This window comes from Rothia sp. HMSC036D11, from assembly GCF_001814205.1.
Classification (GTDB): Bacteria; Actinomycetota; Actinomycetes; order Actinomycetales; family Micrococcaceae; genus Rothia; species Rothia dentocariosa.
Genome location: NZ_KV815278.1, coordinates 56528 through 113945, shown reverse-complemented (window position 1 = coordinate 113945; position 57418 = coordinate 56528). Strand labels below are relative to the sequence as shown.

55 protein-coding genes and 1 pseudogene (1 of these 56 only partly in view) are annotated in these 57418 nt (G+C 55.3%); 19 read left to right on the top strand and 37 right to left on the bottom strand.

Going from position 1 to position 57418, the window contains the following annotated elements; translation table 11 throughout:
• Positions 1-6: 6 nt before the first annotated feature.
• A complete protein-coding gene (locus HMPREF2958_RS02670; RefSeq protein WP_070627000.1) occupies positions 7-345 on the top strand; it encodes a type II toxin-antitoxin system HicB family antitoxin in 339 nt (112 codons plus the stop codon).
• Positions 346-401: 56 nt separating this feature from the next.
• Here the strand turns inward: HMPREF2958_RS02670 and HMPREF2958_RS02665 are convergent, their stop codons facing one another.
• The 12 genes from HMPREF2958_RS02665 to ppa all read right to left on the bottom strand — a co-directional run bounded on the left by HMPREF2958_RS02665 (position 402) and on the right by ppa (position 13216).
• Entirely contained in the window at positions 402-1538 is a 1137-nt protein-coding gene (locus tag HMPREF2958_RS02665; protein ID WP_141755783.1) for a hypothetical protein, read from the bottom strand.
• A gap of 133 nt (positions 1539-1671) precedes the next feature.
• Positions 1672-2259: a GTP cyclohydrolase I FolE gene (gene folE, locus HMPREF2958_RS02660; RefSeq protein ID WP_041321610.1), complete on the bottom strand. Its 588-nt coding sequence runs from the start codon at positions 2257-2259 to the stop codon at positions 1672-1674.
• Positions 2246-4528: an ATP-dependent zinc metalloprotease FtsH gene (gene ftsH / locus HMPREF2958_RS02655; protein ID WP_070696339.1), complete on the bottom strand. Its 2283-nt coding sequence runs from the start codon at positions 4526-4528 to the stop codon at positions 2246-2248. The genes folE and ftsH overlap by 14 nt, the downstream gene beginning before the upstream one ends.
• A 566-nt stretch (positions 4529-5094) precedes the next feature.
• Positions 5095-5646 carry a hypoxanthine phosphoribosyltransferase gene (hpt, locus tag HMPREF2958_RS02650; RefSeq protein ID WP_004005768.1) on the bottom strand — a complete coding sequence of 184 codons (552 nt, stop codon included), beginning with the start codon at positions 5644-5646 and terminating at the stop codon, positions 5095-5097.
• Positions 5647-5825: 179 nt separating this feature from the next.
• Complete coding sequence (locus tag HMPREF2958_RS02645) at positions 5826-6062, bottom strand: hypothetical protein (RefSeq protein WP_070696336.1); 237 nt, start codon at positions 6060-6062, stop codon at positions 5826-5828.
• Between the two features lie 142 nt (positions 6063-6204).
• Positions 6205-7401 carry a tRNA lysidine(34) synthetase TilS gene (tilS, locus tag HMPREF2958_RS02640; RefSeq protein ID WP_070696333.1) on the bottom strand — a complete coding sequence of 399 codons (1197 nt, stop codon included), beginning with the start codon at positions 7399-7401 and terminating at the stop codon, positions 6205-6207.
• Positions 7402-7555: 154 nt separating this feature from the next.
• Entirely contained in the window at positions 7556-8683 is a 1128-nt protein-coding gene (locus HMPREF2958_RS02635; RefSeq protein WP_070696330.1) for a zinc-dependent metalloprotease, read from the bottom strand.
• A gap of 189 nt (positions 8684-8872) precedes the next feature.
• A complete protein-coding gene (locus HMPREF2958_RS02630; protein WP_070696327.1) occupies positions 8873-10057 on the bottom strand; it encodes a type II toxin-antitoxin system HipA family toxin in 1185 nt (394 codons plus the stop codon).
• A complete protein-coding gene (locus HMPREF2958_RS02625; RefSeq protein WP_004005772.1) occupies positions 10050-10277 on the bottom strand; it encodes a helix-turn-helix transcriptional regulator in 228 nt (75 codons plus the stop codon). The genes HMPREF2958_RS02630 and HMPREF2958_RS02625 overlap by 8 nt, the downstream gene beginning before the upstream one ends.
• 253 nt (positions 10278-10530) lie before the next feature.
• A complete protein-coding gene (locus HMPREF2958_RS02620) occupies positions 10531-11163 on the bottom strand; it encodes a hypothetical protein (RefSeq protein ID WP_070696324.1) in 633 nt (210 codons plus the stop codon).
• Positions 11164-11204: 41 nt separating this feature from the next.
• Entirely contained in the window at positions 11205-11921 is a 717-nt protein-coding gene (locus tag HMPREF2958_RS11120; RefSeq protein WP_246827997.1) for a hypothetical protein, read from the bottom strand.
• An 809-nt stretch (positions 11922-12730) separates the two neighbouring features.
• Complete coding sequence (gene ppa, locus HMPREF2958_RS02610) at positions 12731-13216, bottom strand: inorganic diphosphatase (protein ID WP_004005776.1); 486 nt, start codon at positions 13214-13216, stop codon at positions 12731-12733.
• Between the two features lie 236 nt (positions 13217-13452).
• On the opposite strand from ppa, the gene dacB reads away from it, so the two are divergent.
• The 3 genes from dacB to HMPREF2958_RS02595 all read left to right on the top strand — a co-directional run bounded on the left by dacB (position 13453) and on the right by HMPREF2958_RS02595 (position 18743).
• Positions 13453-15084 (top strand): D-alanyl-D-alanine carboxypeptidase/D-alanyl-D-alanine endopeptidase, encoded by a 1632-nt coding sequence (gene dacB, locus HMPREF2958_RS02605; RefSeq protein WP_246827996.1) that lies wholly within the window; start codon positions 13453-13455, stop codon positions 15082-15084.
• 133 nt (positions 15085-15217) lie between these two features.
• Complete coding sequence (locus tag HMPREF2958_RS02600) at positions 15218-17971, top strand: DEAD/DEAH box helicase (RefSeq protein WP_070696315.1); 2754 nt, start codon at positions 15218-15220, stop codon at positions 17969-17971.
• 160 nt (positions 17972-18131) lie between these two features.
• On the top strand, positions 18132-18743 hold the full coding sequence (locus HMPREF2958_RS02595) for a recombinase RecJ (protein ID WP_246827995.1): 612 nt from the start codon (positions 18132-18134) through the stop codon (positions 18741-18743).
• Positions 18744-18815: 72 nt separating this feature from the next.
• Here HMPREF2958_RS02595 and HMPREF2958_RS02590 read toward each other — a convergent pair whose 3' ends face one another.
• From HMPREF2958_RS02590 to HMPREF2958_RS02580, 3 genes are all read right to left on the bottom strand, one after another.
• Positions 18816-19040 carry a 3-phosphoshikimate 1-carboxyvinyltransferase gene (locus HMPREF2958_RS02590; protein ID WP_070696308.1) on the bottom strand — a complete coding sequence of 75 codons (225 nt, stop codon included), beginning with the start codon at positions 19038-19040 and terminating at the stop codon, positions 18816-18818.
• 31 nt (positions 19041-19071) lie between these two features.
• Positions 19072-19638 (bottom strand): hypothetical protein, encoded by a 567-nt coding sequence (locus HMPREF2958_RS02585; RefSeq protein ID WP_070696305.1) that lies wholly within the window; start codon positions 19636-19638, stop codon positions 19072-19074.
• Between the two features lie 115 nt (positions 19639-19753).
• A complete protein-coding gene (locus tag HMPREF2958_RS02580; protein WP_070696302.1) occupies positions 19754-20152 on the bottom strand; it encodes a thiol-disulfide oxidoreductase DCC family protein in 399 nt (132 codons plus the stop codon).
• 126 nt (positions 20153-20278) lie between these two features.
• Here HMPREF2958_RS02580 and HMPREF2958_RS02575 point away from each other — a divergent pair, with 126 nt between their 5' ends.
• Entirely contained in the window at positions 20279-20995 is a 717-nt protein-coding gene (locus tag HMPREF2958_RS02575) for a metal-dependent transcriptional regulator (protein ID WP_048753287.1), read from the top strand.
• A gap of 119 nt (positions 20996-21114) precedes the next feature.
• On the opposite strand, the gene HMPREF2958_RS02570 is transcribed toward HMPREF2958_RS02575, so the two are convergent.
• The 8 genes from HMPREF2958_RS02570 to HMPREF2958_RS02535 form a co-directional block, all read right to left on the bottom strand.
• A complete protein-coding gene (locus tag HMPREF2958_RS02570; protein WP_070696299.1) occupies positions 21115-21984 on the bottom strand; it encodes a metal ABC transporter permease in 870 nt (289 codons plus the stop codon).
• 1 nt (position 21985) lies between these two features.
• A complete protein-coding gene (locus HMPREF2958_RS02565; RefSeq protein WP_070696296.1) occupies positions 21986-22762 on the bottom strand; it encodes a metal ABC transporter ATP-binding protein in 777 nt (258 codons plus the stop codon).
• 137 nt (positions 22763-22899) lie between these two features.
• The gene (locus HMPREF2958_RS02560; RefSeq protein WP_141755790.1) at positions 22900-23796 is read right to left on the bottom strand and encodes a metal ABC transporter substrate-binding protein; all 897 of its coding nucleotides are present in this window, start codon (positions 23794-23796) and stop codon (positions 22900-22902) included.
• Between the two features lie 411 nt (positions 23797-24207).
• On the bottom strand, positions 24208-24414 hold the full coding sequence (locus tag HMPREF2958_RS02555) for a hypothetical protein (protein ID WP_004005790.1): 207 nt from the start codon (positions 24412-24414) through the stop codon (positions 24208-24210).
• Positions 24415-24437: 23 nt separating this feature from the next.
• On the bottom strand, positions 24438-24647 hold the full coding sequence (locus tag HMPREF2958_RS02550; protein ID WP_037231386.1) for a hypothetical protein: 210 nt from the start codon (positions 24645-24647) through the stop codon (positions 24438-24440).
• Positions 24648-24658: 11 nt separating this feature from the next.
• Entirely contained in the window at positions 24659-25534 is an 876-nt protein-coding gene (locus HMPREF2958_RS02545) for an alpha/beta fold hydrolase (RefSeq protein ID WP_070696289.1), read from the bottom strand.
• 29 nt (positions 25535-25563) lie between these two features.
• Positions 25564-26367, bottom strand: a complete 804-nt coding sequence (locus tag HMPREF2958_RS02540) for an exodeoxyribonuclease III (RefSeq protein WP_070696825.1) — start codon at positions 26365-26367, stop codon at positions 25564-25566.
• Positions 26368-26496: 129 nt separating this feature from the next.
• Positions 26497-29589 (bottom strand): restriction endonuclease, encoded by a 3093-nt coding sequence (locus HMPREF2958_RS02535; protein ID WP_070696286.1) that lies wholly within the window; start codon positions 29587-29589, stop codon positions 26497-26499.
• A gap of 359 nt (positions 29590-29948) precedes the next feature.
• On the opposite strand from HMPREF2958_RS02535, the gene HMPREF2958_RS02530 reads away from it, so the two are divergent.
• Positions 29949-31190: a Fic family protein gene (locus tag HMPREF2958_RS02530; protein WP_070696283.1), complete on the top strand. Its 1242-nt coding sequence runs from the start codon at positions 29949-29951 to the stop codon at positions 31188-31190.
• A gap of 94 nt (positions 31191-31284) precedes the next feature.
• Here the strand turns inward: HMPREF2958_RS02530 and HMPREF2958_RS02525 are convergent, their stop codons facing one another.
• The 6 genes and pseudogenes from HMPREF2958_RS02525 to HMPREF2958_RS02500 all read right to left on the bottom strand — a co-directional run bounded on the left by HMPREF2958_RS02525 (position 31285) and on the right by HMPREF2958_RS02500 (position 38477).
• Positions 31285-32271: a bile acid:sodium symporter family protein gene (locus HMPREF2958_RS02525; protein ID WP_048778073.1), complete on the bottom strand. Its 987-nt coding sequence runs from the start codon at positions 32269-32271 to the stop codon at positions 31285-31287.
• A 98-nt stretch (positions 32272-32369) separates the two neighbouring features.
• Entirely contained in the window at positions 32370-33965 is a 1596-nt protein-coding gene (locus tag HMPREF2958_RS02520) for a M48 family metallopeptidase (protein ID WP_141755782.1), read from the bottom strand.
• 198 nt (positions 33966-34163) lie between these two features.
• Positions 34164-34487, bottom strand: a pseudogene (locus HMPREF2958_RS02515) (transposase family protein); the annotation flags it as partial.
• A 127-nt stretch (positions 34488-34614) separates the two neighbouring features.
• Positions 34615-34851, bottom strand: a complete 237-nt coding sequence (locus HMPREF2958_RS02510) for a hypothetical protein (RefSeq protein ID WP_013398007.1) — start codon at positions 34849-34851, stop codon at positions 34615-34617.
• 1262 nt (positions 34852-36113) lie between these two features.
• Positions 36114-37247: an acetate/propionate family kinase gene (locus HMPREF2958_RS02505; protein WP_070696280.1), complete on the bottom strand. Its 1134-nt coding sequence runs from the start codon at positions 37245-37247 to the stop codon at positions 36114-36116.
• A 138-nt stretch (positions 37248-37385) separates the two neighbouring features.
• The gene (locus HMPREF2958_RS02500) at positions 37386-38477 is read right to left on the bottom strand and encodes a diacylglycerol/lipid kinase family protein (RefSeq protein ID WP_070696277.1); all 1092 of its coding nucleotides are present in this window, start codon (positions 38475-38477) and stop codon (positions 37386-37388) included.
• Between the two features lie 190 nt (positions 38478-38667).
• Here HMPREF2958_RS02500 and HMPREF2958_RS10640 point away from each other — a divergent pair, with 190 nt between their 5' ends.
• Positions 38668-38796: a cell division protein FtsL gene (locus tag HMPREF2958_RS10640; RefSeq protein ID WP_080972598.1), complete on the top strand. Its 129-nt coding sequence runs from the start codon at positions 38668-38670 to the stop codon at positions 38794-38796.
• A gap of 172 nt (positions 38797-38968) precedes the next feature.
• Here HMPREF2958_RS10640 and HMPREF2958_RS02495 read toward each other — a convergent pair whose 3' ends face one another.
• From HMPREF2958_RS02495 to pheA, 4 genes are all read right to left on the bottom strand, one after another.
• Positions 38969-39751: an ABC transporter permease gene (locus HMPREF2958_RS02495; protein WP_070696274.1), complete on the bottom strand. Its 783-nt coding sequence runs from the start codon at positions 39749-39751 to the stop codon at positions 38969-38971.
• Positions 39741-40682: an ABC transporter ATP-binding protein gene (locus tag HMPREF2958_RS02490; protein ID WP_070696271.1), complete on the bottom strand. Its 942-nt coding sequence runs from the start codon at positions 40680-40682 to the stop codon at positions 39741-39743. Before HMPREF2958_RS02490 ends, HMPREF2958_RS02495 begins: the two co-directional genes overlap by 11 nt.
• A gap of 643 nt (positions 40683-41325) precedes the next feature.
• Positions 41326-42627, bottom strand: coding sequence for a serine--tRNA ligase (serS, locus tag HMPREF2958_RS02485; protein ID WP_070696268.1), 1302 nt, complete (start codon positions 42625-42627; stop codon positions 41326-41328).
• A gap of 110 nt (positions 42628-42737) precedes the next feature.
• The gene (pheA, locus tag HMPREF2958_RS02480; RefSeq protein WP_070696822.1) at positions 42738-43703 is read right to left on the bottom strand and encodes a prephenate dehydratase; all 966 of its coding nucleotides are present in this window, start codon (positions 43701-43703) and stop codon (positions 42738-42740) included.
• A gap of 140 nt (positions 43704-43843) precedes the next feature.
• On the opposite strand from pheA, the gene HMPREF2958_RS02475 reads away from it, so the two are divergent.
• A complete protein-coding gene (locus HMPREF2958_RS02475; RefSeq protein ID WP_070696265.1) occupies positions 43844-44773 on the top strand; it encodes a hypothetical protein in 930 nt (309 codons plus the stop codon).
• A 137-nt stretch (positions 44774-44910) separates the two neighbouring features.
• Here the strand turns inward: HMPREF2958_RS02475 and HMPREF2958_RS02470 are convergent, their stop codons facing one another.
• Together HMPREF2958_RS02470 and HMPREF2958_RS02465 are read right to left on the bottom strand one after the other, a co-directional pair.
• Entirely contained in the window at positions 44911-45774 is an 864-nt protein-coding gene (locus HMPREF2958_RS02470; RefSeq protein ID WP_070696261.1) for a spermidine synthase, read from the bottom strand.
• A gap of 281 nt (positions 45775-46055) precedes the next feature.
• The gene (locus HMPREF2958_RS02465; protein WP_013398021.1) at positions 46056-46376 is read right to left on the bottom strand and encodes a thiamine-binding protein; all 321 of its coding nucleotides are present in this window, start codon (positions 46374-46376) and stop codon (positions 46056-46058) included.
• A 406-nt stretch (positions 46377-46782) separates the two neighbouring features.
• Between HMPREF2958_RS02465 and pta the strand changes: the two genes are divergently transcribed.
• The 8 genes from pta (at position 46783) to HMPREF2958_RS02425 (ending at position 54614) form a co-directional block, all read left to right on the top strand.
• Positions 46783-48876 (top strand): phosphate acetyltransferase, encoded by a 2094-nt coding sequence (pta, locus tag HMPREF2958_RS02460; protein ID WP_048755339.1) that lies wholly within the window; start codon positions 46783-46785, stop codon positions 48874-48876.
• Between the two features lie 188 nt (positions 48877-49064).
• Positions 49065-49388 carry a metal-sensitive transcriptional regulator gene (locus tag HMPREF2958_RS02455; protein WP_023133508.1) on the top strand — a complete coding sequence of 108 codons (324 nt, stop codon included), beginning with the start codon at positions 49065-49067 and terminating at the stop codon, positions 49386-49388.
• Between the two features lie 57 nt (positions 49389-49445).
• Positions 49446-49661: a heavy-metal-associated domain-containing protein gene (locus tag HMPREF2958_RS02450; RefSeq protein ID WP_004005811.1), complete on the top strand. Its 216-nt coding sequence runs from the start codon at positions 49446-49448 to the stop codon at positions 49659-49661.
• Positions 49662-49663: 2 nt separating this feature from the next.
• On the top strand, positions 49664-50101 hold the full coding sequence (locus HMPREF2958_RS02445; protein ID WP_070555157.1) for a hypothetical protein: 438 nt from the start codon (positions 49664-49666) through the stop codon (positions 50099-50101).
• Positions 50102-50190: 89 nt separating this feature from the next.
• Complete coding sequence (locus HMPREF2958_RS02440; protein ID WP_070696257.1) at positions 50191-52590, top strand: heavy metal translocating P-type ATPase; 2400 nt, start codon at positions 50191-50193, stop codon at positions 52588-52590.
• Positions 52591-52760: 170 nt separating this feature from the next.
• On the top strand, positions 52761-53453 hold the full coding sequence (locus HMPREF2958_RS02435; protein WP_070696254.1) for an O-methyltransferase: 693 nt from the start codon (positions 52761-52763) through the stop codon (positions 53451-53453).
• A gap of 221 nt (positions 53454-53674) precedes the next feature.
• On the top strand, positions 53675-54334 hold the full coding sequence (locus HMPREF2958_RS02430) for an NAD(P)H-dependent oxidoreductase (RefSeq protein WP_070696250.1): 660 nt from the start codon (positions 53675-53677) through the stop codon (positions 54332-54334).
• Positions 54335-54344: 10 nt separating this feature from the next.
• On the top strand, positions 54345-54614 hold the full coding sequence (locus HMPREF2958_RS02425; protein WP_070696246.1) for a hypothetical protein: 270 nt from the start codon (positions 54345-54347) through the stop codon (positions 54612-54614).
• Positions 54615-54621: 7 nt separating this feature from the next.
• Here the strand turns inward: HMPREF2958_RS02425 and HMPREF2958_RS02420 are convergent, their stop codons facing one another.
• Positions 54622-54882, bottom strand: a complete 261-nt coding sequence (locus HMPREF2958_RS02420) for a hypothetical protein (RefSeq protein ID WP_070696243.1) — start codon at positions 54880-54882, stop codon at positions 54622-54624.
• Positions 54883-55076: 194 nt separating this feature from the next.
• Between HMPREF2958_RS02420 and HMPREF2958_RS02415 the strand changes: the two genes are divergently transcribed.
• The 3 genes from HMPREF2958_RS02415 to HMPREF2958_RS02405 all read left to right on the top strand — a co-directional run bounded on the left by HMPREF2958_RS02415 (position 55077) and on the right by HMPREF2958_RS02405 (position 57166).
• Positions 55077-55805 (top strand): nitroreductase family protein, encoded by a 729-nt coding sequence (locus tag HMPREF2958_RS02415; protein ID WP_070696240.1) that lies wholly within the window; start codon positions 55077-55079, stop codon positions 55803-55805.
• 30 nt (positions 55806-55835) lie between these two features.
• On the top strand, positions 55836-56408 hold the full coding sequence (locus HMPREF2958_RS02410) for a DJ-1/PfpI family protein (protein ID WP_070696237.1): 573 nt from the start codon (positions 55836-55838) through the stop codon (positions 56406-56408).
• A 323-nt stretch (positions 56409-56731) separates the two neighbouring features.
• Positions 56732-57166 (top strand): hypothetical protein, encoded by a 435-nt coding sequence (locus tag HMPREF2958_RS02405; protein WP_070696234.1) that lies wholly within the window; start codon positions 56732-56734, stop codon positions 57164-57166.
• 198 nt (positions 57167-57364) lie between these two features.
• Here the strand turns inward: HMPREF2958_RS02405 and HMPREF2958_RS02400 are convergent, their stop codons facing one another.
• Positions 57365-57418: the final stretch of a hypothetical protein gene (locus HMPREF2958_RS02400; RefSeq protein WP_070450651.1), read on the bottom strand. Its footprint extends 285 nt past the window's final position; 54 of the gene's 339 nt are visible here — the last part of the coding sequence; the start codon falls outside the window, past its right edge; it ends in the stop codon at positions 57365-57367.

Genomic DNA, 57418 nt, shown 5'->3' with positions numbered 1-57418 from the left:
AATAAAATGTCTATTCCTCGGGAAGAACTATACACATACCGCGTCGAATGGTCTGAAGAAGACCAAGAATTTGTGGGAACCGTTGCAGAGTTTCCTAGTCTCTCTTGCCTAGCTGATAGCTCTTTGGAGGCTTTATCCGGAATTCAGCAGGTAGTGCTCCAGGCTATCGACATCTTGGAGGAAGAAGGAAAACCAGTGCCAGAACCCTATCGCTTACGACAGTTCTCGGGACGCTTTAACCTGCGGGTATCCCCACAGCTACATCGTAAACTCAGCCAGCAGGCAGCATTTGCACATCAGAGCCTTAACCAATATGTCTCACATGCATTAGAAGCAGCCGCATAAACGCATAAAACAGCATCTGTAGCAGGAATGTCCATCTTGCGAGGCAGAGCATAGCTTTACCCAGGCAGGATGCCTCGTTTCAGGCGGGTATACTCGTCAGCGCTCATGCGCTCGCCTTTCTGAAGGACCCCGTTAGCTTTGGGAGTGAGGCTCCTGAGATTCTGCGGGGTCATGATCGCCGAACGGCTAGAATGCTCGTACGCATAGGTTGTGAAGATCCAGTCTGCGAGCTCGCGCGCATCCTGGGAGTTAAACCCCAGCCCATAACGCGGTTCAGGGTTCGTGAGCACGGATTGAATTTGCCGATACCAAGCGTCGCGGCTGCGCATCACAAGCCAGAATCCGGGTTCGCTTTCCTGTTCATCGCGCAGATAACGCGCCAGACGGTATAACACCAATCGAGCGCTAAAATCCGAATAGACATTGTGTAAATCTTCAACCCCGCTCACCCACGATGAACGAAACGGATACAACTCCACGTTGCAGGTACGCAGATTCTTAACAGTCTGATGCACATAATCGCCCAAAGTTCCCGCACGGTAGTGTCCAAGGAGCAGCTTGCGAAAAGCCTCATAATACTGGCCCTCAACGTCATTGACCAGAAGCGCTGAATCATAATTACGCAGATAATAACGCTCTGTGCGGGTAAAAGATTCTTGATCGGTTATATCAGGTCCAATAATGTTTTTGAGTTCGCGGTACAGAATATTTTCAGGGCACATCACGTGATTTAGTACGTCATCTGGCGTCAGGTCGTAACTCTGCGTCTTGGTGCCATAAAAAGCAGAAAAGTTGAGGGTGCGATCCGGGTGTCTGTTGTTCCGTTCGTGAAAATCGCGAACATTCTGTGCTAGGTCTAAAGAGCTGTCGATGCTTGGGTTGAACAGGCAGTGCATCAGCCGGGCGTTCACCCAACAACCATGCACATGCTGCGGAATAGCGTAGGCTAGCGACTGCACAAGTCGCATCAGCCGTTCAGGCCTCACCCACGCAAAACCTTCCTCGGCTGCGCACGGCTTCTCCCCCGCACCCATCGCGGCACAAAACTCTTCGATCTTCCGGTACCCGCTCCTCCCGGATAACCACGGCGAACCTAGTGCGGCCTCTAGATGGTTTTGATCGGAAATTCTGCCCGCATCATCAATCTCATCTGCCCACAAAAGGAATTTCGGCAGGATTCTAGGGGTTCTCATATACATCCTTGTAAAAACAAATATTTCTAGGTTAGTAGCGCCGGAGTTTAATGCGAGCAGGTGGTTTTTGACCGAAAAGGTAGGATTTTCCTACCTGCTCGGGTCAAAAACCACCTGCTCGCGGAATAAGAAACTAGTGCTTCGAGAAAATTAGGCTCATCGCCTCGGCACGAGTTGCCGCATTCTTGAGCTGCCCGCGCACCGCACTCGTGACGGTTTTCGCGCCAGGTTTGCGCACGCCGCGCATCGACATGCACATATGCTCGGCCTCAATCACAACGATCGCACCGCGCGGGTTTAGGTGCTCCTCCAACGCCTCCACCACCTGCGTGGTCAGCCGCTCCTGCACCTGGGGACGGCGCGCATACACCTCAAGCACCCGAGCCAGCTTGCTCAGCCCCGTCACCTTACCGTCAGCCCCGGGAATGTATCCAACATGCGCCACCCCGTGAAAAGGCACCAGGTGATGCTCGCACGTGGAATAGAACGGGATATCCTTCACCAGCACCATCTCGGAATGGGCAATATCGAAGGTCGTGCCCAGCACATCGGCGGGGTCGGCGTGCAGGCCCGAGAAAAACTCCTCGTAGGCGCGAGCCACTCTCGCCGGGGTGTTCTGTAAACCGTCGCGGTCAGGATCTTCACCGATTGCCAACAGGATTTCCCGAACTGCCGCCTCAATGCGCGGCTTATCTACCCCCGAGCCGTTATCCTCGCTCATCCGACCCTCCATAGGGGTTCTGGTTCGGGTTGTTATACGGGTACGGGTTCTGCTGCTGCTCATTCTGCTGACCCGGATACTGGCCGGGGAACTGCCGCTGTTCGGGATACTGCTGCGGAGGCATCGCCACGGTCGGATCGGTATCCTCAATATCCTGCGTGTCTGGATGCGGCATCTGCTGAGGCTGACCACCCTGACCGGGCAGGTTCTGGCCCGGTGCCGTGTGCTCGGGCGCAGTCGGCATAGATGCAGTCGTAGGAGCCTTCATCGCCACGGTCGGATCGGAATCGCTCTCCAGACCGTTCTTCTCTGCGGCAAGTTCGCTCGGGGCCTTCACCGGCGGAATATCGGTGCGCTCACGGCCTTCCTTGGAGTACCAGTGCTCACGTTCGGGGCGCTTACGCACATCCTTGAAGATCTCCGCGATCTCGTTCTCCAGCAGAGTCTCTTTCTCCAGCAGGGCGAACGCCAAGCGGTCAAGCACATCGCGGTTCTCCACAAGAATCTGGAAAGCCTCATCATGAGCCTCTTCCAGAAGTTTACGCACCTCAATATCGATCTTGTAGGCGGTCTTGTCAGAGTAGTTACGTGCCGCCGAAGGATCGCCGCCCATGAACGGTTCGGTGTCATCGCTGCCAAGTTTTACCGAACCCAGCAGGGCGCTCATACCGTAGTCGGCTACCATTTTGCGCGCAGTATCGCTCGCCTTCTGAATATCGTTCGCGGCACCCGTGGAAGGATCGTGGAATACGATTTCCTCAGCTGCGCGGCCACCCATCGCATAGGCCATCTGGTCCAGCAGCTCGTGGCGCGTGGTCGAGTACTTATCGTCCTGCGGCATTACCATCGTGTAACCCAGTGCACGGCCACGCGGCAGAATCGTAATCTTGGTAACCGGCGCGGAGTTGCGCAGGGCGGCAGCCACGAGAGCGTGACCACCCTCATGGTACGCGGTTACCTTACGCTCGTGCTCACTCATGATGCGCGAAGTACGCTGCGGACCCGCCATCACGCGGTCGATAGCCTCATCGATAGCACGGTCATCAATCACGTTGCCGTTATCGCGGGCGGTCAGCAGGGCTGCCTCGTTCATCACATTCGCCAGGTCTGCACCCGTGAAACCGGGTGTACGCTTAGCGACCTGCCCCAAATCGACGCGACGGTCGATCGGCTTACCGGCGGCGTGCACCTCAAGGATGCGCTGGCGACCCTTCATATCGGGCGCGTCCACACCGATCTGGCGATCGAAACGGCCCGGGCGCAGCAGGGCGGGGTCGAGCACATCCGGGCGGTTGGTCGCGGCAATCACGATCACGTTGGAGTTGCCGTCGAAGCCGTCCATTTCAACAAGCAGCTGGTTAAGGGTCTGCTCACGCTCGTCGTTACCGCCGCCCATGCCGACGCCGCGACGGCGACCGACCGCATCAATCTCGTCCACGAAGACGATCGCGGCGGGGTTAGACTTTGCTTCCTTGAACAGATCACGCACGCGGGATGCGCCCACACCCACGAACATCTCAACAAAGTCGGAACCGGAAATCGAGTAGAAAGGCGCGCCAGCCTCGCCCGCAACAGCTTTCGCGAGCAAGGTCTTACCGGTACCGGGAGGGCCATACAGCAGCACGCCCTTAGGAATCTTAGCGCCTAGTCGAGTGAACTTTTCGGGCTCCGCCAGGAACTCGCGCACCTCTTCAAGCTCAGCCAGGGCCTCATCAACACCGGCGACATCGGAGAAACGCACGGTCGGGTTGTCTTTGTTGAACTTCTTCGCGCGCGACTTCGCGAAGCTCATGACCGAGGAGTTACCGCCCATGCGACCCATGAGCAGCCAGAAAATTGCACCAAAAAGAAGCACCGGCAGCAACAGAGAGATCAGGGATCCCAAGAAGCTGTTTTCCACCGGCTGATCGGTGTAGCTCTCCAGCTGGGCGCCGTTCATAGCCCGCACGACTTCTTCGGCACGCGGCTGCACATAGTAGAACTTCACCGAGGAACCGTAGTTGTTGCTGCCCTGCTTATAGTCTTCCTTCAGCTGCAGCTCAACACGCTGGTCACCATCATAGATTTTTGCGCTCTTCACCTGATGGTCGTTGAGCAGCTGCAAACCAACGTTGGTATCTACCTGGCGTGCGCCCTGCGCAAAAAGCGAGCTCAGCGAGAACGCCACGACAACAATTGCAATAACGATAGCCCACAGCCAGCGACCATTGATCAGCCTGCCTAAAAAGTTATCGGGGCCGTTCGGCGAGTTATTGGATTTTTGCGCCAATGCTTAATTCCTTACGTTTACGACGGCTACACGCCGGGTACGCGCCGCAGCGTGCCGGAGCACTCCGTGACGATAGAAAGATGCAACTTTAAATGTACCCTAACCCCACCGGATTACGCCTGCATCGGCGGCATTTCACCTCAAGGCTAAAAGGAATCAGTGCGGGCGTGCAGAGGTATGTCTAAGCGGTCGATCCCCAACTCTGTTCCCTACATACCTCCAAAAAGGTTTGCAGGCTTGTCATACCTTCCCGGTGCAAATCGGCAACGTTATCTGCATAAAAATCTGCGCCACCATTCAAACCAATAAATTCACCACGCAGCACGTCTGTTTCCGGTTCGTATTGAATGACAGCCTTATGACCATCAAATCATCACATTATTCATAGATTTCACTCTACAGCTCGTCAAGGGAAACCTTTACCCCTGGCTGCGGATTAGCTAGGCGATAGCGCACGGTTTCGAGAAACTCTGCGTGCAGGCATAAGCGTGCCCGCGCATCCAGAATTTTCATCAGGATGCGCGGGCACCAAAAAGTCTTGTGCGCACGCTGCGCACAACCGGGGTTTAGGAATATACGTGTGGGTGCAGCGTCGCCACGCAGTCGAGGTTGCGGTACTTCTCAGCGAAATCGAGCCCGTAACCAACCACGAACTCAGGTTCGATATCCCAGCCCACGTATTTGACCTGAACGTCGGTCTTGACGACCTTCGGCTTACGCAGCAGAGTGCAGATTTCCACAGATTCCGCGCCGCGCGATTTGAGATTCTGCTGCAGCCACGCAAGAGTCAGCCCGGAATCAATAATGTCTTCAACAATCAGCACATTACGACCGGTCAAGTCGGTATCAAGGTCTTTGAGAATACGAACCACACCCGAGGATTTCGTGCCGGATCCATATGAAGAAACCGCCATCCAGTCCATCGTGTAATGCCCCTTGAGCGCGCGGGACAGGTCTGCCATCACCATAATGGCACCCTTGAGAACCCCCACAAGGAGCACGTCTTTGCCTTCGTAATCTTCGTCGATGCGCGCCGCCAGCTCGGCAACTTTCGCATTAATCTCTTCCTTGGTGAAGAGTACGTTCTTCAGATCGTCCTGCACGTCTTGAGCCTGCACGGATTCTTCTTTCTTGCCGGGGCGTCTTCACGCCGAACCCGCCCGAATATTTTGTCGGGTCGGGTATATTTTCTTGGTCCGCTTTAAGTATGACTTAAATTCTGATGCGCGGCTTACGTTTCACGGGTGTCTGCTGGGGGTGCTGTGGAAGAATGCTCCCAAAAAACACGAATAAACCGCTACCGCGCCGCCTTCGCCGTCTGCTCAGCTAAGTAGGTTGCGGTTTTCAGATCAAGATTCAGCTCTGTGCGGCGCAGCTCGCGAATCAGCTGAACCTCATCTTTCGCGGGGTCAAGACCCGCTTTGTCCGCTACGGAACGAGCCCAATCGATGGCGGCTTCCATCGGTTCGTCTGCCTTCGCGAAGAGAATGGCAAGTTCCGCTCTCGGGTTCTTATCACTGCCAAAAAGTCCCATACCTTTTCCTTCCGCGTGCCGCTAAATCCCTGTGATATATCGAGATTTAAGGGTTTTCAGCACCTTGCTATCTTAACACGGCACCGTATCCACTTTGAGAGCTGCAACACAATAACTGGCTTATGAAGTCGAAGGTTTTCTCTTACCGCTGGGAAACAAGTACCAGCGCATCCACGCGGGTGTCGGTGCGGGGGTCGTGTACCTTGCGGCGGCGGTAGGCACTCACATGCCCAGGCAGCTGCACCGGCCCGGCGGTGGCGTGCTCGGCGACGAACTCGTCAAGCGCCTGCAGCCGCTCAAACCCGGGGTTCTCCCCCCGCGCGGCGCGGGTCGCCAGGGCGAGCACGCGCATCCGAAGGGCAGGATGCAGCGCCGCCGTTTCCGCACGGTTCAGGGCAATAATGACGGGGGCGGGTTCTTCAGGGGCAACATCCGTGGAGTGGTCGCCGGGCACTGCATTAGCCCCGGGAATGTCCGGCAGATGAACCCCGACGGGCAGCTTCAGGCGGGTGTACTCGGCGGCGGCGAGCGCATCCAAATATTCGGCATCAGGCCCGGCGACTGCGGCGGTTCGCGCCAGGGAGAGTGCCACATCCCCGCCAAGATGCTCTTGCAGGAACGGCAGGACGGTGTGCCGAATGCGCGCGCGCATGAGAGTCTGGTCGGTGTTGGTGGGGTCGTTCCAGGGGATTACCCCTTCGGCTTCGCAAATATTCAGCATGTCGGCGCGGCGCAGTGTGAGGAAGGGTCGCAGGTAGGTGACTCCGTTCTCGATGCGCACGGGCGGCATTCCGGCGAGGGAGCGTGTGCCCGAACCGCGCCCAAGCCCCAGGAGCACGGTTTCCGCCTGGTCGTCAAGGGTGTGACCCAGCAGAACAGCCCGTGCGCCGGTATTATGTACCGCACGTTCAAAGGCGCTGTAACGGGCGGTTCGCGCCGCCATTTCGGGGCCCATGCTGCCCTGCGGAACCTGCACGCGCTCCGTGCGCACAGGGTGCAGCCCCAGGTTCGTGAGGGTTTCTGCGGTGGACGCGGCAACCTCAGCGGAGTCGGTTTGCAGTCCGTGATCGACCACGACGGCGCCCACACGCACATCGGAACGGCGCGCAAAATGCGCAGCAATGCAGGCGAGCGCGAGCGAATCTGGCCCGCCACTGCACGCAACCAGCACGAGGGACTTCTCGGTTTCTGCGCCCTGCCGCGATGCGGTCGAATCTCGCCGCGCACGCCCGGTCCCCTTGATGGCGCCTTCACCCAGCAGGTTCGTCAGCGCGCGAGCCAGTTCCCGGCGAGCCTTCCCCACCGCCGGATGCAGCCGCCCCTGCCGTCCATGTTGCATGTGTTGTCCTTCTCTAGTTGTATATGCCGCTGCGACAAAATCTATTCGCAAATTCCTTCGGGCTCTGCGGCAGATGCAGCAGCGAATTACGCATTATCAAGCACGCTGGCCTATTGAGATGTCGCGCGGTTTTGTCATATAGCCCGTTCTGGGATTACGCGGTATTCTCTTCGTCCCTATTACCAGCCACGGCCACCTTGACCTCCTCGTCCAGCACACGCTTAATCCAGGCGTCCGGGTTGTGAATCTCCCGCTCGGTCGGCAGGTTCTCGGGCCGCTCCCACACGACGTTGAAGCGTTCCATGCCAACCGCATCCACAATATGCTGCACGAACTTCTGCCCGTCGCGGTACTGCGCCATCTTTTTGTTCATACCTAGCAGCCGATAAATGAGCTTTGTGAGGAACTTTTGGGTTGAGCTGCGGCGGTTGAACCTGCGGCGAATTGTCTTGACGGTCGGCACAATCTGGGCATCCACGGCATCCATCACCACGTTTGCGTGCCCCTCAAGCAGACTCATCATGGCTGTCAGCTCGCTCGCGATTTTGCGTGCCTTCGCGGTAGCTTCTTTCACAGGATGCGCGCGCCCCTGCCCGGGTTCTTCGGCGCGGGCCTGGGCTGCGGCACGGAACGCATCTTTGAGGTCGAAGGTGCTGGCGGCGCTATCGCCCAGCTCCGTAATCTTGGCGAGAAAATAGTCGCGCAGCCACGGCGCGGCGGCAAACTGCACCCGATGCGTCTGCTCGTGCAGGCACACCCACAAGCGAAAATCTTCGGGTTCAACGTTGAGTTCACGCTCAACGGCGACCACATTCGGTGCGATCAGCATCAGACGACCGCCCGACTGCCCATACCCGGCCAGGGCCGCATAGGGTTCATATTGCCCAAGCACTTTGGTGGAGAGGAACGAGAGCACGGCACCGACCTCGAAGGCCAACCCTTCTTTGAGTTTGTTTAGGTCAGCATGCGGTTTTTTCTGTTGAATCTTCTCGAATGCGGGCTTAACGAAGGGTACGAGCATGATAGAGAACGCCTGCGCGTTCGCCTTCGCCCAGGTACTTCGATCAACCACCAAAACCTCGGAGTCGCGCAGGTCTTGTGCCGCATCAAGCCCGGTGATGCGGTGCACATGGTCAACGGATTCTTCCGCCGCTTTGCGCAAGGATGCGACCACGCCAGCCATCTCCTGGGGCTTCATGCGCGGCCCGGCGGGCGCCAGGCTGCCCACGATTTTGGCGATGCGCTCAACATTTAGCAGGTTCTGTGTGTTGTTCTCGCTCATATGCACAGTGTATCGGACTGTGCTGAGGTGAAGCCTCATACTCAGGGGGTAAAAGCGGGAGCGGTTTTCAACTTGGCTCGTTTTCTCGCCAGCTTCAGATTGTTATGTGATACCTCGCGTACTCGGTTATCACGCCCCTCAGCGCATGAAGAAACCGTTCCCGGAACTAACGGGAACACGGGCGTTATTCTATAGATGTTTCTCTAATTCCCACCGACGATGACTCAGCTCTCGCTCCACCCCATACCGTTGTGAGTCGGTGAACGGCAATCGATCCCAGGACACACTAGAGGCTGCCTTTATAGCGGTTTTATGCAAGGAGCGTTGCAGGTTCTCAGGAATTCCTGCGTGGTAGGCAAACGCGTCCCAATCGCGTTTCTTCAAATTTTTAACACGTGAATTTATACTCAGCGCCATATCATCTTTGAAGTAAACCCAAGAACTTGGCACATCGTAAACTGGCGCAACTTGCCAACCTTTCTTTGGGGTTTTAAGCAAAGAAATATTTTTAGCGTGTAAATCCCCGTTACCGGTAAGCCAGGCATATAGAAATTGCACATATATATTACGGGCAGCAAGCGCAGGGGATGCTGCGCATTCTGACACTGCTGTCAGAAGAGATTCGCTGGTAACGTCACCGTCTGCACTATATTTGGCGACTGGGGGAATATCTAGAATTTGAGCCGCGTCTTCAAGAGCGTAGCGTTCACCAGAAGGCCCACGGTCAAATCGTGAAACTAAGATTCCTGGAACACCTTCTCGATCAGAGACTAACACGCTTTGCGCCACAGGAATTTTGAGATTATGTGCGGCACGTAAATGTTCAAACTCATTTTCAACCAAATGTGGGATACGGTCAGGACTTATTTTGAGAAGGGCTTCTTCACTATTCCAATTTACCGGTAGGGTTCGCATAAGGGCGCTCACACGGGCACTGAGTTTTGCTTGCACACCGGGCAAACTTTTACGGTCCACTACCCCCATCAAGTCGTGAAATGATACCGATTCAGCATCTGTAACAAGAACAGCTGGTACTTCCAGCGGTACCTCGCCTGCAGGAACAACTTGTATATCTCCCGGCACATCTGCTCCCAAGGCTAGGAGAAGACCCAATTCATTGCTTTTGCTGGTTTTTAGGCTCGCTGCAAGGGCGTTCAGGCGGTATCCCTCCGGCAAGAGGTTAGCAAAGAAGTTAGGAAGAGTGCTCTGAGGTGTCACCCGCTCTATACCTAAAGGCAACGACCAGGCAAGAGGTTCACCTGTATACCCCGGCAAGTAAGCGAAGTGAACAGAATAATCACTGTGCTGTGTGAGCCGCGCGGCTAGATGTCCCGCTTTATAGATGTCTGCCCTGAGGAGTCCTGGATTAGGCATGATCTGCACCTTCTACAACGAGGTATATACCCAGCACTTCAGCGGTTTTGAGCACAGACCCAAAAGATGGTCCCGGCTTACCACGTTCAATATCACGAATCGTTTTATCGCTTACACCCACCATATAGGAAAGTTCCAGCTGGGTGAGCCGTTCTTCCTTACGGATGCGCCGCACTCGCTGCCCGAAGTTCTGAGCAAACTCTTCTGCATGAAAAGCCATCGTGTGTGCGGCATGATGGCCGCATCCCCCTCAAAAATACGAATAATAGTTCGGTTTTTAAGAATTTTACACCGCAGGGAGACTAAAAATACAGTAAATACGAACTATTTTTCGGAAAAATTTTGAGGTTCTCTAGATGAGAAGACACTCATACACAAGCGGGAGCGGTTTCTTCATTTGGGAGCACTTAAGGTGCTCCCAAATGAAGAAACCGCTCCCGGAACACGCAGATGCGCTCGGTACCCAGCCGAAGCTATAAACGATCTTCGTCGTTATCAAGAGGTATCCGGTAACGATTACCCTGCAAGAACAAATCCTTGACCGTAGGGTCATCAACATCAGCATTCTTCTGCATCGTCTCAGCACGCTCCTGTGCAACCTCGTCAAACATCTCACGAGTCATCTGCTTGGTTTGCTCAATCTTGCTGCGTACCTCTGTCCGAGTGAAACCAGGCTTCCAGGGCTTAAACCACGCCACGTAGGCCAGATAGAAAACTAAGGCACAGACCCCCACCACGACTGCTCGCCCTATATCTTGAGTTACTACCAGTGCCACAACCAAGCACACCAGTGGAGGCACTAAGATATCGTATGCAGCAAACAGCGCTCCTCCCGGAGAGGGGTGCTGCGCACGCACCACCAACGGACGCTGCGCCAATGTGGTTACTAGCGGGAAAATAAGGTAAGAAACCAGCACGGTCTTAGTCGCCTGATCCAAAGAGAGGGACAGGACAGAGAACCCCAAGGCGGACACAATAGCCCGAGCACCAAGAATCAACAGAAATACGCAAAATCCTTCGAGCAAACCCCCTATAAAACTACCCATCAACGCAGCGCTCAGCGGTACATACTCTGGGTGATCCGGCGTATACTGACTGCTCTTCATATACGTATCCCTTCCCGCATTCTCAACGTTTTGGAGTATTTTCACCGCGTATACGGAAGCGCTCCTCGTTTTTCATAATCGAGGGGTATACGGTAGCGATTAGTCGGCAGAAATAGGTTCTTAATAGCTGGGTCATCAACATCAGCGTACTTCTGCATAACCTCAGCACGCTCCTGCATCATCCCGGCGTACTCCTGCGCGATATCGCCCACCAGTTCGCGGGTCATCCGTTTAGTCTCTTGAATTTTGTGACGCACTTGGGTACGCGTTAAACCAGGCTTCCAGGGCTTAAGCCACGCCGCGTAAATCAGATAGAAAACTAAGGCACAGGAACCTACTGTTGCCGCCTTGCCTACCTCCTGAAACATCCCTAGTGTTACCGCCAGATACACCAGGGGCGGCGCTAAGATATCGCATGCAGCAAATAGCAGTCCTCCCGGAGAGGGATGCTGCGCACGCACAACCAACGGACGCTGAGCTAACGTGAGTACTAGCGGGAAGATGAGGTAGGAAATCCATACGATACCAGCTATCTGCAGCCGCGGAAGAGACAGCGCAGAAAGCTTTGAAGCTGGTACAACAGCCCGAGCACCGAGAATCATAAGAAAGACACAGACCGCTTCGAAAAAACCACTGAAGTAACCACCCTTCAGTGCACTCGTCAGCGCTACATACTCTGGATGATCCGGCGTATACTGACGCTCCTTCGTGCGCCCTCCACGCAACATAGACACGCTGCCCCAGACGAGCGATGCCATATAAAGTTGCGAAGATAGCCTCTGGAAGACAGGCTGAGGTAACTCCCTCAAGGGTGAGTATTGCTTCCCAAGGATTTGCGGCGCATTCACCGCCCTCATTGACAAGGTCCTCTGACGGATAGTGTTCCCTGTACCAGACACACTATTCCCAAGCCAATTCGTTTTTCGGCTCCGCCCAATGGCTTTAATATATTCCGTTATTGTCCCGACTAGGGCTGAAGCGCGCGTTCGCAGGGCGACAACGGGCCTAGTTTTGCCGATAGTGCCATACGACGTATTGCTTACATTTTTGATATCAAGAACCTTGCGCATTACGTTCGGAGTAGCCGCCTGCGCGGTACCAGCGCCCGCGAAAATCGCAGAAACCCCTGCTGTGGCAGTTAAACGAATGGCATTTCGACAATCACATACCAAGCCTTTCATTTATACTCCTCTCCACGGCATATCCATTTCAAGGACGTCATATGCTGCATATTTTGGTGCACAACAAACTCTTAATTAAGAAATACGTAATGCTATATCGCGTACAGATACCCAGATTATGGGCTAATTATCCGTCTCTGTATGTATAGAAGATTTAATGAACAGCGTATTATTTCCCACACTATACGTTCACGCATCGCAGTGCAACGATAATAAAATTAATTTTTAATAAAGCTCTTCGGGGAAAATTGCGGCTCCATAATAACAACCGCGAGAACCACTCTTGCCCCCTAATACAAACGGGAGCGGTTTCTTCATGCGGGAGCACTTTATGTGCTCCCGCATGAAGAAACCGCTCCCGATGTTAACAGGAACGCGAGTAAGACCTAGTGGCCTTCGGCGGCGAAGCGGTCGATCGCCTCCTGAACCATCTTCTCTGCCGCGGCGATGTCGTCCCAGCCTTCGCCCTTCACCCATTTGCCGGGTTCCAGATCCTTGTAGCGCTCGAAGAAGTGCTGAATCTCAGCCTTGAGCTGCTCGGGCACGTCCGCCAGCGACTTGATGTGATCGTAGCGCTTATCGGTGGGCACGCACAGTACCTTCGCATCGCCCCCAGCCTCGTCGGTCATGTTAAAGACGGCAACCGGGCGAGCCTCCACGATCACACCGGGAACAATATCAACGTCTAGAACCAACATGGCGTCCAGTGGATCGCCATCCTCGCCGAGTGTGTTCTCAAAGTAGCCGTATGCGGTGGGGTACTGCATTGAGGTGAACAGCACGCGATCTAGATACAGACGACCGGTTTCGTGGTCTATCTCGTACTTCACCCGGGAGCCGCGGGGGATTTCAATCGTGACGTCGAGTTCCATGGGAGCCTCTTTCTATGAATGTAAGCCTCTGCACCGCGCATCAAGGCGGCGAACAACTCCCCCATTGTACCCCCTGAACGCATGCACAACACCCATTTCAATGCCACAAAAATCGTGCTTTCACATACGTTGCCGTGAACATCACCGCGCTATTCCAGGCGGGCTGGTAGCGTGCAGTCCTCGCGATGCGTGTAACCGGCTCGGTATTTCGCGGCGGAATTCGTTATGCTCTTAAGATGCGTTCACCCCAACCGATAAACACCCCGTTCACTCGCCGCGCCCTGCTCGGTGCAGCACCCGCGCTATTCCTTGCCGCATGCTCAAACCCCAGCGGCGGGCAGTCGCAGAGCGGTACCACATCCGTAACCCCGTCGGTCACACCCACGCTGACCCCCACTCCGGTGCTGAATACTCAGCAGCTTCAAGACCTGAAAACCCGGCTCGATAAGCTCTTTCAGGAGCGCACCTACCCCGCCCATTCCATGCTCGTGACCGCGCTCGACGGCACACGTGAGCTCTATGCGGATGCCCCGGACACCCCGCGCCTGCCCGCCTCGAACATGAAGATTCTGACCTATTTTGCGCTCGCGCAGACCGCCCCGGAACGCACTTTCACAACCTCGGTGGCGCAGGGTAAAAATGGGCTGTTTCTGGTGGCAGGCGGCGATACTCTGCTCGTGGAAGGAGCCACGGAACCGGCCACCGCGGATTCACCGACGATGCGCGCCGGGCTGAGCACGCTCGCTGCGGATACCGTGCAGCAGATGAACGAACGCAAGGTCGCGCACGGCACCTTCCCCGTCTACCTCGACACCACGATCTACACGGGTTCCGCGACTAACCCCGGCTGGGAGCCCGGCGACCTCGAATCCGGGCAGATCACCCCGATTAACCCGATCGCACTGGCCTCGCACACCGTACCCGGGCAGTCCACCCCCGACAAACCGGCACGCCCGCAAGACGCCGGAATCGCCGCCCTAGAAGCGTTCGTGAAGGTGCTCAATAAGGCGAGTGAAGAGCATGCAGAGGTCAAAGCAGGGTACGTATTTACGGTTGCCGACCGCCGCCCCCGTGAGGCCGATGCCGAGCAGATCGCCCAGATTCAGTCGGCATCCGCGCTCGATCAGGCCTTTGTGATGATGCTAGAGTCCGATAATGTGCTCGCCGAGGTGCTGGGGCGCAATATGGCGATCGCTGCGGGGCGTGAGGGCAGCGCATCCGAAGCGCAGAAACTTGTGCGCGAAAAACTGCAGGAGGCGAAGATTTCGGTTACCGGGCTGGTGCAGGCGGATGTGAGCGGTATGTCCCTGCAGAACCGGGTGACGGCACGCACCCTGGCGCAAACCTTGGGGGCGTTAGCGGCGCATCCGAAGCATGACGAGCTTGAGCGCAGATTCCCGGTTGCGGGTGTTTCGGGTACGCTCAAGGATCGTTTTAGCGAAGAAGTGAATAAGTATGCGCGCGGGCATGTGGCGGCAAAAACCGGCACGCTGTTCACAGCCATTTCGTTATCGGGGTATGCGACCCGCCCAGACGGCACACGCCTGATTTTCGTGAGTCTGCTCAACGATGTCGGCGGTGCGGAAGCTCTGCCCGGCGCGAAGGATACGGTCGATAGCGCCGCTGCGATTGTGGCGGCGCGTACCGAACCTCCCGCGAACCCCACGGGAACGCCCGCACCTTCGGGCTCACAGGTACCGGGCTCATCCTCGGCTCCCGATGCGACAGGTTCAGGTTCCTCCCCGAATTCCTCGCAGGCCCCGGATGGTTCGTCTTCCGCTTCGCCCGCCGGTGGCAGCGCGCCGCAGGAGGATGCGCCCTCCCAGGCAGTGGGTCAAAATCCAGCCGAGGTTCCCAGCTCGCAGTAGAGCACGAATATGCAAAATACTGTATATTTATCTGACTGCCGGGTACGTCCGCGGGCATATAGCAACCGCATATCCCAAGCACCCTTGCGGTTATTCGCGCATATTCACTCACCCCGTTCCGAAGGATAGTTTCGTGTCTTTACCCTCTGCCGCATCCGCGCCCGACGATCTGCCGAGAGTCGCCGTCGCGGAGCTTTTGCGTGTTCACCACTGCGAGACGGCGCTCTACACCGATTTTTCGCGGCATACGGCAGGCGGCACCCGGGAGAACGAACACGACACCACCGCGAGCGGTCCCTCTTATATCGTGCGTAGTGATAGCGGCGTGCCCCAGCTAAACCCAGAAGTCATGGCACTTTTAGAAGCAACACAGGCTTCATGCGGCGCGGGTACGGGGAATTCGGCGGCTGACGAGGTGGAAATACGCACCGCGCAGGGCACGGAACGCTACCCGCTCGCGCGGCTAATCCCGGTGCTGGAAGCTCTCACGGAACGCTACGAATTTTTGCGCGCATCATGGCGGGAGGATGTGGCACTCGCCGATATTCCCAACCTGCTGAGCTGCGGTGACTGCCCGGCGTGCGCGGCACATGTGGAGGCCGAAGCCGGCACATCCGAAACGCTTGACGAACCAGAGCTCGTCCCTCATAGCAGCGATGATTCAGACGAAGAATCCTGGGCGGATTCCGATGATTCCCCGGCGGAATCGACGTTTGAGGGCATTCCCGCGAAGGCACAGCATCCGTACCGGGTGCGTCCTGCCGCCCCTGCCGACGATGATGAAGAATACGCTCAGCTTGAGCGCCTGCGGGAACGCCTTGCCGAGCTCGAAAAGCAGAATCAGAAGAATCGGGGTCTATCTGCCGAAAATACCCGGTTGGCGATGCTCCTCTCCGGTGTCGATTTCTACCGCCGTGAAAAGGCGCCGTTTTGGCGGGATCATCTGCGCCGCCTGCACGAGCCCTACGAGAATTGGGCGAATACGCGCAATTGCGTGATTTTCGAGAGTGTTGAGACCGCAACCGATTGGGAGCGCGTGCGCGGGGCGAAAATGCGTACCCTGCGCGCGGTCGCCACCCTGGCGGATTCACACACCCTCAAGGCCGACGATACCGGGCATTATCTGCTGTATAGTGCCGACGATGCGCCCGCGAAGGCATATGAAAGCATCGATTCCCAGGTGGAGGCATTTCGCGCGACCAACCCGCAGGCTCACGTACCGAACACGCTGCATAGACTCGGGTTTTTCGGGGCAAAAATTATGTCTCTCGAACCGTATGAGGAACCGGGCGAACCCGCAGAGGGCGCTACTTTGGCGGGTAGCGGGCAGCGTGTTGTGATGGTAGTTGCCGAACGCATCCGCGTGAACGATGAAGAACATGCGGCCTTCCCGCTGGGGCTCACCCCGGGCGCACCCGTAACGACGAAACAGCTAGAGGCGGCGCTTGTGCGCGTAGCGGTCGAGGTTGAAGACTCGTTCCCCAACGTTGCCGCAACCGGGACGCTTGACCTTATTGAACGCCGCCCGCCGCGGCTCAAAACCCGCGAGAGCCTGCCCCAAGAGACAGAGTTTTCCCATGCCGAGCTCCCCACCGTTGAGGCGGTACTCGCTGCGGTTCGTGACCTTGACCGTTCCTATGTGGCGGTTCAAGGCCCGCCCGGGTCAGGTAAGACCTTCTTGGGGTCGCAGGTGATCGCCAGGTTGGTTGCGGCGGGCGCGAAAGTGGGCGTGGTGGCGCAGTCTCACGCCGTTGTGGAGAATATGCTGACCGCGTGCCTGGAACGTAACCTGTTTCCCGCCGAGCGGGTGATGCGCGCCAAGGGCAAGTCTCAGCTCCCCGATTACCCCTGGGTTGAGGTCAGCGATAAAGATCTAACCGCTTTATTAGACAAATCCGGCGGGCTCGGCGGCGAAAAATCCGGTGCCGGAACTTCGCCCGGCGTTCTTTTTGGCGGGACCGCCTGGGATTTTGCGAACCCGAACCGTATTCCTGAGGGCTCGCTAGACCTGCTCGTTATTGACGAAGCCGGGCAGTTTTCGCTCGCCAATACCCTGGCGGTTGGAAGGGCCGCACGGAACCTGCTTCTGCTGGGTGATCCGCAGCAGCTGCCGCAGGTGGCGGTGGGTGAGCATCCGTACCCGCTGGATACCTCGGCGCTGGGCTGGCTGTCCAGCGGGCAGTCGGTACTGCCCGCTGCATTCGGTTATTTTCTGCAAGTCACCTGGCGTATGCACCCGCAGCTGTGCGCACCGGTTTCCGCGCTGTCCTACAGCGGGAAGCTGCACTCGGCAGCGGCGGCGAGCGAGCGCATCCTCAAGGTTCCTGAGCGTGAAGAATCCGTTCTGCCCTCCGATCCTGGGCTGTATATGTACGGCGTTCATCACGAGCACTGCACCGTACGTTCCGAAGTAGAGGCGGCAGCCGTCGCGCGCCTAGCGGGCGAGTTCGTGGGTGCTTTATGGACTCCCGGGGCGAATCAGCCTGCACGCGAGCTCACCGGCGAAGATATTGTGGTGGTCGCCGCCTATAACGCGCAGGTCGATACGGTTGCGGAGCATCTGCGCCACGCCGGGCTTCTGGATGCGGACGGTCACGGCGTGCGCGTAGGGACCGTTGATAAGTTTCAGGGTCAGCAGGCGCCGGTGACGATCGTGTCAATGGCCTCCTCAAATGCCGGAATATCGGGGCGAGGCGCAGAATTTCTGCTCTCCCCTAACCGCCTGAACGTGGCGCTCTCACGCGGGCAGTGGTGTTCCGTGCTGGTCGCATCCGACAGCCTGCACCGGTTCGTGCCGCAGAGCATCCCCGAACTCTTGGCGTTGGGCGGATACCTGGGTTTGGTACGCTCCGCCACCCCCTGGGGATCACCCGCATTCGAGTGCTGACAAGGCATATTAGACAGTTTTATGCGGTACGCCCGGTCATCGGTGCCAAATCCGGCGCGATTGTGAGAAACAGCATCGCCCGGGCGTGCTTGCCCCTGCCAACCCGTGCTGCGAAACCCTATCAAAACCCGAGGCGCTCAGGCATAATGGAGGGGTGTTCGTGTTAACCTTCATCCAACGTTCCCCCCAGGTTTCATTGCCTGCGCTTCTCGACAAGCTCTCCAAGCTCAACCCCCGAGTTGAATTCGCACAAACCTATCCGGACGAAATTCAGGGTGCTTTCGAGAGTTCCGCAGACGCCCTGCAGGCGGCCCTGTATGCTTCGCGCGAGCAGGGATTCTGGGTTGGCATCGGAGTTGGTGAGCTACGCATTCCCCGATTCGCCGGGGCACTGGGAACGGTCAGCACGAACGACTGCACCGGCGACGCTCTCGAATTCTCACGGCTTGCCGTGGAGGCGGCACGCACTGGCGCCCCCGCCCGCGGTATTGCGGTATCGGCACACGATCGCGTGGTCGCAGACATGGCTTCGGGGCTCACACGCCTGCTGTATCGGGTATGTTCCGACCGTACCGAGGCCGAATGGCGCGTGGTCGATCTGCTGGTTCCCGGGGTCCGCGGGCAGCAGCGGGCAGTTGCGCAGGCGCTCGGCATTACCACCCAGGCGGTCAGCCGCACGCTCATGCGCTCGCTCTGGCACGAAGAACAGGCGGCACGTCCGGCGGTACTCGACCTGCTCAACCGGTTGGATTCTGCCAGCCCGACAAAATAAAACGATAAGGTCATCCAGATTATCTGGATGACCTCACTAAGTTATGCAGGTATAAACCTCAATATTGATAATCTACCGATTAAAAATATTACGAATCGGATTCACCACCACTGTCCACCAAGGCTGTGGAGAATCTTGAAACTTGCTTTGCTGACGTTCTTTGACCTGCTGAGAAATGCTTTGCCGTAGCTCACCAACTTCGGTATCTACGACCTTCTTATAATCAGAACGTAAACGTGCAGGTTTTCCGTTGCGCATGACGGAGTTATATAGTCCTTCAGCAGTGTGAGTACTCATAGCACGTTCCCTTCCCTCATCATTAGTTATCTCAGTTTACCGTGTTCGGCTCACTGTTGGAAGTAGCCTCATCGTTCTCATCAGATACCTCATTTTGTTCAGTATCCTCTGAAATATCAGTACTTTGTTCAATTAAAGCCTGAAGTCTAACAGCTAATTCTTTATCCTCATCCGAAAGAAGAGTTGGAGGAAGTTTTGCATACCGCTCAACCAGCATTAATGCATACACAAACTGATAAGGTGTTACATCCTCACCTAAATGATCTGCTGCCCACTGCATTTGATCCCGGAAATCTGCGCTGGCAGCTTCCTTAGCCCGTGTCGTATTTGTCTTCAAAGCTACCGTCACAGTTGCGATGGCAGCGATTAGAGCAGCCCAACCAGCTGTATTTCTCAGAATGTTTCCCCATCCCTCCCAGTCAGGAGCAGTCACCCATTTAAAAATGGTCTGGCATGCCTCAAAAGGTGAAATAAACCCGAAAATAATGGCAAGGATCCACCAGGCGAATGTAATTATGCCAAGAGCAACAATTCCTACAAAAAGAATGGCGCGGACAGTTGCAACTTTGGATGGTCTAGAATTATCAAATTCTGCCACAGGTCCCCCGTCTCATCAGAAACAAACAGTACTTACACTATCAAGAGAACCTGGAAGTAATAGCTGCGTATAGCTTCTTAAAATATGACGAGAACGCTGCGAATATGTTCTGCAATCAGCCCGGTTTTACCGCGCACGAAGAGGTACACCCCAGACGAGCGGCGGCGTGCGAAATTTCCGCCCGGTGCCCCGCCACAAACCGGTACACTCGGTGCGCGACGGGGCGCATCGGCGGGTTCAGCAGGAGAACCCCGGCAGCACGCAGGAACTTGCCGCGCAGCGTCACATCCGGGCAGGTGCGCAGGGTCAGGGCGATCGCATCCGAACCGTAGATGATCTGCCCGGCATCGTTAATGAACGGCAAGGCGTGGGCGAAACGGCGCGCATCCACGCGGTACTGCACAAGATTTTCGGGCGTTCCAGGCAAAATACGCGCCCTCGGTTCGAGACGACGCAGCAGATTCGCGCTCGCGGTGCAGAAACCGCAGTCGGGGTCGTACAGAAGAACGCTCATGACCCCATCCTAACCGAGACTACCCACGCGCGAGCAGATAGCAATTCGTTATCTTTTCGTCGAAATACTATCTGCTCGCAGTCAGAAAAGGCACACCCGAACCCGAACTTCGGTAAACTTATCCTTATGCCCCTGTCAGAACTATCTGTGAGCACCCAGAACTACCTCAAAGCCATCTGGTCACTTGAAGAGTGGACGGAAGCTCCCGCGACCGCATCCGCCCTAGCTGAACGCATGGGGCTGCGGGTTTCCTCGGTCTCAGACGGGCTCAAACGACTTGCGGCGGCCGATCTGATCGATCATCAGCGCTACGGCGCCATCGAACTCACTCCGCTGGGGCGCACCTATGCGGTCGCCATGATTCGCCGCCACCGCCTGATCGAAACTTTCCTGGTGGAAACTCTGGGCTACACCTGGGACCGTGTGCATGACGAAGCCGAGGTGCTCGAACATGCGGTATCTGATTTCATGATTGAGCGTATCGACGCGATTCTGGACCACCCTACGCGTGATCCGCACGGCGACCCTATCCCGGATGCGTCCGGGCGTATCTCATTCCCACACACCGTTCCGCTTACCCAGTGCGAGCCCGGCGAGCGCGTAATTTTGGAGCGGATCACCGATTCCGACCCGAAGCTGCTGCGCTATCTGCAGGATCACGGTTTTGTTCCCGGGGCGCGTTTACTTCTTGAAGAGGGCGCCCCCTTTTCGGAGGCGGTTAATGTGCGGGTTCTCGCGCACGCCAATCATTCCGATGCTCCTGCCGCTCAAAACCCGAATTCGAGCGCTATACCCTTAGGAACCGCCGCAGCGGCTGGGCTTTTCGTCTCTCGCTCATCATAGCTTTGCCTCGGTAATTTTGCCTTGGGGCTCGGGTGTCGGATGCCTTATAAGGCGGCTTACGCCCGGGAGAGCCTTGACCGCCGGGTGAACTCATGATCCCGCGCGAATCTGCCGCAAACCTAGGCTTCTGCCTGTTCGGCCGGGCGGCGTGCCGCGCGTATCCGCCCCAGAATCCCGTAGCGCGGGGCGAATATATACACGGTCAAGAAAATAATGCCCTGGGTAACGACTACGGCACCGCCGGGTGAAATATCCAGGTGGTAGCTACTATAAAGCCCCACGAGTGTACCCAGCACCGACACCCCGACCGAGACCGCGAGCATTGGCGTGAAACGGTCAGTGAGCAGACGCGCGGTCGATCCGGGAATCACAAGCATGGCGACTACGAGCACGACTCCCACGATCTGCAGCGCCACCACGCTCGTAAGCGCCAGCATCACCAGAAGCAGCGCTCCAAGAATCCTGGGGCGCAGCCCGATAGCGTGCGCGAACCCGCGGTCGAAGGCGTACAGAATAAAATCGCGGCGTTTAATCAGCAGGACACCCGCCACGATGACGGCGAGAATAGCCACCTGCCAGACATCCGGCCAGGATACGCCCAGCACGTTCCCGAAAAGAATATGGTTCAGGTCGGTGCTTGAGGGTGTCACGGAAACCAGTACGAGCCCGAGCGCAAAAAGAGTTGTGAAGACAATGCCGATAGCGGCGTCCTCACGCACGCGCCCGCTGCGCTGTACCGCGCCGATTAGGGTGACGGCCACGAGTGCGGCGATCACCGCCCCCACAGCGAAGGGGATCCCCGCAATATAGGCGAGCACCACGCCGGGCAGTACCGCGTGCGAGATCGCATCGCCCATGAGTGACCAGCCGAGCATCACGAGCCAGCAGGAAAGCAGCGCGCAGACCACGGCGGCGATCACAGTAACGACCATGGCGCGCGTCATGAAGGGAAGGGTGAACGGTTCCACCAGGTAATCCAGAATGCTCATGCTATTCTCCCTTCTCACGCAGGGTCTGCTCGTCGGATGCGCCGCTATCAGCGCCCGCCTGAACCTGCATACCAAACGCCTGCACCAAATTTTCGGGGGCTAACACCGCCTGCGGGGTGTCGTGCATCAAAATCGTTTGACGCAGCAGCAGAGCATCGTCGGCAAAGGCTCGTAGAGACGCCAAGTCATGGGTTGAAACCAGCACGGTTGCACCCTCGCTGCGCATCTGCTTCAACACCTGAATGAGCATGGATTCTGACCTTTTATCCACTCCGGCGAAGGGCTCATCAAGTAATAGAAGCCGTGCACCCTGCGCTATTGCTCGCGCCACGAATGCCCGCTTACGCTGCCCGCCCGAGAGTGCCCCGATTTGACGATGCGCAAGCTCGGTCAGCTCCACGCGCTCTAGGGCGTGCTCGACCGCCTGCTTATCGGTGGCACGCAGCCGACGGGTGATGCCCAGCCCGCGGTACCGCCCCATCGCCACGACCTCACGCACCGAGACGGGAAAGCTCCAGTCTATTTCTTCGCTCTGCGGCACATAGCTGACAATGCCGTTTTTACGCGCAAGGTATGGTTCTTTGCCCGCGATCTCCACGGTTCCGGTATGCGCGGGGATAACGCCCATGATGGCTTTGAAGAGGGTCGATTTTCCCGAACCGTTCATGCCGATCAGTCCGCATATACTCCCGGTACCAAGCTCGAAAGTAGTCTCGTACAGGGCGCGCACGGTTCCATAATGGACGCCCAAATTTTCGACTTTCAGCAGTGTTTCCATAGGTTTTGTATCCGACAAAATTTCGTTCGCGTACTTCTTCTAAGCCCCGCTCGTCATCCGTGACGGTGGGATGCGCCCCTCACCACGAACCGGCGGGGGCGCAGTATGCGGCGGCCTACTCTCCCGCCGCCGACCGGCTAAGATTGCTTGCCCGTCAGCCCCGCGACAATGGTGCGCGCATCGTGACGAATCATATCAAGATAGGTAGGGACTGGACCATTCGCCTCAGAGAGGGAATCGACATAAAGCACGCCGCCGAATTTGGCGCCGGTTGCATCCACGACCTGACGCATGGGATCATCCGAGACGGTAGACTCACAGAATACGGCGGGCACCTGGTTCTCGCGCACAAAATCAATGGTCGAGCTTAGCTGCGAGGGGGTTGCCTGCTGTTCAGAGTTCACCGCCCAAATGTATTTTTCCTTGAGACCGGCATCCGCCGCCAAGTATGAGAAAGCACCTTCGCAGGTTACGAGCGCCCGCTGATTCTCAGGCAGAACGCTAACATCGCGCACCAGCTCATCCTGAACCTGCTGCAGCTGTTTCTTATAGTTTTCCCCATTGGTGCGGTAATCATCGGCATGGGCGGGGTCAAGCTTACTGAATTCGCGCACCATATTATCCACGTAAATCTGCACGTTCTTGGGGCTCATCCACGAATGCGGGTTGGGTTTGCCTGCATAAGCGTCCTCGGCAATATTGATCGGCTGTACCCCCTCGCTCACGGTGGCGTGCGGGGCGTTAGAATCCTGCACGAACTTGGTAAACCAGCTTTCCAGGTTCAGCCCGTTGTCGAGCACCAAATCAGCATCATGCGCCTTCTTAATATCGCTGGGAGTGGGTTCGTACTCGTGAATTTCGGTACCGGGTTTGGTCAGCGATTCGACATTCAGGTGATCACCTGCAACGTTTTTAGCGATGTCCGCCAGCACGGTGAAGGTGGTGAGCACGGTCTTCTTTTCGTCTTGCTTCCCCGCCAAAGTGCAGGCGCTGAGCAGAAGCACAAGGATACTGGCTAAGGCTATCCCCAGCATGAGAAAACGGCGCGGATGTGCGGTACTTACAGTGTTAGCGTTCGCACCGTGACGGTGCGCAGTGAATACGGTTGTCATGATTTCGCTTTCTTATGCTGCGGATGCATTACCCTGCTGACCTGTAGGAATCGCCTCCGACTCATTGAGGCTTCGTACCTAGGTGTCGATCATCCTCGATAAACCGGTGCGAAACAGGATAATTTAACAATAGTTCGTCTAGCCGAACTTTTCAACTGAGTCTATACGTTTTTAATCACACGCCCAGGCGAACCTTATCTGATGTGTGGAGGTTCAGGCTATGATTTAGCGAACCAAGATGCGAGGCTGCTGCCTGAACCTATGCGCATAAAAGTACCCGCACGATGCGCCCTTGAGCGGGCGATCGTGCGGGTCTACGTCTTCAGGGTTCCGCTAAATATGGAATTTCTGATAGAACCAGCGGCGTATTGGGTTCATCGCCTGAATGCGCTCTAACTCGGCAATACGAGCCTTCATACCTGCAATGGCTTCTTTGGCTTCATTAATCGTGTGCTGCTTCTTATCCAGGTAATCCTGGTGCTCCTCGGGAGTAAACGACTTAACGTCGCGGCGCTCACCACGATAAAAAACGGTCGTCAATTTTCTCCCTCAGTACTTTCAGTTTATGAAGAAGAGCGCAGACCTAAACGCCCAAGCAAACTATTCCAGAGACCCTTCTTGGGCTCAGCTTTAAGACGTTCGCGTTCCTTCACCTGACGTTCAATATCTCGATAATTTTGTGCGATATAACCACGAAGAATCTCGTCTTGGTTTTCGACAGGACGTATGACGTTCCCGCCGTCAGCCGCTTTACGAATACTTATGGCTGTCATAAGTAACTCCTCTATCCTACCAGCTCTTTCCGCAGGGCATTCGCCACAAATTCGGGCTGATCCAGCTGGCTGAATGCGTAGCTTTCCGGCACGGGAACCACGTGCGCATCCGGCATGCGGGCGGCCAGGCGGCGAGCATTCTCGATCGGGAACAGCTTCGTGGTATCGGCCCACAAAAACAGGGTCGGGTGCTCAAACCGTTCCAAATCCCGCGCGGACTGCACCGTATATTTCGTAGAAATACCCTTCAGCACTTTCGCCAAATCGCGGCGGACTCCGGCATCTTTCAATGGTGTAATAATGCTGTTCCACTCGGCGGCGTCAAGCTCGCGTTTCACTAGCCATCCGAAGGCAATCGGCAGGCGACGCACCCACCCCAGATACAGGGCAGCTCGGAGTGCCTGCATGGTTCCCGGAATGTACGCCACATACTGTAGGTAGCGCAACGGCAGGGGCAAGAAGTTCTTCTCGGTATCGCACGAGAACAACACCAGGCGCTTGAGCCCTGCGGGTTCCTGCACCGCCGCCAGCTGAGAAACTACCCCGCCGGTATCGCTGCCAATGAGGGTAAACCCGTGTGGGCATAGCTGTTCTGCCGCTTCGTTCACGGCCTGCGCCAGCGCGGCAACGGTGAGGGCTGCATCTTCATGGGCGGGAATAGTGTGACTCCCCAAGGGAATATCGAGGGTTATACACCGAAAGTCTTGGGAGAGGTTCTGCACCACTTCGCCCCAGACATCCGAATTTGTCAGCAGCCCATGCACAAACAGCAGGGTCTTATCGCCTGCGGCTTCACGGGGACCACCGTATTCGCGCCAGCGAAGCTGACCGATTCGGGTTTCTGCACTGCCCGTCGCCACAGGTTCAGGGGTAAGGTTCCGGCTCATACTGTCTCCTCACATCACACGCTGAGCTACTAGTCAGCAAGCTCAATCACCACGGGAGTATGGTCGCTCGCGCCGTCCCCCTCGCGCTCTTCCCTATCGATCCAAGCGTTTTCCACACGGGCGGCGAGCGCCGGGGAGCACAGCTGAAAGTCGATGCGCATCCCCTCATTCTTCGAGAACCGCCCGGCTTTGTAGTCCCAATAGGTGTATTCGCCCTGAGTGTAAGGGCGCACCGGATCGACGAGCCCTTCATCATTGAGCAGGGCATAGAACGCCTCGCGTTCTGGGGCGGAAACATGGGTGAGGTCGTTCTCCCGGAAAAAGTCGATATCCCACACGTCGGTATCTTCGGGTGCCACATTCCAGTCGCCGACGAGCGCAAACTGTGCGGCGGGGTCGGCATGCAGCCAGCCGTTGACGTTGGTGCGCAGCTGGCGCATCCACTCCATTTTGTACGCCATGTGCGGGTCGGTGAGTCCACGCCCGTTCGGCACGTATAGGCTCCAGATGCGCACGCCGTTGCAGGTGGCGCCGATGGCTCGCGCCTCAATTTCGGCGGGGTCTCCGGGTTTTCCGAAGGCGGGCTGGTTCGGGAAGGTGCGTTCGACGCTGTCGAGCCCCACGCGGGATGCGATTGCTACCCCATTCCACTGGTTCAGCCCGTAATGCGCCACCTCGTACCCCAGGAATTCAAAGAGCTCGAAGGGGAAGGTTTCGTCCTTGGTTTTGGTTTCCTGCAGGGCGAGCACATCGACTTCGGTTTTATCGAGCCAGTCCTCGATGCGGTCGGCGCGGGCGCGAATGGAGTTCACGTTCCAGGTAGCAATCTTCATGTACACCAGCTTACCGTGTGCACCCTGCCAGGCAACGGAGTTGGCGCAACAGGCAAAGATGCGATCGTAGAACGCCACTATTCGAGTGGTTTATGTTTCCATCTGAAGCCGGAGCACTGGTTTGCACCACTACTTTTTCTTTTGCAAAGATTTTCGGACGCTATAGTGGGGATCTTGGCTTAGTAATTCGCGAACTTCCACATGCTCTGGGGTTTCTTCGCAGCCTGCCAAAGCGCCTGCAAAACTCTGTCGCACTCTTACATCAGGGTCATGAGCTAAGCGATAACCCACATATACAGGGTTAGGATGCTTAACCCAGAGAATAGCAGCTAGAGAGCGAGCTCCCCAATCTTGACCCGCAAGGAACCCGATATCGTCATTGAGAAAATCAGATTCTCCAAGACACTGGAGAGCACGAACCAACCTATAACTGGAGTTTTCATCTTGTCCAAAAAGTTCATATATACGTTTTTTGACATCAATTCGCTGGTCATCACGATCAGCCAAACAGGCAGCTAAATATAACCCTTCTGCCTGTTGCCCTATAGGGCTAGAGAAGCCTTGACGTATAAAGCTACCTAGTGGATGGCTAGAGACCGCTTCAATTTCATTTACTATAGGAGTGTTTCCTAATGTAAAAGCTCTGTTGTAGTATTCCTGACGCTTGAGTTCCTCCAACCCTTCAACTAGATCAGAAGCAGCTAGAAGATAATCCTTTCGATCTATTGACGAAACTTGATTGCTCTCAGCACGATTCAACAACTCATTTATGACTATGGCTCTCCGCTCTGGATGTAAGTCACTGACGAATAGCGAATCCTTCTGGACATTTGTACCCACAGAGTAGGCGACTTCACTGAAATCTAGAGGCTTAGTAAGCCTCTGAAAGGCTTCTTCCGTCCTTTCTGCCGACGGTTCAGCTTCATAGAGAGCAACCAGGGTATCCTGTGCCCACTGGTTCTCTGTTTTAGCAAGTCTTTCAAGAGAGGGACGAGCAGCGTCTCGGAAATTATAAATAGTTTCCGCAGCGGTCTTCTTACGAGACGTTTGAGATCGTCCCAAGATAGATATCAAATGTTCGATAGCCCGCACACGCAAATCTGGAAATACCATCGCTATTTTCGCAACAGTAACAGCTTCGTCATCATCATGATGACGATAATAATTTGGTTCTAGGTCCGGTTGACTTCTGAAATGTGAAAGTACCGCTTCACCTTGTTCTTGGGTGATCCTATCCGCGATTCTGGCTAATAGTTTGGCCGCCCCAAGGTAGCGAGAGGATTCTGTAAAATTAAAATCGACTAAAGTTTCAGCCTCTTTATGCGCAAAATCTGTTAAAACTTTTTGTGTTATATAATCCACAGAATTATCAGGAATAAGGTCAGCTTCTAAAGCCAGTAAGTGATAAGCTCTACCCACCGTCCAATAATTCGGAACGTCAAGGCTTTCAGAGACATCTATATAACGGTCAGGGAACTTAGAAATAAGCTCCTTAATACTAGTCGAGTTAGAACCTCTAACAAGGTGATAAGCCGCCCTCTCTGGTTCATCTGATTCCATCAAAATAGTGCCTAGGACACGATGTGCTTTTTCTTCACCGACCCAATCAGCAGAAGCTACGGCCTGACGTAATGCACGTTGAGCTGCAATAGCAGCCTCTCGGTAGTTTTGTGACTGTAGTTTCTCTAACGCCGTGTTATATGCTCCGCTGTCTCCAGGAAGAATAGGATCGGATGATCCCATTTCTCCCATGGCTATCTCCAGTGGGAGCAACGTGCCGTCTGCAATTATTCCCCTTTTTACACCATATGCACGACGATTAAATATCCAGGTCTGAGCATCTTTCCACCGTTGATCAAGGCTTGCATCGCCAGCCGCTTCATTCCACAAATCGTCTGCTTCATCGAAATTTTGGTGCAGAGCTTGGTAGCGTGCATACCTAGCGGTTACTAAGGATCTTTGGGGAGGATTAAGTTTTTTTCTTCTAGAATCCCGAAGAATGCCCTCCCAGTCGTCGGCAGCTTCCGCTAGAAGAAGCCGAAGGCGGACGCGATATAATTCATCAACATCGTCGCCATCTTGCTCTAGTAATTTCTCACAAGAATTATGCAGCTGATTTATCCACTCTAAATTACCATTAGCTAATGCAGTTTCTCCTGCAAGCACCACTAGACGTAATTGGTCTTTTACATCTCCACGCAGTAGAGATTCCGGTTCAGGAAGCGCACCTAGAGGATGCCCCAATATTTCTAGGGCTTTCTCTGCTACCTGAAACATATTCATTACTTGCTCATCATTGGTGGCTTCTTTAATCTCATTTGGTAAATTGTATAGAATGAAACGTGCAGCATCATTTTTGCCGCGTTCCAGGGTAAGCCAAATCTCTTCAAGAATACTGCGCGCCGCTTTCCCCACACGCCCAATGCGTATTAATATTTTAAATCGAAGGTCTTCATAACTAGCGGCATGTGGGCGAAATCCTGAATTACACAAAATATCCTGCGCTTCTTCTACTAATTTCAGAGCATGCTCAGGGTTATCATCATAAATATCTTTTGCTTCAAGGATCAACTTATCAGTACCCGTAGCTTTTTCAGGTCCTCTAGCTAATGATTCACTTACTACTACAGCATCAAGGTTAGGGACTTCAGGCTTATGATATTTAAAGGGTGGACAAAAGCTTTCAGCAGTCGGCATACCAAAGAAATCAATAACTATCTCAGGACGATTTTTCAACTTGTCAGATAATTCTCCTTTATCCCAAAGACATATATCAATTCCTTCTAAACTATTTTGGCAGCTGTGCAGCGCGTCTATTACGGCAGTATCATTACATTCACTGGATACTGCGATAATAAACCTATTAACTTCAGAAAATTTTTGTCGAGACTCATGAAGTTTTTTAACTGCTTTCCGTAAATCTGAGGCAGTAAATTTTTTATACTTTTTACATTGTAGAGCCACACCAGTTTTATCAACATCAAAAGCTACAATATCGAGGCCATATTGTTTCTGTCCTCGGTTGCCGTAAAGATATGCATTGCGAAGACCTTCAACATCACGCAATACCCGCCACAATAGCCTTTCAAAATCTTCCCAGCTCAACTCATCAAAAGGTAGAAGCGACGCACCTAGAACCGGAGCAGAAACGATTTTGCTTGGCCTGTGCTCCAAGGGTGAATCGATTGGAAGGCGGTACCATTCTTCTTCTATAGATGACATCTAAGTTTCTCCTCAAAAATATTCTTAAGCACAATAATCCTTATGTTTAAGATAACATCCGCGGTCGCGCTGAGTGATTTATGCTCATGGCAGCACATAACCCGGTCGTACTACTGGCTTGAAGCATCGATGGATTTCCTTCTTCAGATAAGTTCGATTCATACCTCAAAATCTGGGAGCGTTCCTTTGCTTTGAGAGCAAAGTCTTTGCTCCCAAAGCAAATTTCTGCTACCGGAATTCGCCCCTCACCACGTGGCTCTCAAAGGTATCTTGGAAAAATTGGCTATTTTTTCCATTAATCCCCGATTATGTGTACTAAAATGGAAAAAATCGCTATTTTTTCCATTTAGGGACACTCGATGGCCTCAGCTGACGCATCACAACCTGCAAAGTATCGCACTCTCAAGAGCATTTTTCATGAACGCGGACAAGCTGCCGCGCGCGCCGAACTCGCCCGGCGCCTCGAAGGCTACTCTACCTACACCGCGGACTTTATGGTGGGCGATTATCAGCTTTTCTACGTTGCCACCACTGACATCGTTGATGCCCAGCAACGCATCCTACAACGCGAACGTGACATTGACGCTCTTCTGCGTGTGCTCCCCTCCGCCGCATCCCAAAGTTACTTGACAGACCTTGCGATACGCGGCATTATCGCCACCGATGAAATAGAGGGCGTGCGTACCACCCGAAAAATCATTACGGATGCCCTGGCATCTGAGAACGCTAACGGCAAACGAGCCCGGGAGTTCGTGCGCCTGCTCGAAGCATTAGGTACCGCAGATAACATTCCCGCCACACCCACAGCGGTTCGCGAAGTCTATGACCGGCTACTTGAGGGTCAGCTCAGCACACAAGATAAGCCTGACGGCAAACTTTTCAGGGCTGAACCCGTCAGCATTCTGGATGGTTCCCATAAGCCCATACACCGGGGAGTGATGCCGGAAGAATCCATCAAACACAATATTTCGGTAGCTCTGCGGTATGCCTCAGACCCTCGGGTTCCCGGGCTGTTCTCAGCGATCATCGCCCATTTTATGGTGGAATACACCCACCCCTTCTACGACGGTAACGGCAGGTTGGGGCGGTACCTTCTAAGTGCGCATCTGGCGCAGGTTCTTACCACACAAACGGTGCTTACCCTCTCGGCGACCCTCAATGCCGAAAAAAAGAAGTACTATAAGGCGTTTAGCGATGTTGAAAATCCCCTCAATTATGCCGAAGCAACCCCTTTTTTGCGCACGTTACTCACTATGCTGGAGCATGCGCAGCAGGACGTTTTAGCAGAGCTCACCGCCCAGAGAAAGGCTCTGGATAGCTTGCGGAACCGGGTGTCCGAACTTGAAGAAACGTACCCCAAAACCCACAAAATTCTCTTTCTTGTGGGGCAGATGCACCTTTTCCATGACCCCGTTGGCGCGGATCTCAAAAATATCGCGCAGGTCTTGGAGAGCAGCGAAAAGACGGCACGCACTTATCTGCGAGAGCTAGAGGAAATGAGTCTTGTGCACTCACGCAGGATACGGCGCGTTCTGCATTGGTCTCTCACGAATCAGGGCGCACAGCTTCTCGAATTACCGACCCATATGTCGGATGAGTAGTGTCACCCCTCAAAGCGGGAGCAGTTTTTTCATTCGGGAGCACTTTAACTGCTCCCGAATGAAAAAACTGCTCCCGGAACTCCGCGGCTAAGGATCACATTCGTTCCGCACGCGCCCGACCCACCACATCCAAGGCGGCGTAGCGGGCGGAGAGCCACGTGCACATCATGAGCTGCACCTGGTGGAATACCATGAGCGGCAGCATCAGCAGCCCGAGCGAGCCCGATCCGAAAATAATGATCGCCATGGGAAGACCCGCCGCCAGCGACTTTTTCGACCCGCAGAACTGAATTGTGATGCGGTCCGCCCTGTTGAACTTCAGCCGCGCCGCCAGCCAGTCGGTCAGCCACAGCATCAGAGCCACCATCAGAATTGTCACCACGATCAGCAGTACGATCTGCCACCAGGCAACGCGAGTCCAAATCCCCTGCACCACGGATGCCGAAAACGCCGAGTACACAATCATCATGACCGAGAACTTATCGAGCCATTTTGTGGTGGGTTTTTTCGCAAACTCGCCCACCCAACGGCGCGTGAGCTGCCCCAACACGAACGGCAAAAACAGCTGAATCGCAATGTCAAGAAAGACGCTGCCCGAAATTTCGATGTGGTCGCTGTGCATCAGGAGCATCGCCAACAGCGGGGTAGCCACCACCCCCACAATGCTTGACAGCGATGCACTCACAATAGCGCCCGCCACGTTGCCACCCGCGATAGAGGTAAACGCAATGGACGCCTGCACAGTGGAGGGCACGAGCGTGAGGAAAAGAATCCCCAGGTACAGCCCATCGCCGAGCACAAACCGCAAGGGGAAAAGCGCCATCCCGAAGAGCGGAAAAATCACGAAAGTACAGGTCAGGATGAGGGCGTGCAGCCGCCAGTGTTTAAGCCCCGCAATCGCTTCGGATGTGGAAAGGCGCGCACCGTAGAGGTAAAACAGAAGCGCAACCGCGAACTTGGTACCGGTGCTAAACCAATCGGCGAAGGTACCGCGCGCCGGGATGAGTATCGCAAGGATAACCGCGCATATGAGCATAACAATCAGCGCGTCGGGGCGTTTCTTCGTGAGTTTAGATAGCACGTTCTTAATTAAAACGCGAGAAGCGGATTTTTGCCGAGAAGGTGAGAAAATACAACCTTTTCGGTAAAAATCCGCTTCTCGCTGGTGAAGGTCAGAGGCTAGTCAGAGGTGTCATTCCCCTGCTGTTCAGGCCGTTTTTGCTCGGGCTGGTGGTCATCAGCGGGCTTTATCGGTTGGTTCAGCGCCACGCCAGGTTCCGTGGCGTCCTCGGAAGGCCCGGAATGCGGCTGCTCAGGCTGCGGGGGTTGAGGCTGTCCCTGATTCGCTTGATCAGGCGCGGGCTGGTCAGCTTCAAATTGCCCCGAACTGGACTGCCACGGTGCCTGCTGATTCGGCATTGGCTGCCCATATCCCGGCTGACCGGGCGCTGGCTGCATCGGGTACCCGTACCCTGGCGCATATCCCGGCACACCCTGGCTGGCGGCATACTGTTCCCAACGGGCGGCGTAGGCGGCACGGGCCGCGCGAGCCTGCGCATCCTCCCATCCGGCGAAGAGCGTTCCCTCAATCTTGGGTGCACCCTGCGGAGCCGGATATGTCTTAACGGTGTTAAGGTTGTAATCCTCCCACGCCGGCTTCTGCTCGTCCATGAACCCGGTTGCCTGAATCGGGTCAGGCCACTGAGCTGGCGGTTCTTGCGAAGGTATCAGGGAAGGAGGCGCACTCGGCGGGTTAAACTGCGGCCGCCAGAACAGGCGCCCCGGCTCGTGTCGGTTGCGCAGCGCATGGGCGCGCCAGGTCAGTACCGGGTGGGTAGAGATAAGGTTGATAAGCCAAATCGCGAAGCCCTGGTCGTTCACGGCACGGTCGGCAAATTCGTCGAAATTCACCTGCTGATTTAGGTATTTACCGGCTGTGAGAACCTTGATCGCGCCGGGTCCGCCTTCGGGGCAGTATCGGTACCCAAAGTTATCGGCGGTGTATTCCTGTGCGCGTGAAAGGGCCTGCCCCACCACGGGAATCCGCATGAAGGTTTGCGTGAAGAGAAGGCGGAAGTACCCCACGTGACCGGCAGCGATATGCCCGACCTCATGCCCAATAATAAAGCGAAGCGCCTGAGGGTCGCGGCTCTGACCGCCGACCTCGAAAAGGTCAGAGTTGATGGCGATAAACCGGCGGAAACCGTGCCCGGATGCGAAGGCGTTCAGCACACCATTACCGCTCACCACATAGGCATCGGGAACACGGCGCAAACCCGCCGCATAGGCGGCCTCGGCAACCATGGCGTAAGCCTCAGGAAACTGCGTAGGCGAAATACGAATGCCGCGCACGCGCTGCTGTGCGTAGAAGAGGGCACGGGCGATCAGGATAACCAGGGGTGCCAGGATCAGTAGCGTAATCGCTTGTTCCGCATAGTCGTTAAAGACGCGCTCCGCGTAGCTCATCGTCGAGTATCGAGACGATGACGTCCATTCCAGGTTGTTGTATCGGTCGCGGCTTACGATCGTCTCAATAAAGAAGATGAGCAGCCCCAAGTACACGGCAAGGGTTACCGCATAGGCCGCCACCAACCAGGGAATCTCGCCGGGGTGGCGCAGGGCGTTGAGCATCTTATGGGGTATTAACGATTGGTATCCCCAAAATTTCGGTTGGGGAAGCGGGCTCTGCGGGGTCTGCCGCTTATCCTCGGGCAGCCACCCCTGGCTCACGTCATTCGGCAGTGGAGGTTCAGCACCGGGCGTATGCTGACTCATGCGGTCTCCAAATCTCTCTAAGTACGTACTAGTTCAACTCTACCGCGTATGCCCTTTGATGCAGTGAATACACGCATACTAAATCCGGGAGCGGTAAGTTGCAGCGGGAGCGTGTTCCCCGCTCCCGCTGCAACTTATCACTCCCGGAATCCTCTGTGGTGTTTCTCAAGGGGAATCCAAGCAACTATTTCGTGAGGGTTATTCATTTGGGTGGTTTTGTATCCAGAAAAACAGTGCCCGCACCACCGAGAACACTCTCCGGTATGAGGTGAGGAATCTGCGGAAGATACTAGAGAGTACCCGCCAACACTTGAAGTGTGCGATCACGCGTTCGATGACGACCCGGTGGTGATTGATGTGCCGGTTCAGGTGTTTCTCGTCGTCGGTGAGCTCTCCGTCGGGTAGTTTCTTCACCGGGGTGATCAGGTCTAGTCCTTGGTAGCCCTTATCGGCCAGAGTATCGTGCGGGTCTAAGAATCTGTCCAATCCGTGCCACCAGTACGCAAACGTGTCGTGGTGTGCCCCGGGTACGGGGTCGGTTTTGGTATTTCACCATCATACGTGGATATGAGGTGAGGGGCCGTTGTTTTTTGTGTGGTGAGGAGTGGTTAGGTGGTTGGGGTGTTACACCCCTAATGAATAACCCTCCTTAATCCTCCTTTGACCTATTGGCGTTACGTATAGTCTCGTGCGCTCGTGAGCTATCGGAGTTTTTATTGAAGAGAGCCCAGATAAGCGAAATGAGGCCGATTACTGCGAATACGAGACCGACTTTCGCGGGGTCTACTACACCCCATGAAATATTCTGCATGGTTAGCCAGGCTACTCCGCCTACGAGAATTGAGATGATGCTCCAGAAAATTTCTTTCGATTTTTCGGTTTTCATGATGCCTACCTTCCTTATGAAAAAGCTTTCATTCTTAAATATAAATATAGGGGTAAGGAAAACATTTGTATATTGTCCGTTTGTAGGAACGTCTACATCCGAACGGAGGAGCTGACCATTCCTATCTCAGAGATAACCTCTTCAGCTAGGGGCTGAATTGCGTTTTGCCGTTCAACCACGTTTGCTGTAGTGGGCAGGTCTCCCCGTAGTGGATGTGAACTAGCATGCCCAGCAACCCACCACTTTTTGAATCCGTTAGCTCGTTTGGTCTGGGGGTCGACTGGAATCTTTTGATCACTACCCTTAACACCGATTGGGCAGGTGAACGGAAGTCCTGGATTTCCGACGAAGGCTCCGTGTATGTCCCTCCCCTAGAATTTACACCTCGTATTCCTTACACAAAATCCTGATAATGTTTTCGCTATAAATAATTTACATACTTTAGGCGAATAAAATATATTTATTGCTGCACCTAGCAAATATTTACTTATCCACTATTTTTATTAAAATAAAGATGCCGCCATGAAAAAAATCATGACGGCATCCAAACTATACACATAAAACACCCTATACACATGTGTACAGTTCTAGCACGGATTTAGAAGGCACCAATCCCTATAAGATACCTTCGTGTGCAACGAGCACCTTCAGAGAACCTGAAGGCTTACAGAAAGCTCAAACCCCTGTTATTCCGCGGAATTATACTCATGAAACGTATGAGGTTTCATGGGAGGAACATACCGCGAGGGTTTTTCACACCGGAGGCCGCGAACATACATGCCCAAAGTCCTGCGACCCCAATTTTCTGCACCTCGTTGTATATGTCATCTAAGTGAGTGATAGATGTGATATACCTGTGCCAGTTTTGATACAAAGAATGCCAGCATTTCCCCACACAACCACGAATAGAGAATGCACACTATTCTTTGCATCTATTAGTTCATCCGCACAAAGCATTCTGAACCGAAACAACTATAGCAAATTTTATGCCGTTAAGTAATTTAAATAATGACTAAAATAATGTGTCAAATATTATTTAGATATAAAGTTCAACATTCCCTCGCCTTACGCTTATTCTTGATGCCCTGCCCCTAGAGTTTTTGTCGCCCAAAGCCGCGTCTGTGCCTTCGTGCCAGCCTTGTGCCCGGCGCCCTCCCGCCCATACTAAAAAGGCTCTTGATCGCGAATAAAGCACGGAAAATCTCGCTTATTCACGATCAAGAGCCTTTAGCATCCCCGAAGGGAAGAAGTAGAAGATACTGCTACGCGACGAGCTCCTCGGTAGCCTCAGCGATCGCCTTCTCCTCGTTGGTGGGGATGACGAACACGGCGATGCTCGAATCCTCGGTTGAGATCAGGCGCGGTTCGGGGGAACGCTTCATGTTCTCTTCCTCGTTGTAGCGAATACCCAACGGCGCCAGGCGGTCCAGCACCAGCTTGCGGAAGTCGCCGGAGTTCTCGCCAATACCCGCGGTGAAAATAAGCGCCTGCGCGCCGCCAACCACCAGGTTGTAGCCGCCGATGTACTTCATCAGGCGGTATGCGGTCATGTCCAGAGCCAACTGTGCACGTTCATCGCCCGACTGTGCAGACTCCACCACCTTACGCATATCGTTGGAACCCGCCAGCGCCAGCAGGCCGGACTCCTTGTTGAGAATGGTATCCAGGCGTTCCGCGTCGATCTCGGGGTCGCGGGTGAGAATCGTGGTCAGCGCGGAGGGGTCAATATCGCCCGAACGGGTACCCATCACCAGACCAGCCAGCGGGGTGTAGCCCATCGACGTATCCACGGACTTTCCGCCCTTCACAGCGGTCACGGATGCGCCATTGCCCAGGTGCGCCACCACACCGTTAAATTCCTCGCGGGCAATACCGAGCATATCTGCGGCAACATGAGAGACGTATTCGTGGCTGGTGCCGTGGAAGCCGTAGCGGCGAATGCTGTACTTATCAGCCAGGTCATAAGGAATAGCGTAGCGCCAGGCGTGCTCGGGCATGGTCGAGTGGAACGCGGTATCGAACACGGCAACCTGCGGCAGGTCTGGCCACGTGTGGAAGGCAGCACGCATACCCTTCACGTGCGCAGGGTTGTGCAGAGGCGCGAGCGGTGAGAGCGCATCGATCTCGTCGATAACCTGCTCGTTGAGCAGCACGGGGTGGGTAAACTTCTCGGCACCCTGCACCACACGGTGACCGATAGCCTGCAGCTGACGGCCGTGCAGCACGCCTTCGAGTTTCTCAGCCATCATGTGCAGAGCGACTTCGTGGTCGGGAACGTCAGTGCCGATATTTTCGATAAGCCCTGAGGTAATCATTTGCTCGGATTCAGGCGCAGAGGTGTCGCGCACCTGGTATTTGAGGGATGAGGAACCCGCGTTCACAACGAGGATAAGCATGAACTTCTCTTCTTTCTTGAAACAAACTTTCATATCATTTTCGCACTAAAAAGGTGTTTAAAGCGAGATAACCGGTGAAGACACCACATCAAAGAAGGTTAAGCCACATAAACACAGGCGCCCGGGCGGGCCGAGGTTCTAATTTGCGAGCGCATCCGGGTGCACATTCACGCTGAGGGCACTCGGCACGATGCGCGCCTGCAGCCTGATCGCCGAGGGTGCTAAATCGCCGTCGACTTCAATAGGCTGTGCCCCCGAAAGCATGTCCAGTGAGACCCGATGCCCCACATAATGGCGCATGACCGGCAGAGAGATACGCGATGAACCGGGCAGAGCGCGACGAACCACTTTGGCAGCCAGCTGCCCCCATTCCAGGATGGTGCGCGGCGATACGATGATCACTTCGAGGTTGCCGTCATTAACCTCGGTAATATCGGTCAGCTGCAGTCCTCCCTGCAGCCGACCGCAATTGGCGATGAGCACCGAACGCACACGTGCTTCGAAAGGTTCATCGTCGTCGAGCTGTATTCTGACCTTGTGGGAGTGCCCGAAGATATGGTTCAGCCCGCTGTGCACGTAGGCTAACCAGCCGATACGCGCTTTAAGGTCTTCGTTGGCGTCGTTCATGACGAGCGCATCAAACCCCGCACCGCTCATCACGTAGAACATATGGTTGGTAACGTCGCCTTCCGCCGATTCGGCGCTCATATCGATAGCATCGACCAACTGGTGCGTTCCGTTGAGCGCAATGTTAATGCAGGCGGCTATATCGGTGATGGGCAGGCGCAGGTTGCGTGCCAGCAGGTTGCCTGTCCCCAGTGGAATAATACCGAGCGTGACGTCTTTGCCTCGGCTCCTGGCTTCTTGAATGGCGGCGGCGACCGCGCGCACAGTTCCGTCCCCGCCGACCGCAAGCAGGGTATCGACGCCCCGGTCGATCAGATCACGAGCAGCCTGGGTGCCAGGTTCGTCGATACGGGTGGTACTCGCGAGGGCCGGTTTCCAGCCGTTGGCGACCACGGTACGTTCCAGAATATTAACTACCGCGTGGGTGCTCAACTTGCTGGGGTTATACACAATACCGACGTGCCGCTCTTGAGCGACGGGCAGGGTACTCCAGATTCCGAGGGGCGTAACGATGCGCTGCGCATGCTTGCGAACACGCCGAGCAACCGCCGTGAGGGTCGCTGCCGCGGCGGATGCACCAACAAGGTTCCGAAAAAGGGACATATCTTTAGAGTACCGGGTGCAGCGGTATTGGGTTCGCCAACACTGACGAAAAGCGCAGGTTTTAGAGAATCACCCAAATATTTATTGGGTAAAGGTAATACTGCCCTCTTCCCGGGGTACGCCACGGCTTAACCATAATGCAGAAATCCCCGTGCGTTGGCTCCTGGGGCAGGAAGGCAGTGGGAAGGTCATGACGTTCTTCGAACTCATGGAAACAGCCCAAGCGATCCTGGTAAGTCTCATCCTTACCGATGGATCAGCTCAGGCTGTTTCATACACTGTTGATGCGCTTAAGGTTATCGTTCGTAACCTGAAGTAACATCACCCCACAGGAGAGGTTCGGGTGTTGAGAGCGCTCGAACCTCTCTGCACTTTAAGGTGAATTATCTACAGTGCTTTTCACCTTAGTAACACCCCCATGCTAGCGCACCGGCTTTGCCACCGTACTTCCGTCGTTGATGGGTTCCCCCGCACGATTGAGAGGGCAGGAACTAGACCCTGTGCGTATCCTTACTCAAGCACCAAGCTGCACCCGCCACAAAAATCACCAGCCACGCCACCAGGTTCACCAAAGCCCAAGGATCCCATTCCACCCCCACAGGCAAACGAGCCAAAACACCTAACCCGTACGACGGCAGCCAATGCGCAATATCCTGAAGCGCCTGAGGAAAAAGGGACAGCGGAAGAAGCAACCCACCAAATGAAGAGAACACAGAGATAATAAGATTAATAAGCGTTTGCGCACTATCAGCGGACATAAAATAGCCCACAAAAATACCAAACGCAGCAAAAGCAGAACTTCCAGCAATAATAATGAGTGACGACTGCGCCGCCTGCCACGCATCCAAAGGCATACCCGTCACAAGCCCCAGAACCATCATCACCACAACAGCGATAGCACCCAGCAACATAGACGAGATCACCTTCGTAATAACGTACCCTAAAGGCCGAAACGGCGTCAGCGCAAGGGCACGCGACCACCCCTGAGCACGCTCAATCGGAATAGCAGCACCGGCAGCCGAACTAGAGACAATAGCAGCATAGGCGCTGATCCCGATCATATAGTAGGTCCCGGTATTCACCGCCCCTTCCAGGCTGTCACGCTGTGGGTAGGCGAGCATAAAGAAGAACATAACAGGAAGCAAAATAGCCAGGATAAAGACCCGCAAATTACGGAATTTCCTGCGCAACTCTAACAGAACAACAGTGCTATTAATCCACACAGGACGCACTTGAGGAAGACTCGCCGCCTGGGCACTAGTGTTATTTGGCATTCTTGCGCTCTCCTTCGGAATCGGTCTCGGTCAGTAACACAAACGCATCATCTAAGGAAGACGATGTGATCTCCAGGTTCTTAGCGAACCCATCAGCAAGCAGATGCGAAGCAACAGCATCGGCATCAGCAGCAGAGATTTCCAAGCGAATACCGTGCAACGATACTGCACTCACACCGTCAAGAGCACGAAGCTCCGCAAGACGCTCCTCAACCTGCTCAGACGTCCACGCATCATTGACCGTCGCACGCAAAGTAGAACCCCGCGCATAAGACCTGATCTCGGCAGGAGTCCCATCCGCTACCACATGCCCCTGATTAATAACCACCACACGATCAGCAAACTCATCAACCTCAGCCAAATAATGAGTCGCAAACAAAACAGCACGCTGATGATCCCCCGACTGAGTCACCGACGCCCAAAAATCACGGCGACCCTGCACATCCATACCAGCCGTGGGCTCATCAAGAATCAAAAAATCCGGATCAGTCAACAACGCAATAGCAAAACGAAGACGCTGCTTCTGCCCACCAGAACATTTCTGCACAAGCGTCTTAGCATTACCCTCAAGCCCGGCCTGAGCCAGAACAGCAGAAACATTCTTAAGCTTGCCATACAAAGACGCCATATACTGCACAGTCTCTTTAACCGTCAAATCAGGAAGCAAACCACCATCCTGCTGCACAGCAGCAACACTCCCCGCCTTAACAGCACGCTGCGGAGTCGTCCCAAAAACCTCAACCGACCCAGCATACGGTTTAGTCAGACCCAAAATAATATCAACCGCAGTACTTTTCCCCGCACCATTCGGCCCTAAAAGAGCAACAATCTCACCAGGATTAACCGTCAGATCAAGACCATGCAAAACAGTAGTACTACCAAACTTCTGAACAACATCACGCATCACCACCGGAGGCGAAGAATGCACCATCAACAGTTCCTTTCAAGAGTAATTAAAGGCTGAATACATCTGTGTTATCACGTATGAATACGCACAAAGGTAGTTACACCCATAAAAGAATAGTTTTATTACTTTTACTGCTGAAGAGGTGAATGAACAGAAATAGAAATAATGTGTAGAAGTCTCAGATGCGTACTTAAACACATATCAACAATACACCCAATATCATTCTATATGAACCCTGTTAAGTGAATGTGTAGACCGTATTTTCGAGCTTCTGCTTATATTTGTTGGGTAAAGTTAATACTGCCCTCTTCCCGGGGTACGCACGCGCCACGCATATCAAAGTGAAATCCCTGCGCGTTGATTCTTGGGGCAGAGAGGTGGTGTGGTTAGGATGTCTTTCTATGAATTCATAGAAACGACCCAGGCGATCCTCGTGAGCTTCATCCTCACAGACGGATCATCCTGGGTCGTGTCAGCCATCTATGATTACGTCAAGAACCTACTGGAAATCTTGAAGTAGTCCCCACCTGGGGCTCGGAAGTTCCCGCTTCTGAGCCCCTTCTTTGTGTGCGAAAAGATGACTTTGCATATCAAAGTAATATCATCATGCTATCACACCGCCATAGCTGTTTTATGAGCCTCTAGCGACTCGGCGAAGCACCCGTTTTTACACTACCGGAATAACCTCAGCACCGCCCATATACGGGCGCAGTGCTTCAGGGATACGCACCGAACCGTCGGGCTGCTGGTGTGTCTCCAGAATCGCCACAACCCAACGGGTAGTCGCCAAGGTGCCGTTGAGGGTTGCGACCGCGCGGGTACGACCTTTGCGCACATTGCCCGCATCGTCTACGGTGTCTGCGGTACGTTCGCGTATGTTCAGACGGCGTGCCTGGTAGGTGGTGCAGTTCGAGGTCGAGGTCAGCTCGCGGTAGGTTCCCTGGGTGGGAACCCACGCCTCACAGTCGAACTTGCGTGCGGCAGAGGTGCCCAAGTCCCCTGCGGCGGTATCAATCACGCGATACGCAAGGCCGCATTTTTGCAGCATTTCTTCTTCGAGGGCGCGCATCTGCTCGTGTATTTCTTCCGCCTGTTCCACCTGGCAGTAGACGAACATTTCGGCTTTGTTGAACTGGTGCACGCGAATGATACCGCGGGTGTCTTTACCGGCGGCACCGGCTTCGCGGCGATAGCAGGATGACCAGCCCAAGTATTTTTTGGGTCCGCCGCTAAGGTCGAGTATTTCGTCCATATGGTAGCCCGCAAGCGCCACCTCCGAGGTGCCGACTAGGTACAGGTCGTCACGTTCAAGGCGGTATATTTCGTCGTCGTGTTTGACGTTGAACCCGGTTCCGTTCATGATTTCGGGGCGCACGAGGGTGGGGGTTGTCATCATGGTGAAGCCGTTGGCTGTTGCCAGATCGAGCGCCATCCACATGAGCGCCTGCTCCAGACGGGCAACCTGCCCTTTGAGGAAGTAGAAGCGCGAGCCGGAGACCTTGGCGCCGCGTGCCATATCGATGCCGCCGACGAGTTCGCCTATTTCTAGGTGGTCGCGCGGTTCAAAACCTTCTGCGGCGAAATCGCGGGGGGTGCCGACTTCTTTGAGCACCACGAAGTCGTCTTCGCCGCCTGTGGGTACGCCGTCGATAATCAGGTTTTCGATGGAACTTAGCAGCTCTTCGTATTCGGCGGTTTTCGCCTCAGATACCGCTTTCGCATTTGCCACGTGGGCGGCGAGTTCTTTCGCCTGCGCTACGAGGGAGGGTTTCTCTTCCTTGGGTGCCTTCGCCACCTGTTTACCGAAGGCGTTCTGTTCGGCGCGCAGGTTCTCGTAGGTGCCGATCGAGGCGCGGCGTGCAGCATCCGCCTCAAGAATACGGTCTACGTGGGCTTCGTCTTTGCCGCGTGCTCGCTGGGAGGCGCGGAAAATCTCGGGGTTTTCGCGGAGGAGGTTAATATCAATCACATATCAATAGTACCCAGTCGCCCCCAGCCGTAAAAAGAGCCTTGATATGAATAAAGTGTTGAAAACCCTCTGTATTCACATCACGAGCATTTTTATACGGTCGCAGGGGGTTAGCGTTTCAGATGCGCCGGTCGCCCACCCGGGAAGAGCGATTCCACCCAGGCGTGGGCCGCATCGAACGAAATCTCGGAGTGGATGCGCGGCGCAACGGTGGGCTGCCGGTCGGCACGCGGGTACGATCCCAGGTATTTAATGCCGGGTGCTATGCGGTGCAGGCCGCGCAGGGCATCGCGCATCCGAGCCTCATAAATATGCCCGTCTGCGTCCACACTGAACATATAGGATCCCATCTGCCTGCCGGTGGGGCGCGATTCGATGCGGGAGAGGTTCACGCCGCGCGATGCAAACTGTTCGAGCAGTTCCAGGAGCGCACCCGAACGATTTTCGGGAGTGCCCTCTCGATTTTCGGGCAGAGGGATCGTGAGCGTCGTCTTATCGGCACCGGTAGGCTCTGGAATATCCGCGGTGCTGCTGATAAGCACAAACCGGGTAACGGCGTTTTTGTTATCGCCAATATCCTCGGCGAGCACATGCAGGTCGGGGCGGGTTGCCAAAAGCGCAGGCGAACAAATCGCGGCATCATACGCACAGGAAGGATCAAGCAGGCCCACGGCTGCTGCCGCAGTGGAGGAACCGGGCAGGTACTCGGCGGTGGGGATGGTCGCATCCGCCCATTGCCGCACCTGAGCCCAGGCGTGCGAGTGGGTTGAAACGGTTTTAATATCTTCCAAAGCGAGTGGACGCGCCGCGACCAGCACGAACCTGATAGGTACCAGAACTTCGCGGATAATGCGCATTCCCTCGGAAGCCGCGATCGCATCAAGAGTAGCGCTCACCCCGCCTTCGACCGAGTTCTCAATGGGCACCATGGCGGCATCCACATCGCCACTGCGAAGACGTTCGAGCGCATTAGGCACGCTGGTGGCGGGAATGCGTTCGGCACCGACCACGCCGGGCACGGAAAGCAGGGCGGATTCGGTGAAGGTGCCTGAGGGTCCAAGGTAGGTGTATCGCATGGGTTCAATCTTAGCGCGAGGTGGGTTCGGCACCGCCACAAGCTCGCAGGATGAGACGTTATTTAACACAAAGTTGAGCTCTATGACGCATATCGTCTTCGTGCGCTGAGTGGTGTTCATGTCGTGCCATACTTGAGGATATGTCACCCAACTTCACGCTTCTTGATCAGCTTTATACCCAGGAAAGGCTGCTTAATTCCGGGTATACCCGCACCACGATGCGGCGTAAACTACGCACAAAAGAGCTGGTCAGCGTGCTTCAAGGGGTGTATATTGCCGCATCGGTCTGGGATTCTTTTACGCCTTCTCTTCAGGTTTTGGCACGTCACACCGCGCTGGCGCTGCGTGATTCTACATGCGTGTTTTGCCTGTCTTCGGCGGCGTTTTTATACGGTCTGCCGCTTCTGCATGTGCCGCAGAATTTGCATGTGCTTGCCGGATATTCGGCGCGAGGGGCGGCGTCGGACGGCATTCTGGAGCATACAAACAATGAAGCCCCGGCGCAGGTGACGGTCTTACGCCCGAATTTTCGGGTTACTGAGCTCTCGCAGACCCTCCTGGATTGTGCCCGCACACTTCCCGTTCTTGAAGGATGCGCCCTTGTCGATGCCGCGCTGCATCGCCGAATGCTTGCCCCCGAAGAGATTTTGCCGCGTTTGCAGGCGAGCCAAAATTCGGCGGCCACCCATATTGCCACGCATGCGGATGCGCGCAGCAGCTCACTTCTGGAAAGCGTTGCGCGTCTGCAGCTGGTTGAGATGGGTCTTCCCGCGCCCGTGCATCGGCTGGATTTTGAGGCATATCTGTTGGGGACTTCGGATGCGCATGCCCCGAACCGAGCCTCGGACTATGCGGGTGTGTACCGCATGTTACGCACCCGGCAGGCGAGTTTCGTGTGGCTCGAACAGCGGGTGGGTCTTGCAATGGTGGCTTCCGATGCCGCGATTCCTCACGCGGATGCACCCACCCCCGAAGGTTGGCATATGGTTCAGGTTCGGTGGGAAGATTTTTATCCTTCGTCGCGGGTGCTTCGCGAGAAACTGCATCCTTATTTTCCGCAGCTTGGGTAAGTGCTTTTTGGGCACATAAAATATATTCCGATATAGGAATATAAGGTATTTGACTAGTATAAATATAAATTTATCGCCGATATATGCCATATTCCCAATCAGGCATATAGCAGGTATCAGGGTTAGACAAATGCGATTTATGCACCCTTCCGGGCAAAGACCCGAACCTTCTCAGTATCCCAATATTGGGCAGGTACTCCCCCACCCATGAGGACACGAGAAATAGATGCCGCCTCGGCGCTTCCAAGCTGCGGAAGCGGAACATGTGAACCCGCCAGAATAATATTTCCGCGCCGCCTTCCTTTGAGCATTGCGGAATCGGCCACAATACTCACGTATTCAAACACCTCAAGCAAGGCGGCGGCTTCGGCGCGGGCGGCATTAAGCGCGCGGTCATCGCCGCAGTTGAGAATATACAGCCCACCGGGCCCCAGAGAGTTATCAACCGTCCGCACGAAATCCACACCCGTAAGTTCCGCCGGAGTTTTATCTACCGCGAATACATCGCGAATAACTACATCGCGCGATGCCGGTGCAAACGAGCGAGTGATGGTACCCGCATCGCCCACCCGAATTTTTACGCGCGGCGACTTAGGAATATCAAACCAGTCACGCACATGTTCGGCCAGCTTGGCATCAAGCTCCACAACGGTATTGCGTGAATTTGGGTATACGTCCGCACAATAGCGCGCTAGAGAACACGCCCCGCCGCCCAGATGGGTGATACGCAGTTTTTCGGGATTAAGATGAGTCTGAATATGCGAGTCGAGAACCGCAACAATCCAGCGCATGTACTCAAAATCGAGCATGCGCGGCTGCCCCACTATTACATGCGAAGACTGCACACCGTTGATGAGCAGAAGCCAACCATCAGAGTGGTAACCATCGGGCACAAGCTCAGCCTCACCGGTCGAAATGGGGTACACACCGGCAGCCGCACCTGTTTTGTGCGGATGCTCGGCGCGGCGTGAGGCAACGCTACGGTTTTTCTTTTTCGCCATGCACATAAGCCTACGCTAGGTTCGGGCAACAGGCAGGAATTCGAGTCCTAAACCGCGAACCTGCCTGTCGCTGCCCGAGCTACCACTACCACGTCAGCCGTATATGCCGAATCTGGAATACAGTTGAGTGTTCCAGCAGCACACGCATTTCAACGGCTAGGAGTACCTTCACAAGGATTGTAAGCACCACCCGTTACACACGCATAGAGCATCGCCACGATAGCCGTTAATTCTATATGCCGCATACAACATATAGCCTTGTCGAACCAGTATTCCGATGCTTATTTACCCGATTCCATCTGATCTATAGCGGCGTTGAGACGCTGTACCTTACCCTCAATTTCGCCATGATCGTGACCGGGGCGAATATCGGCCTTGACCACCAGCGAGACGCGCGGGGCACGTTTCGTCACCGCCTCGGTAGCGCGTTTAATAACATCCATGCACTCATCCCAGTCGCCCTCAATCGTGGTGAACATGGGCCCGGTTTGATGCGGCAGACCGGAAGAACGAACGATAGATACGGCCTCAGCAACCGCATCGTGAACAGAACCGTCGGCGGAACCCCCGCCCGTAGGAGCTACAGAAAATGCAAACAACATATTTCAATCGTAGGTTCTCACACGAAAAATCTACAGAGGGCCGATACGCGCCCCGGGGACTTTCGCTGAAAGTACAAGAATTTTGCATAATTCTGCATGAAAGCGACGTTTGATAGGGCGAGATATTTGATTGTGTGTTTAGTGCACGACAGCATGCTTTTCGCCACAAAATGTTTCTCAAACCCCACCTAAAACCATATTAACCGCGAAAATACGCGCCAAAAACACACCATAGCGCAGTCTTCAATCCCCCTCGCACCGCAACAAAAGGTTTGCCCGACTCTCAACCCCGATAAGATAGAAAGGACAAGACAAACTCGACGAGAGTCGCCGCATCCGGCGCATCCAACGTACGTACCGGATTGTTAGCGCGCCCCCGCCGAACGTTCAACGCCAAAGGAGCACTATGACCACCGGCATTTATCTCTCGGCGATGACTCAGGACTCAGGCAAATCCCTGATCGCCCTGGGCCTCGCAGATTCCCTTGTGAAGCGCGCCGATCGAGTAGGCTTTTTCCGACCCATTTTCAAGGGCGAAACTGCCAGCGATGACCCCATGATCCGCCTGATGAAAGAGCACTTTAACCTCTCTGATGAGCAAGTGGGCGGCGCGGTATCGCTCACCGAGGCACTAGAGTTCATTGCGGAGGGCAACACCGAAGAAATTTCAGCCCGCGCGGTTTCCGCCTATGAAGAAATTGCCGCCCACAGCGATGTTGTGATCGTGGACGGCATATACCTGACCGCTCAGAACGCACTCGCCGTCGAGTTCGATCTCAACGCCCAGGTGTCCCGCGATTTAGGCCTGCCCGTGATCGCTATCGTGGGTGCGAACGAGGCTTCCCTTGAAGAGGCAACCAACGCCGTAGAGGTTGCACGTTCCGAACTTAAGGCAGCCAAGGTTGATCTGTTCTCCATTATCGTCAACCGTGCCGACCCCGAGCTGCGTGAGAGCATTGAGAAGAACGTTAAGCTGGGCGAGCATAAGTTCCCCGTCTACGTTCTGCCTGAAATCGCAGACCTGGGTAAGCCCACCATCGCGGAGGTCGTCGCCGCCCTCAAGCTCGACGGTTCGCACCTGTCGCAGGAAGATCTTGGCCGTGACATTAACGAGATCAAGATTGCCGCGATGACCGTCTCAAACTTCCTCAACCAATTTGCCGACGGCGACTTTGTGATCGTTCCCGGCGACCGCGCCGATGTTGTGGCCGCGACCCTCGCATCCGCGCTTTCGCCCACGTTCCCGGCGCCTTCGGGTATGCTGCTCACAGGCGGGCTCAACAACCTGCCCGGCAATAACACCGCTGTGGGCAGCCTGCTTGAAAGCGCGCCTTTCCCGGTACTATCGACCGACCGCGACACCTTTAAGTCGGCGCGCGCTGTTTCCCGCGTGCACGGCAGCGTGATTAACGGTCAGGCTCGCAAGCTTGCGAGCGCATTCGGTGGCTGGGATGAATACGTGAACCAGGAAGAGCTGCTTTCACGCCTTGAGCTTGAGCGCCCGGCTTCGATGACTCCGCTGCGATTCCTGCACAACCTGATTGAGACCGCCCGCGCGAACCGCCGTTCCGTGGTTCTGCCTGAGGGTTATGATGTGCGTATTCTACGTGCTGCCGAGATGATTGCGCGCCGCGATTTCTGTGACCTGATTCTGCTGGGCAACCCGGATAAGATCTCGGAAATCTGCCAGGCTGAGGGTATTAATCTGCCTGCCTCGATTCGTATTATCGACATTGCGAATAACGAATACAGTGAGGATTTTGCGGCGACTTATGCTGAGCTGCGTGCGCACAAGGGTATGACTATTGAGGGCGCGCGTGAACGCATGAGCGATCCCTCGTATTTCGGTACGATGCTGGTTTACAAGGGTCTTGCGGATGGCATGGTCTCGGGCGCTATTAATACGACCGCGAACACGATTCGTCCCTCGCTGGAGTTCATTAAGACCCGCCCGGGCACCAAGATTGTGTCTTCGGTGTTCCTGATGCTCATGGAAGACCGCGTGCTGGTGTACGGCGACTGTGCCGTGAACCCGAACCCGAATGCCGAGCAGCTTGCGGATATTGCGAAGGCTTCCGCCGAGACTGCGCGCCAGTTCGGGGTTGATCCGAAGGTGGCTATGCTGTCGTACTCGACCGGTACCTCCGGCTCCGGTGCGGATGTGGATGTGGTGCGCGAGGCAACCGAGATTGTGCGCGCCTCTAACCCGGATTTCGCGGTGGAAGGTCCGATTCAGTACGATGCGGCCTCGAACATGTCGATTGCTTCGACCAAGATGCCCGACAGCCAGGTGGCGGGCCAGGCAACCGTGTTCATTTTCCCCGACCTGAACACCGGCAACAACACCTACAAGGCTGTACAGCAGTCTTCGGGTGCCCCCGCCGTTGGCCCCGTTCTGCAGGGTCTGCGCAAGCCTGTGAACGACCTTTCACGCGGTACCACCGTGGAGGACATCATCAACACGGTGGCGATCACCGCCATCCAGGCGCAGGGGATGTAAGGGTGTAAAGCTCTTATGCTGGCTAGGGACGCTCGGTATCGACCGGGCGTCCTTTTGCTTTGCGCTCACTAAGTCGTACACTTTGCTGCATATTCGTAGGGTTAAAGCGTACGATTTACGACGCGGGCAGATTTGCAGGCGGCGAAACAATGTTGCACATATACCCCCAGGGGGTATAAGCTAAAGACATGACAGAGCATGATTCCTCAGCACAACCGCACGGGTATACCCCAAATAAGGAGGCGCATTTGAAGCGCCTGCGCCGCATCGAAGGGCAAGTGCGCGGTATAGCCCGCATGGTCGAGGAAGACAAGTACTGTATTGATGTACTCACCCAAGTCGCGGCGGTTTCCAAAGCGCTCCATGCAGTCTCACTCAACCTGCTCGAAGAACATATGGGGCATTGCGTCACCAACGCCGCAATTGAATCCGAACGTACAGGTGATGCGACAATAGTTGATGAGAAAATAAAAGAGGCAACCGCCGCCATATCCCGCATGATGCGCAGCTGACACGCGGGCGGCGCATCCACAAGTTTTGTAATTCCAAATTTTCTGGAAGGAACCATCATGGCAATCACCACCGTCAAAGCAACCGGCCTCACCTGCAACCACTGCGCCATGAGCGTGAGTGAAGAAGTCGGTGAGGTTCCGGGCGTCACCGGCGTGAACGTAGACGTGGTCAAAGACGGCGTTTCGACCGTCACCATCGAGCACGAAGGCACCCTCAATACGCAAGCCGTAGCGGACGCCATCGTTGAAGCTGGCTTCACTCCCGCCGTCTAATCATGGCGTATTCTCCGCAGTACCAGGCAATGGCGGTCGGGGCAGTGCGCGCACTCGTAGGCACCGAGAACATTCACCTGACCGAGGCGATTTCCCGCGTGGCACGGCAGATGGGGCTCGACTCCGATCTGCTGGATGCGTGGGTGCGCGACTCCACCCCCTACACGGCGCGCGAGGATCAGCGCGGGCTGAAACGGCGGGGCGCATCGCGTATACATTCCTCACAGGATCATGCGGCGAATACCTCCGCTGACGGCACCGGCGATAATCTGCATCCCGGTGTGCACGGCACTGCATACGACGCCCTCACCCAACGCCGCGCATTCAGGCGTGCTGACGTCACGCGGGTTCGCGGGGTGAACGATCGGGGCGCGAAGCTGACCGGTAAGCGACCGCGCAGCAACCGTGCCGATGGACTGCCGGACGAAGGCGAAGTATAGATCAGGGCGGACTGCGGCAGGCGCATCCGCAGCAGGCAAAGCCCGAAGACAGCACAGCATCGTGAGCATTAAGAACAGAGGCGAAGAACATGGGTAACTCAACTCAAACAGCATCCACCACAACTGAGAACGACCATTCTCTTTTCGATTCCTCGGCTAATGGCGGGCAGACGCGCATTATCCACCTGGATGTTCAGGGCATGACGTGCGCATCCTGCGTGGGCCGCGTGGAACGCAAACTCCGCAAAATTCCGGGGGTTGATCCCGCCGTGAACCTGCCGCTGGAGTCTGCGCGCGTGATCGTTCCCGCCGATATTACCGATGAGCAGATCATTGAAACGGTCAATAACGCCGGGTATACGGCATCGCTCAAAACCAAGGGTCACAAGACAGAGTCCGAAGAGACGACCAACGCGCGCAGCGGGGGCTTGGGGTGGCGCATCGTTGTGGCGTTGTTGCTGAGTGTGCCGATTTTCTTGATTTCAATGTTCCCCACATTCCAGTTCCCGCACTGGGGCTGGGTGCTTGCGCTTATCACGCTGCCGGTTGCGGTCTATAGCGCCGAGCCGTTTCACCGCGCCGCTCTCACGAACGCACGCCACTTCAGCAGCACGATGGACACACTGGTTTCTCTCGGTGTGATCGTCGCCTACCTGTATTCACTCGCACAGCTGTTCATGAACCCCGGGCTGACCGAGCATGTTCACCCCATGCAGGGGGGCATTCTCGACATGTTCTTGAGCGGTAACCATGCGCCGCTGTACTTCGATTCGGCGTCGATGGTGACTTTATTCCTGCTGATCGGGCGGGCAATTGAGCACCGCACACGAACCCGCTCTTCCGAGGCTCTGCGCACCCTGCTGAGCTTGGGAGCACGCACCGCGACCCTGCTTCGCACCGACAAGCGGGGAACCACGCGCGAGGTGCAGATTCCGGTTGAGGACCTGCTGCCGGGAGACGAATTCTTGGTGCGCCCGGGTGAAAAAATCGCCACTGACGGCACGGTTATTGCAGGGTCTTCCGCCGTGGATGCCTCCCTGCTGACCGGCGAATCGGTGCCCGTCGAGGTTTCGGTGGGCGATGCGGTCACCGGCGCAACCCTGAACACCTCCGGGTCGCTGACGGTGCGCGCCACCCGCGTGGGGTCTGAGACGACGCTCGCGAAAATGGGCGAGCTGGTTGCCGCCGCTCAGGAAACGAAGGCACCCATCGCGCGCCTTGCCGACCGTGTTTCTGCGATTTTCGTGCCAACGATTCTGGTGATTTCGCTCCTGACCCTTATCGGGTGGCTGGTTGTATCGCACGATGTGCCGCGTGCGTTCAACGCGGCGGTTTCGGTGCTGGTGATCGCCTGTCCCTGCGCGCTCGGTCTGGCGACCCCCACGGCGCTGCTGGCGGGCACCGGGCGCGGCTCGCAACTGGGCATACTGATTCGCAACGCGCAAGTGCTGGAAACTACGTATGCGGTGAACCGCATCGTGCTGGATAAAACCGGAACCGTCACCGAAGGCACAATGCGCGTGGCACGCTTTGGAACCTTCGACGATTTCACCGACGTCACGACCGAAAACACCTCTTCAAAGAGCGAACGTTCTGTATCTATTCTGAGCGATGCCGCAGCCGTGGAGGCGCTGAGCGAGCATCCAATAGCCCATGCTATTGCGCGTTTTGCGACAGAAAACTATGGAGCATTTCTCGGTACCGTTGAGAATTTTGAGGGTGTGCCCGGAGGTGTGCGCGGCGAGCTCGTGCGCACTCGGGACGAGGGGAAGTCCCGCTGCCTGGTGCTGGTGGGCACCCCCGAATACCTGCTGCAGGCGGGCGTTCCCCTCACCGAGAAGCAGCATCAGATGCTCGCGCAGGCGCGCTCGGAAGGGCTGACCACTGTGGTTGTGGCTCGCGCGATCGGCACGAAGGACCCGCAGCCTGTGGGGCTCATCGCGCTGGCAGATTCCCCCAAACCCGAGTCGGCGCAGGCTATCACCGAGCTTCATGAACTGGGCTTAGAGCCCGTACTGCTGACCGGTGATGCCCCCGAAGTTGCCCAGGCTATCGCATCCAGCGTGGGGATTAATCCTGAGAACGTCTTTGCGGGGGTCACGCCCGAACGTAAATCTGAGGTTATCGCGCAGCTTCAGGATGAAGGCTACCGGGTGGCGATGGTTGGCGACGGCGTGAACGATGCGCCTGCCTTGGCCCGCGCAGACCTGGGCATGGCGATGGGCTCGGGTACGGATGTTGCGGTGCAGGCTTCGGATATTGTGCTGATGCGCTCGGATATGCGCGCGATCCCCACGTCGCTGCGGCTTTCGCGGGCGACTTTGCACACCATCAAGTCGAATCTGTTCTGGGCGTTCGCATACAACACTATCGCGGTGCCGGTCGCGGCCGCGGGGCTGCTGAACCCGATGATTGCGGGCGCGGCCATGGCGTTCAGTTCGGTGTTTGTGGTGCTCAATTCGATGCGCCTCACCCGATTTGAGCGGTAGCTCGGTCGCGGTAGCGAGTTTCGGCTTTTGTGCGTCTTCGCGCAAATCCCTTGTACTCCCCTGCTGACGCTGGCATGATAAGAAGAATCACATGACCGCACTATTTTCAGGGGTATACCTCTGAATTTTGTGGTGCAGGCAATACGCGCCGAAGCATCCGGGAGATTCACATGCCCAAATTAACCCCGCAAATGTTCACATTCCTCAACGACCCACCGGTCGAAGACACACTCTATGACCTCTATGACGCCACGCTCAAGCAGGGCAAGCGCATGTTCATGCATTTTCTGCCGAAAATCCACAAGATTTTAGGCAGGGGGATTGATTGGGAGACCGAGAACGAAGATTTTTATACCGATAAATACATCCCCATAACCCCGCAGCAGGGAGAGTTTCTGTATATGCAGGCGCTGGCGAGCGGCGCGCGGAATATTGTTGAGTTTGGTACGTCCTACGGCATCTCGACGCTGTATCTTGCCGCCGCCGCAAAACGCAATGGCGGCCGCGTGATCACCTGCGAATATGTGCCTCATAAGGCTGAGGCCGCGCGGAAAAATTTTGAGCGGGCGGGGCTTGCGGACTATATCGAACTGCGCGAAGGCAATGCGCTAAAGACCCTACAAGACCTGGATTTCAGCCCCGATTTTGTGCTTCTTGACGGGTGGCCTGACCTGGTGCATCCCGTCTTTCAGCTGTTGGAGCCGCATCTTGCCGACCGCGCCGTGATTGCCGTAGACGATGTCGAGGGATTTGGTCCGTCTATGGAGGATTACCTCGACTATGTGCGCACCCCCGCCAACGGATACGTCTCAGTAACCATGCACCCGAGCAAGGCCCTGGAATACACCATAAAAGTAGCGTAAACACCGGGACAGCAAGTTCAAGTTCCGCGAGCAGATAGGATTTCGACGAGCAGATAACAATCAGCTATCTGCCCATCAAAATATTATCTGCTCACGCATCAACACCTGCCCTTCATGACCGTTCCTGCGCAATCACGCTGTGCGAAAAAACCGGCGGGATGCGCATCCCTGCTCGATATACTAAATTCCGTCATAGAAGCCCAGCACAGAAAGGGAAAACCATGATTCTCACCCGTGAACAAGCAATTGAAATTTTCAAACGCCGCGTTTCTACCCGCTCCTACGACCCCGCCCGGAAGATCAGCGATGAAGACTTCAACACAATCCTTGAGTTTGGGCGCCTCTCCCCCAGCTCGGTTGGTTCCGAACCGTGGAAATTCCTGGTGATACAGAATAAAGAGCTGCGCGAGAAGCTCAAGCCTATCGCCTGGGGTATGGCAAACACGCTTGATGACGCCAGCCACGTGGTGATTATTGTGGCGAAGAAGAACGCCCGCTACGATTCCGATTTCCTGCTGCAGACGCTCGCGAAGCGCAATCTTCCCGAAGACCAGATGCAGATGGCGCTGGACAGGTACAAAAAGTTCCAGGTGCACGATATGAAGATCGCCGACGACGAGCGTGCTCTCTTCGAATGGGCACGGAAGAACACTTATATTGCGCTGGGGAATATGCTCACGGGTGCAGCAATGCTCGGTATCGATTCCTGCCCCGTTGAAGGCATGGACTACGATGCGGTCACCCAGCTCCTCACCGAGGAAGGGCTTCTCGACCCCGAGGATTACGGCGTATCCGTTGCCGCGACCTTCGGCTACCGCTCGCGCGAGATCGACCCGAAACCACGCAAGCCGCTTGATGAGCTCGTTGTGTGGGCCAAGTAGCCTGCTCTCTTTGAGTTCCCGCGCGGGGTTCTTATCTGGGGCCGGGTATCAGGTACTTAGTAGCCTGCCCGGCCCCCTAATTTACCCGGCTTTTGCACTCACTGGGCGCACCTATGCGCTGGCGCTTCGCCCGTGGAACGAGTCGGTGCTGCGTTCCGTGCCGCTGGTGCGTGAAGGCGGAATTTCCCCGATAATCCCACTTTTGGGGCAGGTTTTCGATGCGCACACGGTCACCGAAAACTGGTTCGCCGGAGAGTTTCCCGCCCGGGTCTCTTCGTAGCGGTCAGCTATTCTTCGCGATGTTCCCGGTATTTATCGTGTGCCGTGCGACCAAGATTCTTTCCGGTTTTTGTGGCGATTTTGCGTTCCGTTTTATGGGCTGCGCGTTGGGAGGTATTGCCCGAATCCCGCATAATGCCCTTGAGAATAACGGCACCGATAGCCACGAGCGCGATGACAACAACTGCAAGCACAACGGGGAGTATCCAGCCGGGCGCATCAGCCTGTTCATTGAGGGTATCGTGGGCGAGAATGTTCAGAAGTATCACGGAGCCTCCTCGTTCTTATACTGCGCTTGCTTCTTTCCACTATAAAACCTGTGCTCACAAGGCGCTTTATACGGCATCGCGTTCGCTCGAATATCCAAAATTATGCGTGAATTCCGCGCCCGTGAACGCTAGTCTTAAAGGTGAGGGTTAATTTTATATGCCTTTGGAACGCCGCCGTGGAAAGGAGTCGCATAATGTCCCTGCTAGATTTGCTGAACCGCCGCCGTTCGGTGCGCCATTACGACGAAAACCAGCCCATTGATGCCGATGTTGTCAAAGAGTGTTTGCAGGCAGCTCAGCTGGCACCTACAAGTTCGAATATGCAGCTGTACGAGCTCTACCACGTGACTGATCCCGCCGTCCTGAATAAACTCGCTGCGGCGTGCATGCACCAGCAGGCTGCCAAGACCGCGCAGCAAATGGTGGTATTCGTGACCCGCCAGGATTTGTACCGCCGCCGCGCGAAAGCCGCGCTGGAGTTTGAGCGCGGCAATGTTGAGCGTAACAGCCCGGCTGAGAAGCAGAAAGATCGCATCAAGAATTGGGAAATGTACTACACCAAGGCTATGCCGCTCCTGTACGCGCGCTGCTTTGGTCTGCTGGGCGCATCCCGCGTAGCAATGGCGAATTGTGCGGGTCTATTCGTTCCGATGATGCGTGAGGTTTCGGAGCACGATTATCGCGTGGTTGTGCACAAGAGCTGCGGCCTGGTGGCGCAGACGTTTATGCTCGCGATGACCGAGGCGGGGTACGATACCTGCCCGATGGAGGGCTTCGACAGCCACCGCGTGAAGAAACTCCTCAACCTGCCGCGCAATGTTGAGATTAATATGGTGGTCGCCTGCGGTATCCGCAAACCCGGCCACGGCATCTGGGGCGAGCGCTTCCGCCTGCCCTTCGATGAGGTTTACCGTAGGGTTTAGGGACTAGTGAGCTGAGGTTAAGGAGTTCCCATGAAAACACTTGCTGTCGTCATTCTGGATAAATTCGCCGATTGGGAACCTGCCCTGCTTGCCGCTGGGCTGCAGAGCATCATCGGCGGGTACACAGTGCGGTGGGCGTCCGTCGATCGAGAAGTGAAAACCTCTATGGGCGGGTTGCGTGTGGAACCCGATATGACGATTTCCGAGATTCCCTCAATTGCGGATGCGGTCATCGTCGTCGGCGCGGAAGACTCATGGCGTACTCTGTCCGCCGAAGATTCCCAACAGCTCGCCACAATTCTGCGTGATTTCAAGGATGCGGGCAAACCGGTCGGCGGCATCTGCGACGGCGCATATTTCTTGGCTTCTGCTGGCCTGCTCGATGGGCGCAGGCACACGGCTAACAGCTTTGAGGACATCAAGGATTTGCCCGCCTACACGAACCCGCATCAGTACGTGAACACCACGCGCGAGGCGGTGCGCGATAAGAACCTGGTGACCGCCAGCGGGCTGGGATTCGTTGATTTCACCTTCGAAATGCTGCATGCTCTCGGCGATATTCCTGACGCCGCCGTTGAGCAGTTTGACCAGATGCTGCGATAACTGCCGGGTTCATCTCAACTAGTGTATTCACTCCATACAGAATACGGCGGGCGCATGAAACATTCACACGATTCCGCCCCTGACGACTGGTCTTGGCTTGATATGAGTTGGGGGAGCTGGACCCGAGTTTTATTGAGGCGATCCAGCAGCTATATGCTGCTCCGATCTACTATCAGAGCCCGGAACGAGTACACGGTGACATATAGCGGTTCCGATTATTTGCACATCCTCCATTCAGTAAATAATGCGCCTTTGGGTATATTACGTATGTTTCGAGGGTACTTTATAAGGATTTTCATTATCCCTCAGGAAAGGTGAAGAATATGGATTTTCAGTTTGAGGCTCCGCCCCAGCTGGAACTCGGACAGCCTATTGGTTACTACAACGAGCGATTCAATAAAGACCTTTACGATTCATCATTTCATGGAAGTAAGCGCTTTATGGGTCGCGTTACTCTGGGCAACGCCGAACGCGTGGTAGATCTTGGGTTGGCTGAGGGGAAGGTTGTTCTGTTCTCCCTACAGATCCTGGATGGTGACACCCTCGACGGCGTGAGTCTGGGGCTTTCACCGCGTAAATTTCACGAAAAAATGCGCATCGAGAGGCACGACAGTTCTATATTTTCCGAGCGCCTGATTTTCTTCGAGGATTTCCTCACCCTCGGATGCGAAGGTAAAAACATCGAATTTATCGAATGGTGGGACCGCGGATACTGGGATGACCATTCTTTCCTCGAAGAAGCATATCCGAATATATAATCTTCAGAATTATAAAATATTTAAGCTGTGTCGGCATGAACCGCCATAAAATGGTCGGTATATATCATCAAGAAAATATTTTTACATTAAATCCTAGGATCAAAAACCATTCTAAAATTTAAAATAATTCAGAATCAGTGCGGTCTGCGGCAGATACAATAATTTGTCGCAGACCGCATCTGGATATCAATCTTGCCGCTATCCTCGCGGGGAGGCAGTAATAGCCGGATGATATTCCTCGCCAGCGACCGC

What these genes read in the sequence shown, in the direction of transcription:
- HMPREF2958_RS02670 (WP_070627000.1), top strand. Translation starts at nt 7, where the DNA reads ATGTCTATTCCTCGGGAAGAACTATACACATACCGCGTCGAATGGTCT.
- HMPREF2958_RS02665 (WP_141755783.1), bottom strand. Translation starts at nt 1,538, where the DNA reads ATGAGAACCCCTAGAATCCTGCCGAAATTCCTTTTGTGGGCAGATGAG.
- folE (WP_041321610.1), bottom strand. Translation starts at nt 2,259, where the DNA reads ATGAGCGAGGATAACGGCTCGGGGGTAGATAAGCCGCGCATTGAGGCG.
- HMPREF2958_RS02645 (WP_070696336.1), bottom strand. Translation starts at nt 6,062, where the DNA reads ATGGGACTTTTTGGCAGTGATAAGAACCCGAGAGCGGAACTTGCCATT.
- tilS (WP_070696333.1), bottom strand. Translation starts at nt 7,401, where the DNA reads ATGCAACATGGACGGCAGGGGCGGCTGCATCCGGCGGTGGGGAAGGCT.
- HMPREF2958_RS02635 (WP_070696330.1), bottom strand. Translation starts at nt 8,683, where the DNA reads ATGAGCGAGAACAACACACAGAACCTGCTAAATGTTGAGCGCATCGCC.
- HMPREF2958_RS02630 (WP_070696327.1), bottom strand. Translation starts at nt 10,057, where the DNA reads ATGCCTAATCCAGGACTCCTCAGGGCAGACATCTATAAAGCGGGACAT.
- HMPREF2958_RS02625 (WP_004005772.1), bottom strand. Translation starts at nt 10,277, where the DNA reads ATGGCTTTTCATGCAGAAGAGTTTGCTCAGAACTTCGGGCAGCGAGTG.
- HMPREF2958_RS02620 (WP_070696324.1), bottom strand. Translation starts at nt 11,163, where the DNA reads ATGAAGAGCAGTCAGTATACGCCGGATCACCCAGAGTATGTACCGCTG.
- HMPREF2958_RS11120 (WP_246827997.1), bottom strand. Translation starts at nt 11,921, where the DNA reads ATGGCATCGCTCGTCTGGGGCAGCGTGTCTATGTTGCGTGGAGGGCGC.
- ppa (WP_004005776.1), bottom strand. Translation starts at nt 13,216, where the DNA reads ATGGAACTCGACGTCACGATTGAAATCCCCCGCGGCTCCCGGGTGAAG.
- dacB (WP_246827996.1), top strand. Translation starts at nt 13,453, where the DNA reads ATGCGTTCACCCCAACCGATAAACACCCCGTTCACTCGCCGCGCCCTG.
- HMPREF2958_RS02590 (WP_070696308.1), bottom strand. Translation starts at nt 19,040, where the DNA reads ATGAGTACTCACACTGCTGAAGGACTATATAACTCCGTCATGCGCAAC.
- HMPREF2958_RS02580 (WP_070696302.1), bottom strand. Translation starts at nt 20,152, where the DNA reads ATGAGCGTTCTTCTGTACGACCCCGACTGCGGTTTCTGCACCGCGAGC.
- HMPREF2958_RS02575 (WP_048753287.1), top strand. Translation starts at nt 20,279, where the DNA reads ATGCCCCTGTCAGAACTATCTGTGAGCACCCAGAACTACCTCAAAGCC.
- HMPREF2958_RS02570 (WP_070696299.1), bottom strand. Translation starts at nt 21,984, where the DNA reads ATGAGCATTCTGGATTACCTGGTGGAACCGTTCACCCTTCCCTTCATG.
- HMPREF2958_RS02565 (WP_070696296.1), bottom strand. Translation starts at nt 22,762, where the DNA reads ATGGAAACACTGCTGAAAGTCGAAAATTTGGGCGTCCATTATGGAACC.
- HMPREF2958_RS02560 (WP_141755790.1), bottom strand. Translation starts at nt 23,796, where the DNA reads ATGCTGGGGATAGCCTTAGCCAGTATCCTTGTGCTTCTGCTCAGCGCC.
- HMPREF2958_RS02550 (WP_037231386.1), bottom strand. Translation starts at nt 24,647, where the DNA reads ATGACAGCCATAAGTATTCGTAAAGCGGCTGACGGCGGGAACGTCATA.
- HMPREF2958_RS02545 (WP_070696289.1), bottom strand. Translation starts at nt 25,534, where the DNA reads ATGAGCCGGAACCTTACCCCTGAACCTGTGGCGACGGGCAGTGCAGAA.
- HMPREF2958_RS02540 (WP_070696825.1), bottom strand. Translation starts at nt 26,367, where the DNA reads ATGAAGATTGCTACCTGGAACGTGAACTCCATTCGCGCCCGCGCCGAC.
- HMPREF2958_RS02535 (WP_070696286.1), bottom strand. Translation starts at nt 29,589, where the DNA reads ATGTCATCTATAGAAGAAGAATGGTACCGCCTTCCAATCGATTCACCC.
- HMPREF2958_RS02530 (WP_070696283.1), top strand. Translation starts at nt 29,949, where the DNA reads ATGGCCTCAGCTGACGCATCACAACCTGCAAAGTATCGCACTCTCAAG.
- HMPREF2958_RS02520 (WP_141755782.1), bottom strand. Translation starts at nt 33,965, where the DNA reads ATGAGTCAGCATACGCCCGGTGCTGAACCTCCACTGCCGAATGACGTG.
- HMPREF2958_RS02510 (WP_013398007.1), bottom strand. Translation starts at nt 34,851, where the DNA reads ATGAAAACCGAAAAATCGAAAGAAATTTTCTGGAGCATCATCTCAATT.
- HMPREF2958_RS02505 (WP_070696280.1), bottom strand. Translation starts at nt 37,247, where the DNA reads ATGCTTATCCTCGTTGTGAACGCGGGTTCCTCATCCCTCAAATACCAG.
- HMPREF2958_RS02500 (WP_070696277.1), bottom strand. Translation starts at nt 38,477, where the DNA reads ATGTCCCTTTTTCGGAACCTTGTTGGTGCATCCGCCGCGGCAGCGACC.
- HMPREF2958_RS10640 (WP_080972598.1), top strand. Translation starts at nt 38,668, where the DNA reads ATGACGTTCTTCGAACTCATGGAAACAGCCCAAGCGATCCTGGTAAGT.
- HMPREF2958_RS02495 (WP_070696274.1), bottom strand. Translation starts at nt 39,751, where the DNA reads ATGCCAAATAACACTAGTGCCCAGGCGGCGAGTCTTCCTCAAGTGCGT.
- HMPREF2958_RS02490 (WP_070696271.1), bottom strand. Translation starts at nt 40,682, where the DNA reads ATGGTGCATTCTTCGCCTCCGGTGGTGATGCGTGATGTTGTTCAGAAG.
- pheA (WP_070696822.1), bottom strand. Translation starts at nt 43,703, where the DNA reads ATGCGATACACCTACCTTGGACCCTCAGGCACCTTCACCGAATCCGCC.
- HMPREF2958_RS02475 (WP_070696265.1), top strand. Translation starts at nt 43,844, where the DNA reads ATGTCACCCAACTTCACGCTTCTTGATCAGCTTTATACCCAGGAAAGG.
- HMPREF2958_RS02470 (WP_070696261.1), bottom strand. Translation starts at nt 45,774, where the DNA reads ATGGCGAAAAAGAAAAACCGTAGCGTTGCCTCACGCCGCGCCGAGCAT.
- HMPREF2958_RS02465 (WP_013398021.1), bottom strand. Translation starts at nt 46,376, where the DNA reads ATGTTGTTTGCATTTTCTGTAGCTCCTACGGGCGGGGGTTCCGCCGAC.
- pta (WP_048755339.1), top strand. Translation starts at nt 46,783, where the DNA reads ATGACCACCGGCATTTATCTCTCGGCGATGACTCAGGACTCAGGCAAA.
- HMPREF2958_RS02455 (WP_023133508.1), top strand. Translation starts at nt 49,065, where the DNA reads ATGACAGAGCATGATTCCTCAGCACAACCGCACGGGTATACCCCAAAT.
- HMPREF2958_RS02450 (WP_004005811.1), top strand. Translation starts at nt 49,446, where the DNA reads ATGGCAATCACCACCGTCAAAGCAACCGGCCTCACCTGCAACCACTGC.
- HMPREF2958_RS02445 (WP_070555157.1), top strand. Translation starts at nt 49,664, where the DNA reads ATGGCGTATTCTCCGCAGTACCAGGCAATGGCGGTCGGGGCAGTGCGC.
- HMPREF2958_RS02440 (WP_070696257.1), top strand. Translation starts at nt 50,191, where the DNA reads ATGGGTAACTCAACTCAAACAGCATCCACCACAACTGAGAACGACCAT.
- HMPREF2958_RS02435 (WP_070696254.1), top strand. Translation starts at nt 52,761, where the DNA reads ATGCCCAAATTAACCCCGCAAATGTTCACATTCCTCAACGACCCACCG.
- HMPREF2958_RS02430 (WP_070696250.1), top strand. Translation starts at nt 53,675, where the DNA reads ATGATTCTCACCCGTGAACAAGCAATTGAAATTTTCAAACGCCGCGTT.
- HMPREF2958_RS02415 (WP_070696240.1), top strand. Translation starts at nt 55,077, where the DNA reads ATGTCCCTGCTAGATTTGCTGAACCGCCGCCGTTCGGTGCGCCATTAC.
- HMPREF2958_RS02410 (WP_070696237.1), top strand. Translation starts at nt 55,836, where the DNA reads ATGAAAACACTTGCTGTCGTCATTCTGGATAAATTCGCCGATTGGGAA.
- HMPREF2958_RS02405 (WP_070696234.1), top strand. Translation starts at nt 56,732, where the DNA reads ATGGATTTTCAGTTTGAGGCTCCGCCCCAGCTGGAACTCGGACAGCCT.